At 61.7% G+C, this 55,571-nt stretch carries 54 protein-coding genes and 3 tRNA genes (2 of these 57 cut by a window edge); 17 read left to right on the top strand and 40 right to left on the bottom strand.

The annotated features are described in order from the left end of the window. Nucleotides 1-1,908, bottom strand: the 5' portion of a protein-coding gene (selB, locus tag JHD64_RS01675) for a selenocysteine-specific translation elongation factor (protein WP_199052052.1). It extends 18 nt beyond the left edge of the window; the window shows 1,908 of its 1,926 coding nt (coding positions 1-1,908); it begins with the start codon at nt 1,906-1,908; the stop codon falls past the left edge of the window. Next, complete coding sequence (locus JHD64_RS01670) at nt 1,905-2,843, bottom strand: cation diffusion facilitator family transporter (RefSeq protein ID WP_059287623.1); 939 nt, start codon at nt 2,841-2,843, stop codon at nt 1,905-1,907. The genes selB and JHD64_RS01670 overlap by 4 nt, the downstream gene beginning before the upstream one ends. A 179-nt stretch (nt 2,844-3,022) precedes the next feature. Here JHD64_RS01670 and JHD64_RS01665 point away from each other — a divergent pair, with 179 nt between their 5' ends. After that, entirely contained in the window at nt 3,023-3,361 is a 339-nt protein-coding gene (locus tag JHD64_RS01665; RefSeq protein ID WP_103526294.1) for a GlpM family protein, read from the top strand. Here JHD64_RS01665 and selA read toward each other — a convergent pair. Both selA and JHD64_RS01655 read right to left on the bottom strand, forming a co-directional pair. After that, entirely contained in the window at nt 3,358-4,767 is a 1,410-nt protein-coding gene (selA, locus tag JHD64_RS01660; protein ID WP_199052051.1) for an L-seryl-tRNA(Sec) selenium transferase, read from the bottom strand. The genes JHD64_RS01665 and selA overlap by 4 nt on opposite strands. Nucleotides 4,768-4,776: 9 nt before the next feature. Beyond that, nucleotides 4,777-5,004: a hypothetical protein gene (locus JHD64_RS01655; RefSeq protein ID WP_059286835.1), complete on the bottom strand. Its 228-nt coding sequence runs from the start codon at nt 5,002-5,004 to the stop codon at nt 4,777-4,779. A 100-nt stretch (nt 5,005-5,104) separates the two neighbouring features. Here JHD64_RS01655 and JHD64_RS01650 point away from each other — a divergent pair, with 100 nt between their 5' ends. Then, nucleotides 5,105-6,097, top strand: a complete 993-nt coding sequence (locus tag JHD64_RS01650; RefSeq protein ID WP_199052050.1) for a serine/threonine protein kinase — start codon at nt 5,105-5,107, stop codon at nt 6,095-6,097. 16 nt (nt 6,098-6,113) lie between these two features. On the opposite strand, the gene JHD64_RS01645 is transcribed toward JHD64_RS01650, so the two are convergent. From JHD64_RS01645 to fdnG, 13 genes are all read right to left on the bottom strand, one after another. Next, nucleotides 6,114-7,325 (bottom strand): EAL domain-containing protein, encoded by a 1,212-nt coding sequence (locus JHD64_RS01645; protein WP_233170284.1) that lies wholly within the window; start codon nt 7,323-7,325, stop codon nt 6,114-6,116. A 13-nt stretch (nt 7,326-7,338) separates the two neighbouring features. Further along, nucleotides 7,339-8,400, bottom strand: a complete 1,062-nt coding sequence (locus JHD64_RS01640) for a chemotaxis response regulator protein-glutamate methylesterase (RefSeq protein WP_199052049.1) — start codon at nt 8,398-8,400, stop codon at nt 7,339-7,341. Then, on the bottom strand, nt 8,397-8,924 hold the full coding sequence (locus JHD64_RS01635) for a chemotaxis protein CheD (RefSeq protein ID WP_199052048.1): 528 nt from the start codon (nt 8,922-8,924) through the stop codon (nt 8,397-8,399). Before JHD64_RS01635 ends, JHD64_RS01640 begins: the two co-directional genes overlap by 4 nt. 71 nt (nt 8,925-8,995) lie before the next feature. Next, the gene (locus JHD64_RS01630) at nt 8,996-9,511 is read right to left on the bottom strand and encodes a chemotaxis protein CheW (RefSeq protein ID WP_233170283.1); all 516 of its coding nucleotides are present in this window, start codon (nt 9,509-9,511) and stop codon (nt 8,996-8,998) included. Then, entirely contained in the window at nt 9,504-10,076 is a 573-nt protein-coding gene (locus JHD64_RS01625; RefSeq protein ID WP_199052046.1) for a chemotaxis protein CheW, read from the bottom strand. Before JHD64_RS01625 ends, JHD64_RS01630 begins: the two co-directional genes overlap by 8 nt. Before the next feature lie 10 nt (nt 10,077-10,086). Beyond that, nucleotides 10,087-11,730 (bottom strand): methyl-accepting chemotaxis protein, encoded by a 1,644-nt coding sequence (locus tag JHD64_RS01620; RefSeq protein ID WP_233170282.1) that lies wholly within the window; start codon nt 11,728-11,730, stop codon nt 10,087-10,089. After that, nucleotides 11,727-13,880, bottom strand: a complete 2,154-nt coding sequence (locus tag JHD64_RS01615) for a chemotaxis protein CheA (RefSeq protein ID WP_199052045.1) — start codon at nt 13,878-13,880, stop codon at nt 11,727-11,729. The genes JHD64_RS01620 and JHD64_RS01615 overlap by 4 nt, the downstream gene beginning before the upstream one ends. Next, a complete protein-coding gene (locus JHD64_RS01610) occupies nt 13,870-14,160 on the bottom strand; it encodes a lipid asymmetry maintenance protein MlaB (RefSeq protein ID WP_199052044.1) in 291 nt (96 codons plus the stop codon). The genes JHD64_RS01615 and JHD64_RS01610 overlap by 11 nt, the downstream gene beginning before the upstream one ends. 9 nt (nt 14,161-14,169) lie before the next feature. Further along, complete coding sequence (locus tag JHD64_RS01605) at nt 14,170-14,538, bottom strand: response regulator (RefSeq protein WP_059286843.1); 369 nt, start codon at nt 14,536-14,538, stop codon at nt 14,170-14,172. Nucleotides 14,539-14,800: 262 nt separating this feature from the next. Then, nucleotides 14,801-15,721, bottom strand: a complete 921-nt coding sequence (fdhE, locus tag JHD64_RS01600; RefSeq protein WP_199052043.1) for a formate dehydrogenase accessory protein FdhE — start codon at nt 15,719-15,721, stop codon at nt 14,801-14,803. Next, entirely contained in the window at nt 15,718-16,347 is a 630-nt protein-coding gene (locus JHD64_RS01595; protein WP_059286978.1) for a formate dehydrogenase subunit gamma, read from the bottom strand. The genes fdhE and JHD64_RS01595 overlap by 4 nt, the downstream gene beginning before the upstream one ends. Next, a complete protein-coding gene (fdxH, locus tag JHD64_RS01590; protein WP_059286977.1) occupies nt 16,344-17,219 on the bottom strand; it encodes a formate dehydrogenase subunit beta in 876 nt (291 codons plus the stop codon). Before fdxH ends, JHD64_RS01595 begins: the two co-directional genes overlap by 4 nt. Before the next feature lie 9 nt (nt 17,220-17,228). After that, entirely contained in the window at nt 17,229-20,285 is a 3,057-nt protein-coding gene (gene fdnG / locus JHD64_RS01585; protein ID WP_199052042.1) for a formate dehydrogenase-N subunit alpha, read from the bottom strand. Between the two features lie 197 nt (nt 20,286-20,482). Between fdnG and fdhD the strand changes: the two genes are divergently transcribed. From fdhD to JHD64_RS01560, 5 genes are all read left to right on the top strand, one after another. Beyond that, nucleotides 20,483-21,301: a formate dehydrogenase accessory sulfurtransferase FdhD gene (gene fdhD / locus JHD64_RS01580; protein ID WP_233170281.1), complete on the top strand. Its 819-nt coding sequence runs from the start codon at nt 20,483-20,485 to the stop codon at nt 21,299-21,301. 219 nt (nt 21,302-21,520) lie between these two features. Continuing rightward, entirely contained in the window at nt 21,521-22,747 is a 1,227-nt protein-coding gene (locus JHD64_RS01575) for an aspartate kinase (RefSeq protein ID WP_059286973.1), read from the top strand. 60 nt (nt 22,748-22,807) lie between these two features. Further along, nucleotides 22,808-22,901 (top strand) — tRNA-Ser (locus tag JHD64_RS01570). Nucleotides 22,902-22,907: 6 nt separating this feature from the next. Further along, a tRNA-Arg gene (locus JHD64_RS01565) sits at nt 22,908-22,984 on the top strand. A 2-nt stretch (nt 22,985-22,986) separates the two neighbouring features. Continuing rightward, nucleotides 22,987-23,061: transfer RNA gene (locus JHD64_RS01560), tRNA-Glu, on the top strand. Between the two features lie 149 nt (nt 23,062-23,210). Here JHD64_RS01560 and JHD64_RS01555 read toward each other — a convergent pair. Then, nucleotides 23,211-24,302: a DUF1615 domain-containing protein gene (locus JHD64_RS01555; protein ID WP_370540920.1), complete on the bottom strand. Its 1,092-nt coding sequence runs from the start codon at nt 24,300-24,302 to the stop codon at nt 23,211-23,213. 311 nt (nt 24,303-24,613) lie between these two features. On the opposite strand from JHD64_RS01555, the gene JHD64_RS01550 reads away from it, so the two are divergent. After that, on the top strand, nt 24,614-25,537 hold the full coding sequence (locus tag JHD64_RS01550; protein ID WP_199052040.1) for a glyoxylate/hydroxypyruvate reductase A: 924 nt from the start codon (nt 24,614-24,616) through the stop codon (nt 25,535-25,537). Here the strand turns inward: JHD64_RS01550 and JHD64_RS01545 are convergent. Beyond that, on the bottom strand, nt 25,531-26,217 hold the full coding sequence (locus JHD64_RS01545; RefSeq protein ID WP_199052039.1) for a M23 family metallopeptidase: 687 nt from the start codon (nt 26,215-26,217) through the stop codon (nt 25,531-25,533). The genes JHD64_RS01550 and JHD64_RS01545 overlap by 7 nt on opposite strands. Nucleotides 26,218-26,325: 108 nt before the next feature. Between JHD64_RS01545 and JHD64_RS01540 the strand changes: the two genes are divergently transcribed. Continuing rightward, the gene (locus tag JHD64_RS01540; RefSeq protein WP_059286555.1) at nt 26,326-26,571 is read left to right on the top strand and encodes a CDGSH iron-sulfur domain-containing protein; all 246 of its coding nucleotides are present in this window, start codon (nt 26,326-26,328) and stop codon (nt 26,569-26,571) included. Nucleotides 26,572-26,634: 63 nt separating this feature from the next. On the opposite strand, the gene ettA is transcribed toward JHD64_RS01540, so the two are convergent. The 8 genes from ettA to gpmI form a co-directional block, all read right to left on the bottom strand. Beyond that, a complete protein-coding gene (gene ettA, locus JHD64_RS01535; protein WP_059286554.1) occupies nt 26,635-28,302 on the bottom strand; it encodes an energy-dependent translational throttle protein EttA in 1,668 nt (555 codons plus the stop codon). 83 nt (nt 28,303-28,385) lie between these two features. Beyond that, complete coding sequence (locus JHD64_RS01530; protein ID WP_059286553.1) at nt 28,386-28,865, bottom strand: DUF456 domain-containing protein; 480 nt, start codon at nt 28,863-28,865, stop codon at nt 28,386-28,388. A 99-nt stretch (nt 28,866-28,964) separates the two neighbouring features. Next, nucleotides 28,965-31,022: a polyphosphate kinase 1 gene (gene ppk1 / locus JHD64_RS01525; protein WP_059286552.1), complete on the bottom strand. Its 2,058-nt coding sequence runs from the start codon at nt 31,020-31,022 to the stop codon at nt 28,965-28,967. Nucleotides 31,023-31,092: 70 nt separating this feature from the next. Then, nucleotides 31,093-31,365 carry an oxidative damage protection protein gene (locus JHD64_RS01520; RefSeq protein ID WP_059286551.1) on the bottom strand — a complete coding sequence of 91 codons (273 nt, stop codon included), beginning with the start codon at nt 31,363-31,365 and terminating at the stop codon, nt 31,093-31,095. A gap of 98 nt (nt 31,366-31,463) precedes the next feature. Then, entirely contained in the window at nt 31,464-32,771 is a 1,308-nt protein-coding gene (gene argA / locus JHD64_RS01515; RefSeq protein ID WP_059286550.1) for an amino-acid N-acetyltransferase, read from the bottom strand. 152 nt (nt 32,772-32,923) lie between these two features. Beyond that, entirely contained in the window at nt 32,924-34,342 is a 1,419-nt protein-coding gene (locus JHD64_RS01510; protein WP_199052055.1) for a S41 family peptidase, read from the bottom strand. A 47-nt stretch (nt 34,343-34,389) separates the two neighbouring features. Next, nucleotides 34,390-35,718 (bottom strand): murein hydrolase activator EnvC, encoded by a 1,329-nt coding sequence (locus JHD64_RS01505; RefSeq protein WP_059286548.1) that lies wholly within the window; start codon nt 35,716-35,718, stop codon nt 34,390-34,392. A gap of 106 nt (nt 35,719-35,824) precedes the next feature. Continuing rightward, nucleotides 35,825-37,345 (bottom strand): 2,3-bisphosphoglycerate-independent phosphoglycerate mutase, encoded by a 1,521-nt coding sequence (gene gpmI, locus JHD64_RS01500; protein ID WP_110313357.1) that lies wholly within the window; start codon nt 37,343-37,345, stop codon nt 35,825-35,827. 113 nt (nt 37,346-37,458) lie between these two features. Here gpmI and JHD64_RS01495 point away from each other — a divergent pair, with 113 nt between their 5' ends. Continuing rightward, nucleotides 37,459-37,755, top strand: a complete 297-nt coding sequence (locus JHD64_RS01495) for a helix-turn-helix transcriptional regulator (RefSeq protein WP_045845528.1) — start codon at nt 37,459-37,461, stop codon at nt 37,753-37,755. 36 nt (nt 37,756-37,791) lie between these two features. Here JHD64_RS01495 and JHD64_RS01490 read toward each other — a convergent pair whose 3' ends face one another. Together JHD64_RS01490 and xseA are read right to left on the bottom strand one after the other, a co-directional pair. Further along, on the bottom strand, nt 37,792-38,250 hold the full coding sequence (locus tag JHD64_RS01490; RefSeq protein WP_059286556.1) for a DUF4442 domain-containing protein: 459 nt from the start codon (nt 38,248-38,250) through the stop codon (nt 37,792-37,794). Between the two features lie 84 nt (nt 38,251-38,334). Next, nucleotides 38,335-39,690 carry an exodeoxyribonuclease VII large subunit gene (gene xseA / locus JHD64_RS01485; protein WP_199052038.1) on the bottom strand — a complete coding sequence of 452 codons (1,356 nt, stop codon included), beginning with the start codon at nt 39,688-39,690 and terminating at the stop codon, nt 38,335-38,337. 382 nt (nt 39,691-40,072) lie between these two features. Between xseA and JHD64_RS01480 the strand changes: the two genes are divergently transcribed. From JHD64_RS01480 to JHD64_RS01450, 7 genes are all read left to right on the top strand, one after another. Then, nucleotides 40,073-40,696 carry a MotA/TolQ/ExbB proton channel family protein gene (locus JHD64_RS01480; protein WP_059287618.1) on the top strand — a complete coding sequence of 208 codons (624 nt, stop codon included), beginning with the start codon at nt 40,073-40,075 and terminating at the stop codon, nt 40,694-40,696. Then, the gene (locus JHD64_RS01475; protein ID WP_059287619.1) at nt 40,693-41,112 is read left to right on the top strand and encodes a biopolymer transporter ExbD; all 420 of its coding nucleotides are present in this window, start codon (nt 40,693-40,695) and stop codon (nt 41,110-41,112) included. The genes JHD64_RS01480 and JHD64_RS01475 overlap by 4 nt, the downstream gene beginning before the upstream one ends. Beyond that, a complete protein-coding gene (lpxK, locus tag JHD64_RS01470; protein ID WP_199052037.1) occupies nt 41,109-42,140 on the top strand; it encodes a tetraacyldisaccharide 4'-kinase in 1,032 nt (343 codons plus the stop codon). The genes JHD64_RS01475 and lpxK overlap by 4 nt, the downstream gene beginning before the upstream one ends. Next, nucleotides 42,130-42,312 (top strand): Trm112 family protein, encoded by a 183-nt coding sequence (locus JHD64_RS01465; protein WP_059287169.1) that lies wholly within the window; start codon nt 42,130-42,132, stop codon nt 42,310-42,312. Before lpxK ends, JHD64_RS01465 begins: the two co-directional genes overlap by 11 nt. Next, complete coding sequence (kdsB, locus tag JHD64_RS01460) at nt 42,309-43,070, top strand: 3-deoxy-manno-octulosonate cytidylyltransferase (RefSeq protein ID WP_059287168.1); 762 nt, start codon at nt 42,309-42,311, stop codon at nt 43,068-43,070. Before JHD64_RS01465 ends, kdsB begins: the two co-directional genes overlap by 4 nt. A 79-nt stretch (nt 43,071-43,149) precedes the next feature. Further along, the gene (gene adk, locus JHD64_RS01455; protein ID WP_059287167.1) at nt 43,150-43,806 is read left to right on the top strand and encodes an adenylate kinase; all 657 of its coding nucleotides are present in this window, start codon (nt 43,150-43,152) and stop codon (nt 43,804-43,806) included. A gap of 215 nt (nt 43,807-44,021) precedes the next feature. Beyond that, nucleotides 44,022-44,639, top strand: coding sequence for a hemolysin III family protein (locus tag JHD64_RS01450; protein WP_059287166.1), 618 nt, complete (start codon nt 44,022-44,024; stop codon nt 44,637-44,639). Between the two features lie 70 nt (nt 44,640-44,709). Here the strand turns inward: JHD64_RS01450 and JHD64_RS01445 are convergent, their stop codons facing one another. The 11 genes from JHD64_RS01445 to lptB all read right to left on the bottom strand — a co-directional run. After that, a complete protein-coding gene (locus JHD64_RS01445) occupies nt 44,710-46,293 on the bottom strand; it encodes a DUF3369 domain-containing protein (RefSeq protein ID WP_059287165.1) in 1,584 nt (527 codons plus the stop codon). Then, a complete protein-coding gene (locus tag JHD64_RS01440; protein ID WP_199052036.1) occupies nt 46,290-47,798 on the bottom strand; it encodes a sensor histidine kinase in 1,509 nt (502 codons plus the stop codon). Before JHD64_RS01440 ends, JHD64_RS01445 begins: the two co-directional genes overlap by 4 nt. 293 nt (nt 47,799-48,091) lie before the next feature. Next, on the bottom strand, nt 48,092-48,973 hold the full coding sequence (locus JHD64_RS01435; protein WP_199052035.1) for a DMT family transporter: 882 nt from the start codon (nt 48,971-48,973) through the stop codon (nt 48,092-48,094). Nucleotides 48,974-49,071: 98 nt separating this feature from the next. Beyond that, nucleotides 49,072-50,529, bottom strand: coding sequence for an NAD(P)H-hydrate dehydratase (locus JHD64_RS01430; protein ID WP_199052034.1), 1,458 nt, complete (start codon nt 50,527-50,529; stop codon nt 49,072-49,074). 3 nt (nt 50,530-50,532) lie between these two features. Then, nucleotides 50,533-51,159, bottom strand: a complete 627-nt coding sequence (locus JHD64_RS01425) for a flavin prenyltransferase UbiX (RefSeq protein WP_304506277.1) — start codon at nt 51,157-51,159, stop codon at nt 50,533-50,535. A gap of 98 nt (nt 51,160-51,257) precedes the next feature. Further along, nucleotides 51,258-52,100, bottom strand: a complete 843-nt coding sequence (gene rapZ / locus JHD64_RS01420) for an RNase adapter RapZ (RefSeq protein WP_199052032.1) — start codon at nt 52,098-52,100, stop codon at nt 51,258-51,260. After that, the gene (gene hprK, locus JHD64_RS01415) at nt 52,081-53,037 is read right to left on the bottom strand and encodes an HPr(Ser) kinase/phosphatase (RefSeq protein ID WP_059287117.1); all 957 of its coding nucleotides are present in this window, start codon (nt 53,035-53,037) and stop codon (nt 52,081-52,083) included. The genes rapZ and hprK overlap by 20 nt, the downstream gene beginning before the upstream one ends. Beyond that, nucleotides 53,030-53,494, bottom strand: a complete 465-nt coding sequence (gene ptsN, locus JHD64_RS01410; RefSeq protein WP_059287116.1) for a PTS IIA-like nitrogen regulatory protein PtsN — start codon at nt 53,492-53,494, stop codon at nt 53,030-53,032. The genes hprK and ptsN overlap by 8 nt, the downstream gene beginning before the upstream one ends. 121 nt (nt 53,495-53,615) lie before the next feature. Further along, nucleotides 53,616-53,939, bottom strand: a complete 324-nt coding sequence (gene hpf, locus JHD64_RS01405; protein ID WP_199052031.1) for a ribosome hibernation-promoting factor, HPF/YfiA family — start codon at nt 53,937-53,939, stop codon at nt 53,616-53,618. Nucleotides 53,940-54,008: 69 nt separating this feature from the next. Then, nucleotides 54,009-55,433: an RNA polymerase factor sigma-54 gene (locus JHD64_RS01400; protein WP_059287114.1), complete on the bottom strand. Its 1,425-nt coding sequence runs from the start codon at nt 55,431-55,433 to the stop codon at nt 54,009-54,011. A gap of 3 nt (nt 55,434-55,436) precedes the next feature. Further along, a protein-coding gene (lptB, locus tag JHD64_RS01395) for an LPS export ABC transporter ATP-binding protein (RefSeq protein ID WP_059287113.1) crosses the window boundary here: on the bottom strand, nt 55,437-55,571 show its final stretch. It continues 597 nt past the right edge of the window; the window shows 135 of its 732 coding nt (coding positions 598-732); its start codon lies beyond the right edge, outside the window; its stop codon occupies nt 55,437-55,439.

Genomic DNA, 55,571 nt, shown 5'->3' with positions numbered 1-55,571 from the left:
TTCGTCCGTGCCCTGGCTGCTGCTGGTGCTGTGGCCGGCGAACAGCAGGTTTTCGCGCAGCAGGTGGCGGTCGCCGAGGCGGCGGGTGAAGCCGCTGCGATCAAAGAATTCCAGAATCTGTATCGCCAGTTTGCGGCCGCAGGCCAGCTGGTTGCGAAAGCTGGCGGCATCGGCATGGCCGTGTTGCTGACACAGCTGACGGACGATGTCGGCCATGCCTTGCACGGTTTCCGCTGCAAAGTAGCGGTCGGGCACCACGGCCAGCACATGGCCTAGCCGGGCAGCCTTGCGCAGCAGCTGCCGGAGTGTTTCTTCCTCCATTCCGCTGGCAGCCGCCAGATCGCGTACCCAATGCGGCTCGCTGCTGTTGGCAAAGTGCGGCGCCAGCTGCTGCCATTGCACTTCTTCCTGAGGGGTGAACGCGAGCACATGCTGTGGCAGGTGCAGCCAGCCGCGGGTCTGGCGCAGGCTGCCCTGTTGCAGCAACTGCTCCAGCAGCAGATTGACCGTGGCCTCCGGTTCGCCGGGCAGGGCCAGCCGGCGCAGGCGGCCACGGCTGGCACCGAGTTGGTCCGGGTGTTGCTGATGCAGTCTGGCCAGCCCATCCAGCAGTTTCTGCTGCAAGCCGGCCCAGCGCTCGACCGCGTAGAGGCGGTCTGCCACCTGCTGGCCGTCACTGTGTTGCAGCAGGGCCTGCATGCCGTGATCGGGCAGCTGGTTGGCCCAGGCGAAGTCGTCCAGCATCACCGCCTGCTGCCGGCCAAGCACAGCCAGCTTGGCCGGCAGGCTCAGCATGGACTCCTGCAGCTGCTGCAGATGCTCCAGCCGTTCCGGCAGGCGCTTGCCGCGCGTTGGCGGCTGCAGTTCCAGCACCTGCGCGCCGGCGATGGTGTCGCGGGCGCTGGCATCACGCAGGATGAGCCGGTCTCCATCGGCCAGCCACAGTGGCTGTTCCAGCGTCAGCTCGGCCAGGGTATGGGCGCCGGCCTCCAGCTGGCTGCGGCTGAGCAGTGCCAGGCGGCCGGTGGTGTGACGGGCCGCGTGGTGGATATGCACGGCCTGCCAGTGCTTGAGCGGGGCAATGGCCTGCAGGGCAATGGTGATGCGCTGGCTGGGTGGTGGCGGGGCGGTGGCCAGCAGCCAGTCACCGCGCTGGACCTGCTGCTTTTCCACATCGCCAACCAGGTTGAGCGCAATGCGCTGGCCGGCCTGGCCTTGGCTGGCACTGGCATTCTGCACATGCAGGCTGCGCACGCGCACCGGCACATTGCGGCCAGTCAGCCAGAGTTTGTCGCCGACTGCCACGCGCCCGCCCAGTGCGGTACCGGTCACCACCAGACCGGCTCCGCTGAGGGTGAAGGCGCGATCGATGGCCAGGCGGAAGCGCAAGCTGGCGGCGGCATCCGGCAGGCTGCTTTGCTGCAGCAGATGCTGGCGCAAGCCGGCGATGCCCTCGCCGCTGTGGCTGGAGACCACAAACAGCGGGGCCGCGGCCCAGCGGCTGGCTTGCAGCAGTTGCCGGATGTCGGCGGTGACTTGCTGCAGGCGAGCCTGGTCGACCAGATCGCATTTGCTGATGACCACGCTCAGCTGCGCGATGCCGCTGAGTTGCAGAATGGCCAGATGCTCGCGTGTCTGCGGCATGATGCCGTCGTCGGCCGCCACCACCAGCAGCGCATGCGGAATGCCGGACAGGCCGCACAGCATGTTGGCGAGAAATTTCTCGTGACCGGGTACGTCGACAAAGCCCAGCACCCGGCCATCCGCCAGCGGCAGATAGACATAGCCCAGGTCTATGGTCATGCCGCGCTTTTTCTCCTCTGGCAGGCGGTCGGCATTGTGGCCGGTCAGCGCCTGCAGCAGCGCGGTTTTGCCGTGGTCGATGTGGCCGGCGCTGGCGAAAATCATGCGATGGAACGGTCGGCCGGATGTTCCAGCCCCACCGGGTCGATATGGGTCATGACATTGAGCACCGGGTGTTGCTGCATCACCATGTCGCGGGCTCGCTCGGCGATGTCGTGGGCATCAAAGACATTCATGTGGCCATCCACTTCCAGGTGTACATCCACCACGATCAGGTCGCCCATTTTGCGGGTGCGCAAATCATGCAGTGCCAGCACGCCGGGTGTGACCAGCAGGGTCTGACGGATGGCTTCGGCTTCTTCGGCATCGGCGGCGCGGTCCATCAGGTCGTGCAGCGAGTTCCAGGCAAAGCTCCAGCCCATCTTGCCGACGATGAAGCCGACAATCAGCGCGGCGATGGGATCGAGAATGGGATAGCCCATCAGGTTGCCGACAATGCCGATGGCCACTACCAGTGACGAGGCGGCGTCGGAGCGCGCATGCCAGGCATTGGCCACCAGCATGCTGGAGCGCACGCGCTTGGCCACCGCCAGCATGAAGCGGAACAGCAATTCCTTGGCGACCAGCGCCACCAGTGCCACCCACAGCGCGATGCTGTGTACGGTGGGAATAGCTGACGGGTCGTGAAACTTCACCGCGGCCGACCACAGCATGCCGATGCCTACGGCCAGCAACAGCAGGCCCAGTATCAGCGAGGCGGCGTTTTCATAGCGCTGGTGACCGTACTGGTGGTCGGCATCCGGGGCCTTGCGGCTGTGATGGCCGGCCAACAGCACCACGAAGTCGGAGAGCAGGTCGGACAGCGAGTGGATGCCGTCGGCCACCAGCGCCTGGGATTTGGCGAATACGCCAATCAGTACCTGGGCGCTAGCCAGGACGATATTGACCCAGACGCTGACCATGGTGCTGCGGTGGGCAGCCCGGTCGCGTGCGGCCATGTCACCGGGTTCGTGTGGTGTGTGGCTGGTGTGAATGGTCATGACATTACAGTTCAAAGCGGGTGGGGAGTGCAGTATGCCATAGCTCGAATAAGTTTTTATTAATTGGTTTTTATTTTCCGGTAAATAAAAACAATAATAAGAATGATCTGCATTTCACCGGCGTTGGCGGCGGATCATGTCAGAATAGCCACTGTTTTCCATCCTGTTACGGAATGATCTTGGCTCTGTTGCTGAAGTCTCTGCTCGGTGCGCTGGCGGTGGTGCTGATCAGCCTGCTGTCGCGTTCGCGCAATTACTATATTGCCGGCCTGGTGCCGCTGTTTCCCACCTTCGCGCTGATTGCCCACTACATTGTCGGTAGCGAGCGCGGCGCGCTGGCGCTGAAAACCACCGTGCTGTTCGGCATGTGGTCCTTGCTGCCGTATTTTGTTTACCTGTTCAGCCTGTATTGCCTGGTCGACCGCCTGCGGCTGCCGTGGGCACTGGCTGCTGCCACGCTGAGCTGGGCGGTGGCAGCCTTTGTGCTGATCCAGGGCTGGAGCCGCTGGCACGGCTAGCCGGCTGAGTCCGGCGGCTGCAGGTTGGCGAGAAAGGCCGCTTCATCTTCCAGGCAGCGCAGGTCCAGCCACAGCTTGCCATCGTTGAGCCGGCCGATCACCGGGGTGGGCAGGCTGCGTAGTCGCTGGGCCAGTGCTTCCAGCGTGCTGCCGCGGCCATCGCATGCACTGAAGGTAATCGCCCAGCTGGGCAGGCGGTCGACCGGTAGCGAACCGCTGCCAATCTGCGACAGGCAGGCGGCTGTCGCGGTATCGAACTCAGCGCCGGCGAAGCTGCCCAGGCAGTCCAGCAGGCGCATGGCCTGTTCTTGCATTTCCGCTTGCGGGCGGGTCAGCCGGCGCAGGGTAGGCAGCTGTTGTGTCAGCTTGTCCGGTTGCAGATAAAGTCGCAGCGTGGCTTCCAGTGCGGCCAGTGTCATCTTGTCGCAGCGCAGGGCACGCTTGAGCGGATGTTGCTGGATTTTGTCTATCCAGCTTTTCTTGCCGATGATCAGTCCGGCTTGCGGGCCTCCCAGCAGTTTGTCACCGGAAAAGCTCACCAGATCCACGCCCTGGGCAATCATCTGTTGCGGCATGGGTTCGGCTGGCAGGCCATGGGCGGCCAGGTCGATCAGCGCGCCCGAGCCCAGGTCGGTGGCCGCCGGCAAGCCATGCTGGTGGGCCAGTTCGACCAGTTCGGCTTCGCTGACACTGTGGGTGAAGCCTTCGATATGGTAGTTGCTGGTGTGTACCTTCATCAGCAAGCCGGTGTCGGCATGGATGGCCTGTTGGTAATCGCGCAGATGGGTGCGGTTGGTGGCGCCCACTTCCACCAGCCGGCAGCCGGCCTGGCGCATCACATCCGGCATGCGGAAGGCGCCGCCGATTTCCACCAGCTCGCCACGCGATACCACTACTTCGCGTCCGGCCGCCACGGTGGAGAGCAGGATCAGCACGGCTGCGGCATTGTTGTTGACCACGCAGGCGGCTTCGGCGCCGGTCAGCTCCTGCAGTAATGCGCTGATGGCGTGGTCGCGATGACCACGGCCGGCACCGTCCAGATCATATTCCAGCGTCACCGACTCGCGCATGGCATGGCTGACGGCCTCCACGGCGGCCTCGGCCATCGGCGCGCGCCCCAGATTGGTATGCAGCACGGTGCCGCTGAGATTGAACACCGGCCGCATCTGCATCTGCTGGCGGCTGGCCACGCGCTGGCTGGCGGCCTGCGCCAGCTGCTGTTCGTCTGCGGCCCAGCCGGGCAGGCTGTTGGTGGCGCGGATGTGCTGGCGTGCCTCATCCAGGGTCTGGCGCACGGCCTCGGCCAGGGCGGCGCTGCCATGGCGGTCGACGACCTTTTCCAGCAGGCGGTGATTGAGCAGCCGGTCTACCGAGGGCAGGCGGGCGTACAGGTTTTTCAGCTCCATGGGGCCTTCTCAGAATCGGGAAAATCGGTATAGCAGATACAGCAGTGCCACCAGCAGCAGATTGCCGGCCAGCCAGCCCAGCATGTGGCGCCACCGGCTTTGCTGATCGGGGGCCGGCTCGCAACGCTGGCGGTGCAGGGTATGGGCGATGCATTGCCAGCCGCTCCAGGTGGCTTCGGCGATATCGGCGGGGAGCGATAGCAGTCTGTTGTCCTGCTGCGGATCACGGGTATGCATGGTGTGGCTCCTGCAAGTTCGGGAGGACTCCCTTCTTGCATACTAGCCGAGCCGACGCAGCAATGGGTAGCCCGTGTGGAACTGCACGTATAATGGCGCGATGACACATGATGCCACTCCCCCTTTTGCCGGCTTGACACCGGATGCGCTGCTGGATGCGGTGGAAAGCCTGGGCCTGCGGGCCTCCGGCAGCCTGCTGGCACTCAACAGCTATGAAAACCGCGTCTATCAGCTGGGCATGGAAGATGGTCCGCCGCTGGTGGCCAAGTTTTACCGCCCCGGGCGCTGGAGCGATGCCCAGATACTGGAGGAGCATGCTTTCAGCCTGCAGCTGGCCGAGCGCGAGATTCCGGTGGTGCCGCCGCTGCTGTTTGACGGGGCCAGCCTGCACCAGCATGGCGGTTTCCGTTTTGCCCTGTTCGCCCGGCGTGGCGGACGGGTGCCGGAGCTGGGGGATAGCCGCACGCTGGAGTGGATAGGCCGCTTCCTGGGGCGGATTCACGCACTGGGGCAGGTGGCGGATTATGCGCAGCGGCCGGCGCTGGATATCGACAGCTTTGGCGTGGAGCCGGTGCACTATCTGCTGGCCAACAATCTGTTGCCGCCTGATCTTTGCGAGGTGTATCGCGGTGTGGCCGCCCAGGCGCTGGATGGGGTGCGGCGCTGCTTCGACCGTGCCGGTACGGTGCGCCAGCTGCGCCTGCATGGCGATTGCCATAACGGCAACATGCTGTGGACCGACGATGGCCCGCATTTCGTCGACTTCGACGACAGCCGCATGGGGCCGGCCTTGCAGGACCTGTGGATGCTGCTGTCCGGCTCGCGCGAGGAGCAGTCTGCCCAGCTGGCGGATGTGCTGGCGGGTTACGAGGATTTCTGCGATTTCAATGTGCGTGAGCTGCACTTGCTGGAGGGCTTGCGCACCCTGCGCCTGCTGCATTATTCGGCCTGGCTGGCGCGGCGCTGGCATGATCCGGCCTTTCCGGCCGCCTTTCCCTGGTTTGCCCAGCCGCGCTTCTGGGAAGAGCAGATCCTGTCGCTGCGCGAGCAGATCGCCCTGATGGACGAGCCGCCTCTGTGGCGTCTGCCCTGAGCCGGCCTGCCACAGCCTAGCTGATGGCCGGTGGCATCGCGCCGGCCAACTGCTGGCGCTGCTTGGCCCAGGGTTGCAGCTGTGCAGCCTCCATGGGCCGGGCAATGAAATAACCCTGTCCCAGATTGCAGCCGCGCGTCTGCATCAGCTCCATGTCCTGCTGGGTTTCGATGCCCTCGGCCACCGTGGTCAGCTGCATGCGCTGGCCCAGTTCGATGATGCTGTTGGTGATGGCTTGCAGATGCGGCTTGTGGCCAATGGCGGTGACCAGCGACTGGTCGATTTTCAATTCGGTGAAGGGAAAGCGCGTGAGCTGCTGCAAGGTGGCAAAGCCGGTGCCGAAATCGTCGATGGACAGGCCAAAGCCGGCCAGACGCAAGCGCGCGGCCATGCCGATGGCCTCCGACAGATTGTCGGCAATGGCGGTTTCGGTGATTTCAAAAGTGATATAGCGCGCAGGCACCCTGCTGCGTTGCAGGCGGCTTTCCATTTCGCTGATCAGGGTGCTGCCCTGCAGCGAGCGGGCGGACAGATTGATGGACAAGGGCAGGCGCAGACCCTGGCGTGCCCACTCCTGCCATTGTTGCAGTCCCTGCTCCAGCATGGTGAGCGTCAGTTCGGTGGCCCAGCCATTTTGTTCGATGACCGGGATGAAGCTGCCCGGCATGATCAGTCCGCCGCCGGGGTGGCGCCAGCGTGCCAGCATTTCCACACCCTTGAGCTGACCGCTGCCCAGATCGACCTTGGGCTGGTAATGAGGAATGATCTGCTGCTGTTCCAGAGCCTGGCGGATGTCGGCCGCATCACATAGCGCATAGCTTTCCTTGCCATGGGCAGCCTGCGTACTCAGCCGTGCCAGCAGATCCTGCAGCTCTCCGGCTTGCAGCGGCTTTTTCAAGCCGCCCAGCACGGGCAGCCCCAGCCCGCTGCCCATCAGCTCCAGCGTGGAAATCAGGATGTAATCCTTGCCCGAAGTAAGAATGATGTAGGGCGCGAGTTTTTCCAGCGCCAGCTGTTGCATGACCTGCACCCCGTCCATGCGCGGCATTTCCAGGTCGAGCAGTATCAGATCGGGCAATTGCTGGCGCACCAGTGCCATGCCTTCCTCGCCATTGACCGCGTGGCGGATGTGGGTGAAACCCAGCTGGCTGCATAGTTCGCTGGCCAGTTGTCGGTGCAGGTGGCTGTCGTCGACGATCAGCACATCCTGCATGGTGGTCAACTGCATCAGTGCTTCTCCCTTAACGGCATATGGCCTTGGCCATGGCGTCCAGCGGGATGACCTCATCGGCGGCCCCCAGCTTGATCGCCTCCTTGGGCATGCCGAACACCACGCAGCTGTCTTCGTCCTGGGCGATGGTGCGGGCGCCGACATCATGCATTTCCTTCAGCCCCTTGGCCCCGTCGTCACCCATACCGGTCATGATGATGCCCAGTGCATTCTTGCCGGCGAATTTGGCCGCCGAGCGGAACAGCACATCGACCGAGGGTTTGTGGCGGCTGACCAGCGGGCCGTCCACCACTTCCACCTGATAGAAGGCGCCGCTGCGCTTGATCATCATGTGCTTGCCACCGGGGGCGATCAGCGCCCGCCCCGGCAGGATGCGGTCGCCGGTGGCCGCTTCCTTGACTTCGATTTCCGACAAGCGGTCCAGCCGTTCGGCAAAGGAGGCGGTGAATTTTTCCGGCATGTGCTGCACGATGGCCAGCCCCGGACAGGTGCGCGGCAGCTTGGTGAGAATGGCTTCCAGCGCCTGGGTGCCGCCGGTGGAGGTGCCGATGGCGACGATGCGCTCGGTGGTCTGGAACATCTGTTGCCCGGTGGGGGCGGCCAGGATGGCATCTGCCGACAGCTTGGGGCGGCTTTCCAGGGGGGTGGGCGGCAGGCTGCGCATGCGGCTCATGCGCGCGGCAGCGGCGCCCTTTACCGCCTGGATCAGCAGATTGTTGCTGTCTTGCAAAAACTGCTTTACCCCGGCATGCGGCTTGGCAATCACTTCCACCGCACCGGCGGCCATGGCCTGCATGCTGATGTCGGCCCCCTTCTGGGTGAGCGAGGAGCAAATCACCACCGGGGTGGGGCGGCTGGCCATGATCTGCTTGAGGAAGGTGATCCCGTCCATGCGCGGCATTTCCACATCCAGCACGATGACATCCGGCCAGTGCTGCTTCATTTTTTCCATGGCGACGATGGGGTCGGTGGCCACATCCATGACCTCGATGCCGCTGCTGGCATTAAAGACCTCGCTCAACACCTGCCGTACCACGGCCGAGTCGTCGACAATCATCACCTTGATGCTCATGTTTTTTTCCTTTTTTTGCCGGCCAGCGCGGCACCCGTCTCGTTATCCTGCGACAGGCGCACCCAGACATCGCCGGATTGCACATCAAACATCACCATTCTGGGACTCGCCCCGCCCAGATCCTCTGCCTGTACTGTCAGCCCCAGTTGCCGGGCCAGCAAGCGGGCCATGTCGGCATTGCGCGCGGCCACATCGTTGCTGCCGTGCTCCCCTTCCAGCGTGGCCAGGATGGCGGCCCCACCGATCAGCTTGACCCGGAATTCCTGCAATGGCCGCCCGGTGGCCAGCACTTCCCGCAGCAGCAGCAACATGGCCTCGTCGCCATAGCGGCCGGACAACTCGCCGCCGCAGCGCTCGCTGCGGCGCGCCAGCAGGTAGTGGCACATGCCCCCCACTTGCAACTGCGGATGCCACAGCACGATGGAAACACAGGAACCCAGCAGGGTGCTGATGACATGCTCCCTGCCGGCGAAAATCCATTCGCCGGGGTGCAGAAACACTTCCTTGCGCGGGCTGCTGGTCATGATGCTTTCACTTGCAGGCTGCAGCGCAGCGATTCCCTGTCACTGCCGGCATGAGCAGGTCCTCATCCAATCTAGTTCATCAGGCAGTGGCTTTCCGCCTTTATCTGCATGGCGGCTGGGGCGGACAGGCTGGCCATCTCCTCGACAGACAGTACCTTGTCCATTTGCAGCAGCAGGATGAAGCGTTGTTGCCAGTGGCTGACGCCGGCAATGAAGTCAGGCCGCAGGTGGTTGCCAAAAGCCGGGGCGGGCAGGATAGCGTCGGCCGTCAGGCTGATGACCTCATGGACGGCATCCACCAGCATGCCGATGTACTGGCGCTGTTCCGCCTGGCCGGCTTCCAGAATGACGATGCAGCTGCGGCGCAGGATGGTGCTGGCCGGGCGGCCGCAGCGCTGGGCAAGGTCGATGACCGGCACCACCGTGCCGCGCAGATTCATCACCCCGTGCACGAAGGCGGGCATTTGCGGCACGCTGGTCAGCCGGTGGTATTCCAGGATTTCCTTCACCTGCAGGATATTGCAGGCGAATATATCGGCACCCGACTGAAAACTGAGGTACTGCTCCGGTTCGTGCTGGCTAGTCATGGCCATCCTCCTGCAGCAGTAAATCGGCCTGCACCGGCGCTGCCAGCGGCAGTGCCAGCCGTGCCAGCTCGTCCGGCGACAGCAGGCGTCTGGCATCCAGCAGCACGGTAAAGCCCTGCGGTTCGCGCAGCAGGCCGGCGATGCAGTGTTCGGGCAGCAAGCCTCCCAGTTGTGGCGGGGCCTCGATCTCGCTGTGTGCCAGCTCGAGCACGGCATACACTTCGTCGACCAGGATGCCGATTTCAGGTGAGGGCAGGCAGTCGGCCAGGTGCAGGATGATGATGCAGCTGCGGCGTTGCGGCACGGCGGCAGGCAGGCCCAGGCATTGCGCCAGGTCGACAACCGGAACCGCACTGCCACGCAGGTTGAGCATGCCGCATAGTGGCGGCGGCATGTTGGGCAGCGTGGTCAGCGGCTGGTACTCCAGCAGTTCGCGTACGACTTCGATGGGAATGCCCAGCCGCTGTGGCCCGGCGCGCAGCCGCAGGTATTGCAATAGCGGTGGCAGCGGTGGCAAGGCGGCGGCCGCCTGTTTCACTTTGCGCCAGTGTTGTTGTGCGCCCATGGCTTGCGGCCTAGTAACGGATGTAGTCGGACTCGTCGGTCGCGCTGGGCGCGACCCGGCGCAACTGCTGCGGCATGCCATGCCTGCCGGCGCGGGCTCGGCCCGCCGCGGGCAGCGGGGCGGTGACCTCGTGCAGCTGGAAGAAGCTCATCAGTTCCAGCAGGTTTTCCGCCTGGCTGCTCATCTGTTCGGCAGTGGAGGCCAGCTCCTCGCTGGCCGAGGCGGTCTGCTGGGTGCTGGCATTCTGTTGCTGGACGGCGCTGCTGATCTGGTTGACCGCGCCGGCCTGTTCATTGGAGGCTGCGGCGATTTCCTGCACCAGATCAGCGGTCCGGCCACTGGAGCGCACCATTTCGCCCAGCAGCTTGCCGGCCTGTTCGGCTAGTCCTACGCTGCTGGCGGCCACCTGGCTGATTTCCTGGGCGGCGATCTGGCTGCGCTCGGCCAGTTTGCGCACTTCTGCCGCCACCACGGCAAAGCCCTTGCCGTGTTCGCCGGCACGCGCCGCTTCGATGGCGGCATTCAGCGCCAGCAGATTGGTCTGGTAGGCAATGTCGTCGATGATGCCGATCTTGTCGGCAATCTGGCGCATGGCCTGTGCTGTGTGGCGCACGGCCTCGCCGCCCTCGGCGGCCTCGCGGGCGGCCTGTTCGGCAATGCCTTCGGTGACGCGGGCATTGTCATTGGTCTGGTTGATGGCGGCGGACATTTCCTCGATGGCCGCAGTGGTTTCCTCGATGCCGGCTGCCGATTCGCTGGCTGATTGCGACAGTGACTGCGAGGTGGCGTTGAGCTGCTGGGCTGCCGAGGACAGGTTGTTCGCACCGCCTTGCACTTCGCTCATGATGTCGCGCAGCCTGCTTACCATGCGTGCAATGGAACTCATCATGCTATCGGTATCGCCAGCCCGCAGTTGCAGCTGCGTCATCAGGTTGCCAGAGGCGATTTCATGCATGACTTCGACCACGGCATGCGGCTCTCCGCCCAGGGTGCGTACCAGGCGGCGGGTAATCAGCGTGGCGAGCAGGATGCCCAGCAAGGTTGCGGCAATCGCCAGGGCAATCATGATGGTTCTGGCTTGCAAATAGGTTTTTTGCGCATCCTGACGCGCTTCCGCGTTTAATTTCAATTCAAAGTCATACAAGCTTTGCATGACGTCCACCAGCCGGCGCATGGCGGGGGAGGCCTCGTTCTTCATGACTGACGCGGCCTCATCATTGCGGTTCACCGCGCCCAGCTTTTCTGATTTGTCCATCAGGGCAAACGCAGCGGGGCGCAGGTTCTGGATCTGTGCCAGCAACTCTTTTTCCCGCGGCGTGGTGCCCGTTTCGCTCTGGAAGACCGTGGCCAGTTTCTTCTCGGTATCCAGATACTCCCGTCTGGCTTCGGTGTACTTGTCTTCGGCTGCCGCAATTTCTTTCAGATCGGTGAAGATGATGACATCGCGATAGGCGATGCGCAGGGTCTGGGTCTGACTCAGCAAGGCTGCTGCCAGATTGGCTTCCTGATCATTGATGTCCATCTCGCGCATGCCGTTATCGATCATGCCAAAGCCGCTCAGGGCGGTCAGCACACAGGCCAGCAGCAGCACGATCAGGCTGCCAAAGCCAAGGCCGAGGCGGGCTGCCGTGCTGATGGTTCTTTCCTTGCTCATGTTGTTTCCCCCGAATGGCTGTCATGGCTGGTATTGGGCGCGTCTGGCGGGGCGTGCGCTGCTGTGGCCAGAGTGCGGGTTTGCGTGTAATGCTCGTTTTCCAGCTGGGTGACGTGCTGTATCAGTGCCGCAATGTCCAGGATCAGCGCCACGCCCCCGCTGCCCAGAATGGTGGAGCCACTGATGGCTTTCAGATGGCGAAACAGGCTGCCCAGCGGTTTGATCACGGTCTGGAATTCGCCTTGCAGCGCATCCACCACCAGACCCACCCGCTGGCTACCGCTCTGTATCACCACCACGTTCTGCCGCCGTCCTGGCTCACCATCCAGTTCCAGGAACGGGCGCAGATACAGCAGCGGCAGCACTTCACCGCGCAGCTGCAGTCGCTCCGGCATGCCCGCGCCACCGGCTGTGGCAGGCAGCTCCATGCACTCGACCACGGTTTCCAGCGGAATGACAAAGGTGGAACTGCCCACCTCCACCAGAAAACCGTCGATGATGGCCAGGGTCAGCGGCAGACGCAGGCGGAAGGTGGTACCCAGCCCGCTCTCGCTGTCGATCTCCACCGTGCCGCGCAGCGCCTCGATATTCTTTTGCACCACATCCAGCCCCACGCCACGGCCCGACAGATTGCTGATGTGTTCGGCCGTGGAAAAGCCTGCGGCAAAGATCAGCCGGTAGATGTCCTGCTCGCTCAGCATGGCATCGCTGCTGATGATGCCGCGCTGCAAGGCCTTGGCCAGGATGCGCTGCTGGTCGAGCCCGCCGCCATCGTCGGCCACCTCGATCACCACGCTGCCGGATTCATGATAGGCATTCAGCCAGACATGGCCCTGATCCGGCTTGCCGGCGGCGCGGCGCTGCTGCACATCTTCGATGCCATGATCGATGGCATTGCGCACCAGGTGGGTGAGCGGGTCGGCCAGCTTGTCGACCATGGTTTTGTCCAGCTCGGTGTCGGCACCACTGATTTCCAGCTTGATGGATTTGCCCAGTTCGTGGCCGACATCACGCACCACGCGCGGAAAGCGGCTGAAGGTTTCACCGATGGGCACCATGCGCATCGACAGGGTATGCGAGCGGATCTGTTCGATCAGCCCGGCCATCACCACGGTGGACTCCAGCAAGGGACTGCTGCCATGGCTGCGCGCCAGCAGATTGGCTGCGGCACCGGCAATCACCAGCTCGCCCACCAGATTGATCAGCCGGTCCAGCTTGCCGGCTTCCACCTTGATGAATCTGCTTTCGCTGCTGCGCCCGGCCTTGCTGTCTGCTGCCGGGGCGGCGGGTTTGTGATCGGAGGGCGCAACGGCGGCGCCCAGGGCCGTGCTGTCCGCCGCCGGCTGCCACAGGCCCCATTGCTGCCAGATGTCGCGGCAGCTTTGCTGCTCGGCGTCATCGCCGGCCTGCAGGGCTTGCTGCAGATGGCTGGACAGCTGGGCGCGCGGGCTGATGATGAACTGGCTGCCCTCGCTGGCAAAGGCGAATACGCCAGCCAGCTGGTCTGCATCCACCGCACCGCGGAACTGCATTTCCAGCCGCAGGTAGTTGCACTCCGGGTCGAAGCTGTCGTCGGCGGGCAGGGCACTGCAACAGCTGGCAATCGCCTGTATCTGCCCCAGCGTGGCCAGGTAGCGCACAAAGGAGGCCGGGTCCATGCCATTGCGCAACACCTCGCGGCCAAAGCGCAACGACAGCAGCCAGTCGCTGTCGCCCGGCGGCTCGGCACTGCTGGTGCTGGCTGTGACAGCAGAGGGGGACCCTGCCGGCTGCTGCAGCAGGGCGGCGATGTCCGCCAGGATGCTGTCCTGCTCACCGGCCGGAATGGCCTGCCCGGCTGCCACTGCCGCCAGCTGGGCCTTGACGTGATCGTGGCTGCGCAGCAACACGCCGCTCAGCCCGGCATCCAGCTGCAAGTGGCCATCGCGCAGCTGGTCCAGCAGGTTTTCCGCCTGGTGGGTGAAGCGGACAATCTCGTCCAGCCCGAACAATCCGGCCGAACCCTTGATGGTATGCATGCTGCGGAACAGCGCGCCCAGCTGTTCGGCGGTAATGCTGTCGGCCTCGGCATCCAGCAGGATGCTTTCCATCTCATCCAGCAGTTCTGCAGATTCTTGCAGGAAGGACTGCATGGCCAGTTCAAGATCCATCTGCGGCCTCCAGTGCACTGTGCAACTGCTGCAGCCCCAGCAGCCGGATGAAGTCCCGCACCGCCGGGCTGGGATGGCTCAGCGTCAGCTGGCATGACTGCTGCTGCGCTGCACGGTGCAGCCACAGCAGTACCTGGGCGCCGGCGCTATCGATTTCCTCGACTTGCGACAGGTCGATCTCCAGCTGGGCATGCTCGCGCAAGGCGGCGGCCAGTTGCTGGTGCACGGCCTGAGCCTGATAGATGGTCTGCTCGGCAGCCAGGGTGATGAGATGGGACATGGTGCTGGCTCAGGGCAGGATGAGCCGGGCGATGGCGTCCAGCAGTTGCGGGGGCTCGAATGGCTTGACCACCCAGGCGCAGGAGCCGCATTCCCGGCCTTGCTGTCGCAGATGTTCGGCGGTTTCGGTGGTCAGCATGATGACCGGGGTAAAGCGATAGTCGGGATGCTGCTTGATCTTTGCCAGCAAGCTAAGGCCATTCATCACCGGCATGTTGAGGTCGGACAGCACCAGATGGATCTTGCGTCCGTCCAGCAAGGCCAGCGCCTGCTGGCCATCGGCGGCTTCGATGACATCGTAGCCAGCCCCTTCCAGCGTCATCTTTACCACCAGCCGCAGGCTGGTGGAGTCGTCCACGACGAGTATGGTCTTGGCCATCTTTTCCCCTGGTATGTCGCTGACATGGCTGGCCGCTGTAGCAACAGCCCATCAGCTGGACTGCTGCTGCCCCTCGGGCTGCTTGCGGCGCTGGTATTGCTTGGTCTTTCTAGTTTTGTAGTTGCTGCCTTTGTCGAATGCAAAGGGGAATGGCCGGGCGATGTATTTTATTTATCATGATTTGTCATGACTTTTTAAACATTTGTTTTATTGCCCATAAAAAACCGGCCACGAGGGCCGGTTGTGCGCTGACAGGCGGGGTTCAGCCGGGAAACAGCAGCGGGTTAAGGCCGCTGCGGGCAAAGCCCTGTTCCTCCAGCGCGGCATCCAGCGCCAGGCTGGCCAGGTCGTCGGCCACCGCTTCGGCCTGCTGGTCCTTGTCCAGCGACAGGATTTTCAGATAGCTGCCGCAGTCGCCACAGGATTCCCCGCGCACCGCCGCGTGCTGGTCTTGCAGCGACCAGTAGCCGATGTCGCGGGTGGCCTCGCAGTTGCTGCACTTCGACCGCACCAGATGCCACTCACTTTCGCACAGGCTGCAGTGCAGATAGCGCAGGCCAGCTTCGTTACCCTGACGGACGATGCTGGCCACCGGCGCACTGGCGCATACCGGGCACAGATGGCGGGCGTCGCCAGGTTCGGCAACCCCCGCCATGTTCAGCTGGCTGGCCAGCTGGCTGAAGTACACCGACAGCGCCGCCCAGATAAACGGTGCCTGGGCACTGTCCACCACCGCCAGATCACCGGACAGCAGTGACTGCGCCGCCCGTTCCTGCTGCTCGGCCGGTGCGGACATCAACTGTGCCAGCACCTGTTGCACGGCCGGGCTGGCATTGTCCGACAGCTGTTGGCACAGGGCGTGCAGCAGCTGCTGCCACTGCCCGTCGCGTTGCCAGGCCAGCGCACCCAGGGGGGGCAGGCCATGCTCGGCACACTGGCGGAAGTAGTCCGCCCGCGCAGGCAGCCGCACCGGCTGGCTGTGTACCAGCTGGTGTTGCGCCTGGGCAATGCGGCTGGCCAGTTGCAGGTAATCGGCCATCACATGACCGGCGGCCAGCTGTTGCAGCCGCGCCGCACGCTGTTGATACAGCGAGGCGGGCTGCGGCAGCAGCAGCGGGGTGATGTCCAGGCTGGCGGCTTGCCGCTCCGCCAGCTGTTCTACCGGAACAATGCGAATGCTCATGGCTTGTGCTTGTCTCCTGTCACTTCACGATACCAGCGTGGATGGTGCTTCTTGGCCCAGGCGTGCGTCACCACGCCTTCCACCATGGCGCGGATGGTGCCGCGCACCCAGATGGCGGCATACACATGCACCACGATGCCGGCAATCAGCATCAGGGCGCTCCAGGCATGCAGCAGCAGGGCCACGCGGATCAGCTCGATGGGGAAGTAATAGGCAAAGTAAGGCCGCCAGATGATTACCCCGGTACAGATCAGCACCAGCAGGCAGCCGGTCATCAGCCAGAACATGCCTTTCTGGCCGCCGTTGTATTTGCCGGTGTCACCCACCTCGTGGCCGGACAATACCTGTTTTACCGACAGCATCCACTTGATGTCCTCCTTGTTGAACAGATTGTGGTGCCAGTAACGGAAAAACTGCCGGAAGAAGCCAAGGAACATCAGCACCCCGACAAAGGGGTGGATGATGCGCGCCAGCTGTGGCGTACCAAACACGCCGGTGAGCCAGAAGAAGGCCGGGTAGAAAAAGGCCAGGCCGGAGATGGCCAGCAGCACGAAGCACACCGCCACGATCCAGTGGTTGATGCGTTCGGCCGCGTTGTAGCGGCTGATCAGCTTTTCCTTGCTCATACCTTGTCCTCCTCGTCGTCATCCTCGGCCTTGTTGGGGCCGACGCCGATGTAGTGGAAGAAGCCGAACAACAGCGAGGCGGCCAGGCCGATGGTGGACAGCGGCTTGAGTATGCCCTTCCACAGGCTGACCACCGGGCTGATCTGCGGATCCTTCTTCAGCCCGTGGTACAGCTCGGGCTGGTCGGCATGGTGCAGCACATACATCACATGGGTGCCGCCCACGCCTTGCGGATCGTACAGACCGGCATTGGCATAGCCACGCGTTTTCAGCTCGTCCACCCGTTCCTGTGCGTATTCCTTCATGTCCTCCTTGCTGCCAAAGCGGATGGCGCCGGTAGGACAGGTTTTCACACAGGCCGGCTCCTGTCCCACGCTCACCCGGTCGGAACACAAGGTGCATTTGTAGGCCTTGTTATCCTTCTGGTTGATGCGCGGCACATTGAAGGGACAGCCGGAAATGCAGTAGCCGCAGCCGATGCAGTGCTCGGACTGGAAGTCCACGATGCCGTTGGCGTACTGGATGATGGCGCCGGGCGAGGGGCAGGCTTTCAGGCAGCCGGGGTCGGCGCAGTGCATGCAGCCGTCCTTGCGGATCAGCCATTCCAGCTTGCCGTTCTGCTCGACTTCGCTGTAACGCATCACCGTCCAGCTTTCAGCGGTCAGGTCGGCCGGGTTGTCGTACACCCCGACATTGCTGCCGATTTCATCGCGCAGGTCATTCCACTCCGAACAGGCCACCTGACAGGCCTTGCAGCCTATGCAGGTGGTGACGTCGATCAGCTTGGCCACCTCCGCCTTGTGCTCGCGCGCAATCGGCGGCTGGGTGGGGCTGGCGGAGCGGCGCAGGATATCTTGCGATTGCAGTGACATGGTCGCTCCTTAGGCTTTCTCAATATTGACGAGGAAGGACTTGAACTCCGGCGTCTGGGTATTGGCATCCCCGACAAACGGCGTCAGCGTGTTGGCAATAAAGCCCTTCTTGGTCAGCCCCTCAAAGCCCCAGTGAATCGGCACCCCGATATGGTGTACCGACTGGCCGTTCACCTGCAGTGCCTTGATACGCTTGGTCACCACTGCCTTGGCCTTGATATAGCCGCGCTTGGACGACACTTTCACCATGTCGCCATGGGCAATGTCTTTTTCCCTGGCCAGTTCCTCGCCGATTTCCACAAACTGTTCCGGCTGGATGATGGCATTCAGCCGTGCATGCTTGGTCCAGTAGTGGAAATGCTCGGTCAGGCGGTAGGTGGTGGCGGCATAGGGGAACTGCTGGTGCTGGCCCAGCTGTGCCTTGTCGTCCTTGAACAGCCGCGCGGCCGGGTTGGAGATAACCTTGGGATGCAGCGGGTTGGTGCCCAGCGGCGTCTCGAACGGCTCGTAGTGCTCCGGGAACGGCCCTTCGGCCATCTTGTCCAGCGCAAACAGGCGTCCCAGCCCTTCGGCCTGCATGATGAAGGGACCCATGGTGCTGCCTGGCGCTTCGTCGGCCTTGAAGTCCGGCACGTCCACACCCACCCACTTCTCGCCGTTCCACTTGATCAGCGTGCGTTTCTTGTCCCATGGCGTGCCATCGGGTTTGCAGGAGGCGCGGTTATACAGGATGCGGCGGTTGGCCGGCCACGCCCAGGCCCAGCCCAGGGTATTGCCAAGGCCGGACGGGTCGCTATTGTCGCGCCGTGCCATCTGGTTGCCCGCCTGGGTCCAGCTGCCGGCAAAAATCCAGCAACCGGAGGCGGTACTGCCATCGGCCTGCAACAGGGCAAAACCGGGCAAGAGCTCACCCTTCTTGGCCAGGAACTGGCCGGGGTTTTTCGGGTCGGGCAGGTCAGCCAGCGCCTTGCCGTTCAGCTCCTTGGCCAGCTCTTCCGGCTTGGGCTCGTGCGGGTCGCCATAAGCCCAGGACAGGCTGTTGATGGCATCCGGGAAGGCTCCGCCCTCCTTGGCATACATGGCCTTGAGCTTGAGGAAGATGCCGGCCAGGATTTGCGGATCGGTCAGTGCCTGGCCCGGTCCTTCCGCACCCTTCCAGTGCCATTGCAGCCAGCGGCCGGAGTTGACGATGGAGCCGTCTTCCTCGGCAAAGCAGGTGGTGGGCAGGCGGAATACTTCGGTGTGGATCTTGGCCGGATCGACATCGTTCTGCTCGCCGTGGTTCTGCCAGAAGGTGGAGGTTTCCGTCACCAGCGGGTCCATGATCACCAGGAACTTCAAGCGTGAAAGGGATTCCACGATCTTGTTCTTGTTGGGGAAGGACGCCGCCGGGTTGAAGCCCTGACAGAAGTAACCGTTCACCTTGCCCTGGTGCATCAGCTCGAAGTACTGCAGCACGTCGTAGCCCTTGTCCCACTTGGGCAGCCAGTCATAACCCCAGCCATTGTCCGCTGTGGCCTTGTCCCCCCACATCGCCTTCATGAAGGAAACAAAGAACTTGGGATAGTTCTGCCAGTAGTTCATCTGGCCGTCGGCCAGCGGCTTGCTGGTGTACTTGTCCAGATAGGCTTGCAGGCTTGGCTCTTTTTCCGACGGCATGGTCATGTAGCCGGGCAGGCTGGTGGACAGCAGGCCCAGGTCGGTCAGACCCTGGATATTGGAGTGACCACGCAGCGCATTGATGCCGCCACCGGCCATACCCATATTGCCCAGCAACAGCTGGATCATCGCCATGGTGCGGATGTTTTGCGCGCCAATGGAATGCTGGGTCCAGCCCAGGGCATACAGGAAGGAGGTGGTCTTGTCCGGTGCGCTGGTTTCTGCCAGATGCTCGCAAATGGCCTGGAAGGCTTCCTTGGGCGTGCCGCAGATATTGGCCACCACGTCGGCGGTATAGCGCGACACATGCTGTTTGAGCAGGTTGATCACGCAGCGCGGGTCGTTCAGCGTGTCGTCGCGCTTGGCCATGCCTTTCTCATCCAGCTGGTAGGCCCAGGTGGATTTGTCGTACTTGCGTTTTTCCGCGTCATAGCCGCTGAACAGGCCGTCTTCAAACTTGAAGTCCGGGTGTACCAGCAATGCCGCATTGGTATAGGCGAGCGTGTATTCCTTGTTGTACTTGCCGGTTTCCAGCAAATAGCGGATCACGCCGGACAACAGGGTAATGTCCGTGCCGGTGCGGATGGGCGCGTAGAAGTCTGCCACCGAGGCAGTACGGGTAAAGCGCGGGTCGATGACCAGCAGCTTGGCCTTGTTGCGGGTCTTGGCCTCAATGGCCCAGCGGAAGCCAACCGGGTGTGCTTCGGCGGCATTGCCACCCATCACCACGATCAGATTGGCGTTCTTGATGTCGACCCAATGGTTTGTCATGGCACCGCGACCAAATGTTGGGGCAAGACTTGCCACCGTTGGTCCGTGTCATACACGCGCCTGATTGTCGACAGCCAGCATGCCCAGGCTGCGGGTGAATTTGTGGGTCAGCCAGCCAGCCTCGTTGCTGGAGGCGGAGGCCGCCAGGAAACCGGTGGACAGCCAGCGGTTTACCGTGACGCCATCGGCGTTCTTTTCGGTGAAATTGGCATCGCGGTCCTGCTTGATATGCTTGGCGATGCGCGAGAATGCCTCATCCCAGCTGATGCGCTTCCATTCATTGCTGCCCGCTTCGCGCACTTCCGGGTATTTCAGGCGATCAGGGCTGTGGATGAAATCCACCAGACCAGCCCCCTTGGGACACAATGCCCCACGATTCACCGGATGGTCCGGATCGCCCTCGATATGGAAGATTTCGGACTTGGCGTTTTTGGCGCCATCGCCCAGGCTGTACATGAGAATGCCACAGCCTACCGAGCAGTACGGACAGGTGTTGCGGGTTTCACTGGCGCGCAGTAGCTTGTAGCTGCGCACATCAGCCATTGCCTTTTCCGGCAATAAACCCAGCGTTGCAATCGTGGAACCTGCCATACCCCCGGCGCACAGCTTGAAGAACTGCCGCCGATTGACCTGCATGGGGTCTCCTTCATGGGAATGTTGACTGACTTTCCGCTCTGGCCGTCAAATGCAGCATCATGGCTGCCGGGCGCTGGTGCAGGGCGGAAGGACGGGTCTGGCCAACTTGGAGAGTTGAAGCCTGACTGCATTATCGTCAGCAATTTCTGTAAGCTCAAATAGCGAGTGACAATGAAACCCTTAAAAAATCTTAATTCATGACCGATTCCGCTTTCGAAGGCTTCGATATCGCCTGCCATATAGAGCGAATCCAGTGGCAGGAGGCTCAGCCCATGTTGCCACAGGCCGATGTTCTGGCCTGGGAAGTACCGGTGGCGCTGGTTTACAACGGCCTGGCCCATGTGGTGATGATGGCCAGCCCGCAGCAACTGGAAGACTTTGCCCGCGGCTTTTCCCTGGCCGAGGGCATTGCCCGGCAGCCGGCGGACATCTACGACATCGAAGTGCGCACTGCCGCCAGCGGTATCGAGGTGCATGTGGAACTCGCCTCCGCCTGTTTCAGCGCCTTGAAGGAGCGCCGCCGCCAACTGGCTGGCCGCACCGGCTGCGGCCTGTGCGGCGTGGAGCAACTGGCAGAAATCTTCCGCCCCCTGCCGGCCTTGCCGGATACGGTAAGGCTGGGCTGGCCCGCGCTGAAACAGGCATTGCAGGCGCTGCCCGCACGGCAGACCCTGTCGCAGCAGACCGGCTGTGCCCACGCCGCCGCCTGGCTGGATTTGCAAGGCAAGCTGCTGCAAGTGTGCGAGGACGTGGGCCGGCATGTGGCACTGGACAAGCTGATCGGGCGGCGTGCCATCAGCGACTGGGGCGCCGGAGTGGCACTGGTGACCAGCCGTGCCAGCTATGAAATGGTGCAAAAGGCTGCCGCCGCCGGCATTGAAATCCTGGTGGCGGTGGCCGCACCCACCGCGCTGGCCGTGCAAATGGCCGAAGAATATGGTCTCACCCTGCTGGGGTTTGCCCGGCCGGGCCGGGTGAATGTCTACGCTCATCCACAGCGGCTGCTGGCCGGCTGAGCATGGCGCGGCAATGGCAGGCCAGCCCGTGGCCGGGGAAAGTGCTTGAGTCAGGCAGATTCCAGCACAGCTTCAGCCGCAGCTGATGGCCGTGCCCACGCGATTTGTTGCATTGCGCAAAGAGGAATGGGCATTGTCGAACAATGGCCTTGCTTTTATGGCGAAGATCGGGCCAGAATCGAAGTCCGACATATCAACCTTTCTATATAAGAAGCAAGCATGGCACTCATCGTACAAAAGTACGGCGGTACCTCGATGGGCTCTGCGGAGCGCATCAAGAACGTGGCCCGCCGTGTCGCCAAATGGAAAGCGCAGGGACATGATGTCGTAGTAGTGGTATCTGCCATGAGTGGCGAAACCAACCGACTGATTGCCCTTGCCAAAGAGATCCAGGCCTATCCGGACCCGCGCGAGCTGGACGTGATCATTTCCACCGGCGAACAAGTCACCATCGGCCTGTTGGCCATGGCACTCAAGGAAATCGGTGTCGACGCCAAGAGCTACTGTGGCTGGCAAGTGCGCGTGACCACCGACGACTCGCACAACAAGGCACGTATTCAATCCATCGACGAAGCCGCCATGCGGACAGACCTCGCGGCCGGTTCGGTCGTGGTGGTGGCCGGCTTCCAGGGCATTGATGAAAACGGCAACATCACCACGCTGGGTCGTGGTGGTTCCGACACTTCCGCCGTGGCGCTGGCCGCCGCGCTGAAGGCCGACGAATGCCAGATCTACACCGATGTCGACGGTGTCTACACCACCGATCCGCGCGTCGTGCCGGATGCCCGTCGTCTCAAGACCATTACCTTCGAGGAAATGATCGAGATGGCCTCGCTGGGCTCCAAGGTATTGCAGATCCGTTCGGTGGAATTCGCCGGGAAATACAAGGTACGTCTGCGTGTACTGTCCAGCTTCGAAGAGGAAGGGGAAGGCACGCTGATTACGTTCGAGGAAGATGAAAACATGGAAAAGGCCGTAGTTGCAGGCATCGCATTTGACCGTAACGAAGCACGCATCAATGTGAAGGGCGTACCGGACAAGCCGGGTATCGCTTACCAGATTCTGGGCCCGATTGCCGATGCCAACATCGAAGTCGACATGATCATCCAGAACGTGGGCGAAAACGGCACCACCGATTTCTCCTTCACCGTACCGCGCGGCGAATTCCCGCGCACCATGGACATCCTGCGTGAAGTGCAAACCCATATCGGCGCCGCCAAGATCGATGCCGACGACAAGGTCGCCAAGATCTCCATCGTCGGCGTGGGCATGCGCTCGCACTGTGGCGTGGCTTCCACCATGTTCCGCACCCTGGCGGAAGAGGGCATCAACATCCAGATGATTTCCACTTCGGAAATCAAGGTATCGGTGCTGGTGGACGAGAAATACCTGGAGCTGGGCGTGCGCGTGCTGCACAAGGTATTCGGTCTGGATCAGCCGGCATAATTTTTTAGTTTGGATGCTTGACAGGGGGCGCCAGCTTGCTTAATATGGCGCTCTCTGAACGGAGAAATGGCCGAGTGGTCGAAGGCACTTCCCTGCTAAGGAAGCATACGGGCTTAAACCTGTATCGAGGGTTCGAATCCCTCTTTCTCCGCCAGAATCTGCACCCGTAGCTCAGTTGGATAGAGTATTTGGCTACGAACCAAAGGGTCGGGCGTTCGAATCGCTCCGGGTGCACCAAAGTCCCTATAGTTTAGCGGTTAGAACACCGCCCTTTCACGGCGGTAGCCGGGGTTCGATTCCCCGTGGGGACGCCAGGATTCAAGATCAAGCCCAGTCGCCAGACTGGGCTTTTTCGTTTTTGCCATTCCCGGCCATTCCCGGCCATTCCCGGCCATTCCCGCCGATGACAAGCCAGGCCAGCCATGGCTTGTGCCACAGCCAGCCTTGTTGCTTTCCCTGTTGCTTATTGCCTTGCCATGCAGGCTTGATAGCGCGCATTCACCTTGTCGGCAAACCACTGCGTGGTCAGCTTGCGGCTGATTTTCGGGCTGTGCAGGTCGATCTGCGGCATGCGTTCGCGTGCCAGCGGTTTTCCCGCCTTGCTGTCTACCAGCGCAAAGACCTTGCGATACAGCTCGCTTTGCGCCAGGGCGCTGTTTTTTTCCTGCTGCAAATCTCTTTCAATGGCGCTCTGGCTCATGTCCAGCCGGCTGCGCAAGCTGAGCAGGGCCTGGTATGTGCTGCCGCTGGCCTGCTTGCCGGTATAGCTGAGCAAGTCACCATCCAGCGCCAGCTTGCGGCCGGTCAATTGGCTGACTGCGGCTTGCAGGGCGGCATTGCGGCTGCTGTAGCGGCCGGCATTGAAGTCGGCAAAGCGGTAGCGCATGTCCTGATACGGGGCCGGATATTGCAGCAGGATGGCGCTGCCGAAATACACGCCGCCGCGGCGGGTGAATACCTCGTTGCGGATGCTGTTGCCGGTCTGGTAAGGATAGGGCCAGATCCTGACGTGGGCTTCGGCGAATTCCACGCTCACCTGCATCGGCCCGCCGGTACGAATGGGATTTTTCATATTCAGCGGCAGCCCCAGTTTGCCTGCTTCGGCCGCCATGTCCTCGAACAGCAGATTCATTTCGCGCTCGGTGCGCAGGCTGTCGATACGCGCCTTGTAGCTTTTGCCATTGGGCGAGGTTTTCAGCAGGGCGGTTTTGACCACCGGCAGCGGAACCAGATACTTGTTGGCCCTCTCGCCAATCTTGCCCCAGACGATGGCCGGCAGATTGGGCACGGTCGGGTCGCCCTGCCAGCTGGATTCCTGCTCGATCACCGCGGCTACCGCACAGAAGTTGTCTGCCCGGTAAGGAAGCCTGAGGGCGGCAAAGGCACTGAGGATGTCATTATTCCAACCCTGACGATCACTGATGCCTGCCGGTAGCAGCCGGTTCAGCAAGGCGCGTGCCTGGCTGTCGGTCAGCGTTGGCTTGTCGCCGGGTGTGCTGATGGTCGCCGCCGCGGCCGGGCGGGCGGGGACAGCAACAGGCGGAGGCGTGGTCACGGGCGTGGCGACGGCTGGACTGCCGGGCGGGGGGCTGACCGCTGCCGGTGCCGGAGGCTGGTTTCGCGACGTGCTGCTGCACGCGCATAGCCCGGCCAGTAGCGCCAGGCTGAAAAGATGACGGGTCATACGGGTAAAGTCCACAAGGCCAAGCCGAGACCTTAGGCTATCTGCGCCAGCGCGGCAATGGCTGCGCAGCCTGTGCTGTCCCGCCAGGAAAATGCTGTTACTGCCCCTGCCGTTATTTACAATGCATGACCGGGCCGGCACAAGCACCGTGTCCCGCCCGCGGCCATATCAGGGAGAGAGCGATGATTTATCTATATAGCGCGCAGGACGGCGAGCACTATCGGCAGCTGCTGCAGCAGGCGCTGCCACAGCAGCCCGTCTGCTGCTGGCCGCAGCCGGTGGAGGCCGCGCAGGTGCAATATGCCGTGGTGTGGAATCCGCCAGCCGGTTTTTTTGCCGGCATGACGCAATTGCAGGCGGTATTTGTGCTGGGGGCTGGCGTGGACCGCATTCTGCGGCGGGATGATCTGGATCCGGCGCTGCCGGTGATCCGGCTGACGGATGCCGGCATGGCGCAGCAGATGCTGGAATACGTGCTGTACGGTGTGCTGCATGTGCAGCGCCGCATGGACCAGTACCAGCGCCAGCAGCAGCACCGCCAGTGGCAGCCAGTGGCTGCCACCACCGCTGGCCAGACGCGGATTGGCGTGCTGGGTTTGGGCGAGATCGGCGGCAAGGTGGCGCAAGCGTTGGCGGCGATGGGGTATGCCGTGGCCGGCTGGAGCCGGCAGGGGCGGCAGCTGCCGGGTGTGGCTGATTATATTGGTGAGCAGGGCTTGTCAGCCTTGCTGGCGCGCAGTGACATCCTGGTCAATCTGCTGCCGGCCACGGCGCAAACCCGTGGCTTGCTGGATGGCCAGCGCTTGCGGCAACTGCCGCGGGGGGCGGCGCTGATCAATGCCGGGCGTGGCGAGCAGGTGGATGAGGCCGCCTTGCTGGGCATGCTGGATAGCGGCCATCTGCGCTTTGCCATGCTGGATGTCTTTGCCGTGGAGCCGCTGGAAAGTGTGCATCCCTTGTGGCGCCATCCCGCCGTGCTGCTGACGCCGCATATTGCGGCCATGACGCTGGCCGAGCCGGCGGTGGCGCAGATCGTGGCCAATCTGCAGGCGCTGCAGCAGGGTGAGCCGCCACAGGGCCTGGTGCTGCGGCAGCGTGGTTACTGAGCCGGCAATGCTGACAGCGGATCGATGGCCTTGCCCTGGCGGCGCAGCTCGAAATGCAGCATGTCACGTGTGCTGCCGGAGCGGCCCAGCGTGGCAATCTGCTGTCCGGCTTTGACTGTCTGGCCTTCCTTGACCAGCAGGGTCTGGTTGTGGGCATAGGCGGTGAGGTAGTCGTTGCCATGCTTGATGATGAGCAGGTTGCCATAGGCCCGTATGCCCTTGCCGGCATAGGCCACGGTGCCGCTGGCGGCGGCGCGTACCGGATCGCCCGCCGTGCCGGCGATGTCGATGCCCTTGTTGCTGCTGCCATTGAACTTGCCTATCAGGCGGCCGGTGGCCGGCCATTGCAGGGTGATGGCAGAGGCAGCCGGGCGGGGCGGGGTGTTGGGAGCCGGTTTGACGGGTGGGCTGGCTGCTGCTTTGGGCTGGGCCGGGCTGCTGCTGGCCTGCGGGCTGATGCGCAGCAGCTGGCCGGCATTGATGCTGGCCGGGTCTTGCAGCTGATTCCAGCTCACCAGATTGCTGATGCTCTGGCGGTGCCTGAGGGCAATGCGGTAAAGCGTGTCACCGGGCTGGACGCGGTAATAGCCTGCCGGTGCGGGGGGATCGTCCGGCAGCGTGCTGCAGGCGCTCAGTGCCAGTAGCAGCAAAAGGGAACAGCGGCGGAAAAAGGATGGCATGACGGGCATTTTAGCATTGCCCTGCACTGCGGGCGGAGCAGGCTGGCTTTCGTTCAGTTCGCCCACTAAGCTGAAAGCCCGGTATGCAATTTTGCAAAGGAGTGCGTGATGGCAGATGAACCATTTTCGCCCCAGAGCTTCCCCTATGCGGTGGAAGTGAAGGCGGGCCAGCGTTACTGGTGGTGTGCCTGTGGCCAGAGTAGCAAACAGCCCTTTTGCGATGGCTCGCATGCCGGTTCCAGCTTCAGTCCGGTGGAGTATGTGGCGACTGAAAGCGCGCTGGTGTATTTCTGTGGCTGCAAGCTGAGCGAGGGCAAGCCCTTGTGCGATGGTTCGCACAGCCAGCTTTCCTGAGTACTTGCTGTCCTTGAATGACAAAACCCCCGCAAGCGGGGGTTTTGTTTTGCCGCAGGCGGATCAGCGCGTGATCGGCTTGTAGCGGATACGCTTGGGCTTGGCGCCTTCTTCGCCCAGACGTTTTTTCTTGTCGGCTTCGTATTCCTGATAGTTGCCGTCAAAGAAGGTCCACTGCGATTCGCCTTCCGCCGCCAGGATGTGGGTGGCGATACGGTCGAGGAACCAGCGGTCGTGGGAGATCACGAACACGGTGCCGGCGAATTCCAGCAGCGCGTCTTCCAGCGCACGCAGGGTTTCCACGTCCAGGTCATTGGACGGTTCGTCCAGCAGCAACACATTGCCGCCCTTGAGCAGGGTCTTGGCCAGATGCAGACGGCCACGCTCACCACCGGACAGCATGCCTACCTTCTTCTGCTGGTCGGCACCCTTGAAGTTGAAGCGGCCCAGATAAGCACGGCTGGACATTTCAAAGCGGCCCACGGTCAAGAGGTCGGCACCGCCGGAGACGTCGTCGAATACGGTCTTGTCGTCTTCCAGCCCTTCACGGCTCTGTTCGACAAAAGCCATCTGCACGGTCTGGCCGATCTTTACCGTGCCGGAATCCGGCTGTTCCTTGCCGGCAATCATCTTGAACAGCGTGGATTTACCGGCGCCGTTGGGGCCGATGATGCCGACAATGGCACCGGCCGGTGCCTTGAACGACAGGTTGTCGATCAGCAGGCGGTCGCCAAAGCCCTTGGACACACCGTCGAATTCGATCACTTCATTCCCCAGGCGCTCGGCCACCGGGATGAAGATTTCCTGGGTTTCGTTACGCTTCTGGGTTTCGTAGCTGGACAGTTCTTCGAAGCGGGCGATACGCGCCTTGGACTTGGCCTGACGGCCCTTGGGGTTCTGGCGTACCCATTCCAGTTCCTGCTTCATCGCCTTCATGCGCGCGCCTTCGCTCTTGGCTTCCTTCTCCAGGCGCTCTTCCTTCTGCTCCAGCCAGCTGGAGTAGTTGCCCTTCCACGGAATACCTTCGCCGCGGTCCAGTTCCAGAATCCATTCGGCAGCATTGTCGAGGAAGTAGCGGTCGTGGGTGACGGCCACCACGGTGCCGGGGAAGCGCACCAGGAATTGTTCCAGCCATTCCACCGATTCGGCGTCCAGGTGGTTGGTGGGTTCGTCCAGCAGCAGCATGTCGGGCTTGGACAGCAGTAGCTTGCACAGGGCTACGCGGCGCTTTTCACCGCCCGACAGCGGGCCGATCTTGGCGTCCCACGGCGGCAGGCGCAGCGCGTCGGCGGCCAGCTCCAGTTGCAGCTGGACATTGTCACCGGCACCGGCGGAGATGATGGCTTCCAGCTTGGCCTGTTCTTCGGCCAGAGCGTCGAAGTCGGCATCTTCTTCGGCGTAGGCGGCATACACTTCTTCCAGGCGTTTTTGCGCGCCCATCACGTCGCCCATGCCGCTTTCCACTTCCTCGCGCACGGTTTTTTCCGGGTCAAGCTGCGGTTCCTGCGGCAGGTAGCCGATTTTCACGCCCGGCAGATGCTGGACTTCGCCGTCGTATTCCTTGTCCACATTGGCCATGATGCGCAGCACGGTGGATTTGCCCGAGCCGTTCAGGCCCAGCAGGCCGATCTTGGCGCCGGGGAAGAAGGACAGCGAGATGTCCTTGATGATCTGGCGCTTGGGCGGCACCACTTTGCTCACGCGGAGCATAGACATTACATATTGAGCCATGAGGGACCACGCAGAAGGTAATCGTTAACGGGGGGATTCTACCAAAAGCTGGCGGTGCTGGCCTTGCCTGCTTGCGCACTGCCTTACCAGAACCAGGCGAGGATGGCGGTGGTGAGCATGGCGAAGGCGCAGCCGATCTTGGCGGCGGTGCCGACCAGAAAGCCGGCCAGCGTGCCCAGGCCAACCCGCCCGGCCTGCCAGGCGTCGCGCCGGGCAATGAATTCGCCAACCATGGCACCGGCCAGCGGCCCGAGAATGACGCCGGCCAGACCCATGGGCAGTCCGGCAATGCTGCCGATAAAGGCGCCCCACAAGGCCTGTTTGCTGGCTCCGGTCATTTTGGCACCCAGCAGCCCGGCGAGAAAATCCACGGCAAGGCCGCACAGGGTGATCAAGGTGAGGATGGTGAGCGACAGGCTGCCCAGGTGCTGGAAGTCATCGACCCAGCCGATGAGCAGCAAGCCACCCAGTATCAGCGGCAGACCGGGCAGGGCGGGAAACAGGATGCCCGCCAGGCCGATGAGGATCAGCAGGCTGGCCAGCAGGATGAGCAGGATGGTCACGAGGCTTCCTTGTCGTAGCGGCAACACCATGAGAAAGCGGCCGGGCGACGGAAGTTCCGCCAGCCGGCCGCTGTGTCATCCAGACGCCAGGTTCAGCGACTAGCGGGCGTATTCCTCCAGCAGCACGTTCTGCGCGCAGCGCTCCTTGCCACGGCTGGGGCGACGCTTGTAGCTGCCATCCGGCTGCATGTCCCAGGCGTTGACATTGTCTTCCAGATACAGGCGCAGCGCTTCCTTGATGATGCGGCGCTTGACCTTGGGGTCGAGGATGGGCGAGCAGGTTTCAATGCGGCGGAACAGGTTGCGGCCCATCCAGTCGGCACTGGCGATGTACAGGTTTTCCTGCTTGTCGTTGTAGAAGTAATAGACGCGCGGGTGCTCGAGGAAGCGGCCCACCACCGAACGCACGGTGATGTTTTCCGACAGGCCGGGCACGCCGGGGCGCAGCGCGCAGACCCCACGCACGATCAGCTGGATCTTCACCCCGGCCTGGCTGGCGCGGTACAGGGCATGAATCACCTGTGGCTCCAGCAGGGCGTTCATCTTGGCGATGATCTGCGCCGGACGGCCTTGCTGGGCGTGTTCGATTTCGCGTTCGATGGAGTCGAGCAGCAGGCTGTGCAGGGTAAACGGGCTCTGGTACAGCTGCTTGAGCTGGCTGGCACGACCCAGGCCGGTCAGTTGCACGAAGATGTCGTTGACATCGCTGGCGATATCTTCGTTGCAGGTGAGCAGGCCCAGATCGGTATAGAAGCGGGCGGTGCGCGGATGGTAGTTGCCGGTGCCCAGATGCACATAGCGGCGCAGGCGTTTGTCTTCGCGGCGGATCACCATCAGCATCTTGGCATGGACCTTGTAGCCGAACACGCCATACACCACGTGTGCGCCGGCATCTTCCAGGTGGCTGGCCCAGCTGATGTTGGCTTCTTCGTCGAAGCGCGCCATCAGTTCCAGTACCACGGTGACCTGTTTGCCGGCGCGGGCGGCGGCAATCAGCGATTCCATCAGCACCGAGTCGGTGCCGGTACGGTATACCGTCATCTTGATGGCCACCACTTGCGGATCGGTGGCTGCCAGATTCAGCATGTCGATGACCGGCTGGAAGCTCTGGAAGGGGTGGTGCAGCAGGATGTCGCCCTTGCGGATGGCCTCGAACAGCGGCACTTTCTTGTCCAGCTGGTCGGGCAATGAGGGTACGAAGGGCGGGAATTTCAGGTCCGGACGGTCGACCAGGTCCGGCACCTGCATCAGGCGTACCAGGTTGACCGGGCCGTTGACGCGGTAGACATCCGGCTTTTTCAGGTTGAACTGGGTGAGCAGGAATTCTTCCATGTGCGGCGGGCAGGTATCGGCAATTTCCAGCCGTACCGCATCGCCAAACTGGCGCTGACGCAATTCGCCCTGCAAGGCGGTGCGCAGGTTTTTCAGGTCTTCGTCTTCCACCGTCAGTTCGCTGTCGCGGGTGACGCGGAACTGGTAGCAGCCCTTCACCGTCATGCCGAGGAACAGCTCATGCACATGGGAGTGCAGGATGGAGGACAGGAAGACAAAGGTGTGCGGGTGGCCGTTGCACACTTCGGGCGGCACCTTGATCACGCGCGGCAGAATGCGCGGCGCCTGCACGATGGCAATGTCGGACTGGCGGCCAAAGGCATCGCGTCCTTCCAGTTCCACCGCGAAGTTGAGCGATTTGTTCAGCACCTTGGGGAAGGGGTGGGACGGGTCCAGTCCGATGGGGGTGAGGATGGGCAGCAGCTCGTTGCTGAAGAAATCATGCACCCATTGCTGTTGCTGCTCGGTCCATTCGGTACGGCGCAGGAAGATGATGTCTTCCTGGCGCAGCGCCGGGAACAGTACGTCACTCATCACGGCGTATTGCTGGCGCACCAGTTCGTGCGAGGCGGCAGACACCTTGGCCATGATCTGTGCCGGTGTCGAGCCGTCGGCCAGGATACGGTTGGGGGTGAGCTGGGCAGTATCTTTCAGCCAGGCCATGCGCACTTCGAAAAACTCGTCCAGATTGGAGGAGACGATGCACAGGTATTTCAGGCGCTCCAGCAGCGGCAGGCTTGGATCTTCGGCCTGAGCCAGTACTCTGCGGTTGAATTCGATCAGGCCCAGTTCACGGTTGAGCAGCAACTCGTGGGTTTGTGACATACGGTTTCGCGCCAATGATGAGAGAGGTTGAGACAAAAAAGCCCTCGGTCAGGAGGGCTCGGCGTAATGATTACTGCTGCGGCGGCGTGTAGCCGGCCGGTGCATCGGCACCGGCGCCAAAGAAATAGGCTTCCAGTTGCGCTGCCAGATACTGGCGGGCACGGGCGTCGGCCAGGCTCAGACGGTTTTCATTGATCAGCATGGTCTGATAACGCAACCAGCCTTGCCAGGCTTCCTTGGAAACACTTTCATACACACGCTTGCCCAGCTCGCCCGGCAACGGGGGGAAGTCGAGACCTTCCGCCTCGCGACCCAGCTTGATGCAATTGACGTTTCTTGCCATTGCGAATCCTTGCAAAAGTTAAACCGAATATACTGCAGTATTGTGTCACAGACATGAAACCCTTCCAACCATGCCGGGGCTGTGGCTGAAGCCGGGTTTTACAGCTGTTTGACGAATATTTTCGAACGGCGCTGATTGTTGTAGAAGGCCTGGCGCGCCAGTGGCAACTGGCCACGGCCGGCTTCGGCGAAGCCGCGTTCGACAAACCAGTGTGCGGTCTGGGTAGTCAGCACGAACAGGGCTTTCAAACCCTGGGTACGCGCCTGGTATTCCACATGCTTGAGCAAGGTTTCGCCAAAGCGGCCTTCGCGCCGCTCCGGTGCGACCGCCAGGCAGGCCAGCTCGGCCATGCCGGCTTCGGGGAAGGCGTGCATGGCCACGCAGCCATAAATCTTGCCGTCGTGCTCCAGCACCGAATACTGGGAGATTTCCATTTCCAGGTGTTCACGGCTGCGCTTGACCAGAATGCCTTGTTCTTCCAGCGGGCGAATCAGGTTGAGTATCGGGCCGACGTCGTCAATGACGGCGCTGCGGACCTTGACCAGCGAATCGCGCGCAATCATGGTGCCGGTGCCGCCATTGGTAAACAGCTCGGCCAGCAGCGAGCCATCCTCGTGATGGCTGACCAGGTGGGCGCGCGGGATGCCGTCGCGGGTGGCTTTCACTGCATAGGGCAGATAGGCGGTGACATCGCGCTGCAAGTGCCCGGCCTGCAGCAGGTCTTCTGCCTGCTGGGCGGTGAGCGAGCTGACGAACTGCCCCAGCTCATTGGTGACGCCACGGCCTTCGATCACGAAAATCAGTTTTTCCGCTTTCAGCGCTGAGGCCAGCTGGGCTGCCATTTCTTCCATGGTGAGGTTGAAGGCTTCGCCGGTGACCGAATAGCCGACCGGCGACAGCAAGACCAGCTCGCCAGCGCTCAGCCGGGTGTTGATGCCGTCGACATCGATGCGCCGTACTTGTCCGGTGTATTGCATGTCCACGCCATCCAGCACGCCTAGCGGCTGGGCGGTGATGAAATTGCCGCCAGCCACGCGCAGGTGGGCGCCAAACATGGGGGAGTTGGGCATGCCCATCGACAATTGCGCCTCGATGCCGTGCCGGGTAATGCCACAGGCTTGCTTGACGATTTCCATGGTGCTGGCATCGGTCACTCGTCGGTCGCGGTGGAACAGCCGGTTCAGGCCAAAGCGCTTGAGCAAGGCTTCGATCTGGGGACGGATGCCATGCACCAGCACCACGCGCACCCCCAGGCTGACCAGCAGGTTGATATCCTGCGACAGATTGTAAAAACCGCCTTCCATCACGGCTTCGCCGCTGATGGCGAGCACGAAGGTTTTACCGCGAAAGGTATTGATGTAAGGGGCGGCTTCACGGAATGAGAGGACAAATTCCCGATTCAGCATTGTTGGATTGGCTCCCGCCAGGTAAGGACTTCAGAAGTGACAAGCCTAGCAGGAATAGGACGGCATGGGCAGGGCTTTTGCCACCTGTCATCTGCTGGGCGGAAACGAAAACAGCCACCCTGCACATGGCGGGGTGGCTGTCTGAAGCAGTATCAATTGCCTTGCTTGATCAGGATCTGCTGCACCTTGAGGATGTTCAGGCCCTGTGACAGCTGGTAATCCTGCTTCGGATTGGGTTCGCGCGGATTATCCGGGCTGGCGTCCTTGTCATCCTGCGGCTTGGGCGCGTCCTGCTTGAGCGGCGTTGCCACCGGCGGTTTCGCCGGCTTGGCGGCCTTGGCCGGGGCTTCGTCGCCATTCGGATTGGCCAGGTGGTTTTCCAGATCCACCTCGCGCACGCGCAGGGCCTGGTCGGCCGCTGTCACGGTAGCGTCTTCCACCACCACATCCGGCACAATGCCCTTGGCCTGGATGGAGCGGCCGCTCGGGGTGAAGTAGCGGGCGGTGGTCAGCTTGATGCCACCGGCACTGCCCAGCGGCAGGATGGACTGTACCGAGCCCTTGCCGAAGGTCTGGGTCCCCACCAGTACGGCGCGCTTGTGGTCCTGCAGCGCGCCGGCCACGATTTCCGAGGCCGAGGCCGAGCCGCCGTTGACCAGCACCACCAACGGTACCTTGTGCGTTTCCTGCGGCAGTACCGACAGCGGATCGGGCATGCCCGGGCGGCCGTAGTTCTGCGGCGAGGCGGTCAGCTTCATCTTGGCATCGGCGGTGCGGCCTTCGGTGTACACCACCAGCGCATCCTTGGGCAGGAAGGCGGCCGAGACTCCGACGGCGCTGGTCAGCAGGCCACCGGGGTCATCACGCAGGTCCAGCACCAGGCCCTTGAGCGGCTGCTTGTTCTGCTTGGTCATGCTGGCCACGGCTTCGGCCAGGTTTTCCGTGGTGTGTTCCTGGAACTGGGTGATGCGGACATAGCCGTAGCCCGGTTCCAGCAGCTTGAACTTGACGCTCTTGGTCTTGATGATGGCGCGGTTGAGGGTGAAGACCAGCGGTTTGGTTTCACTCTTGCGGGCAATGGTCAGCGTGACCTTGGTGCCGGGCTTGCCACGCATGCGCTTGACCGCATCGTTCAGCGACAGGCCGCGTACCGGGGTGTCGTCGATCTTGATGATGAGGTCGCCACTCTTGATGCCAGCCTTTTGCGCCGGGGTGTCTTCAATCGGCGAAACGACTTTCACCAGGCCGTCTTCGGCACCGATTTCAATGCCCAGACCACCGAATTCGCCCTGGGTGCCTTCACGCAATTCCTTGAAGGCATCGGCATCCATGTAGTCGGAATGCGGGTCCAGCCCGCTGAGCATGCCCTTGATGGCCTCGGTGATCAGCTTTTTGTCATCGACCGGATCAACATAATCCTGCTTGATGCGGCCGAATACTTCGGCAAAGGTACGCAATTCGTTCAGCGGCAGCGCCGTGGGCGTGGGGTCCTTGCCGGCGAAAGCCTGCACACTGAGGGTAAGGGCGCCGCCGGCCAGAGCGCCGGCGGCGAGCCAGGCAATTTTTTTCATGCGATGACTAGTCATGTTGTGTGTTGGTCTCCGATACCGCGGGTGGCTTAGCGTACCCAGGTTTGCGGGTTGAGAGGTCGTCCCATATGCCGGATTTCAAAGTACAGGCCGGATTCGCCGCTGTCCAGTGCGCCTGTGTTGCCGAGTGTTTCACCGGCTTTGACCGAACTGCCCACGCTCTTGCCGATGGAGGACAGGCCGGTATACACCGTGAGGTAATTGCCGCCGTGGTCAATGATCACGGCGTTGCCGAATCCGCGCAGCGCATCAGCATACACTACGTTGCCATCGGCGACCGCATGCACGGCCTGGCCGGGTGCCGTTTTGATGAACAGCCCCTTCCAGGAGGTGCCTTCGCTGCGGGCGCTGCCAAAGCGGCCGGCCAGCACACCGGACACCGGCATTTTCATGCGTCCCTGCAGGCTGGTGAAGGCCTTGCCGGCGGCGCTGTTGTCTGCCACCTCGTCCACGGGTTTTTCCTGTGGAACCGGCACGGACTTCTTGGCCACTTCCGGCACCGGCTTGCCTTGCTTGCGGGCGCTTTCGGCCAGTTTGCGGCGGCGTTCGTTTTCCTTCTTGGCCGCAATGGCGGCAGCCTGACGGGCCTTGCGCTCTTCGGCCGCCTTGCGGGCGGCTTCCTTGCGGCGGCGTTCGATCTCCTGATTGATCTGGGCAATCAGGTTGGTCAGCCGCTTTTCATCCTCTTGCAGCTTGCCCAGGCGACTTTGCCCGGCCTGTATTTCACCGGACAGCTTGTTCAACTGGGCCAGCTTGTTGGTCTTGCTGTTGAGCAGGGCGTTTTTTTCCCGGCTCTTGTGGGTCGACAGCGCGTCCAGGCGGGCCAGCTCCTGTTCCAGCTGGTAGGTGAGTGCTTCCAGTTCGTGCTGGTGGGTAATCAGCTGCGCCACCATCTGCTGCTGGGCTTTGGCAATGTGCTGGTAATACACCATGTCGCGCGAGGTCTGGTTGGGATCGTCGGCATTGAGCATCAGCTTCATGGCGTCGTGATCGCCATTTTTGTACTGCCTGGCCAGCATCTGTGCGACATGCTGGCGGGTGGTGGCCAGCTTGTTTGCCGTGTCTTGTACCTGTTTGCGCAGTTCGGCCAGCTGTTGTGCCGAATTGCTTTGCTTGTTTTCCAGCGTGGCAATCACCTGGCTGGTCTTGGCAATGGCCTGTTCCGACTCCTGGATGGCCGATTTGGCTTCCTGCTGCACCACCTGCTTCTGGGCAAGGTCCTTTTTCAGGCTGTCGATTTCCTTGCGCACCGATTGCAGGTTCTGCTGCTGCGGAGCGGTAGACAGGGGGGGAGAGGCAGTCGGTGTCGCGGCCTGGGCCGCGCCGGCCAGCAGGGCGAACAGCAGTATCGGTTTCATTCCATTATCGCTTCGGATTAAGCCTGTGGCCTGCATGATAACAGGCGGATGCGGAGGGATGGTGCCGGAGAGACCGCCGGTCTGCATGGCAGACCGGCGCAGCGACTTACTGGAAGTCGATCAGCGAACGGCCGGTCATTTCAGCCGGCTGGGGCAGGCCCATCATGGCCAGCAGCGACGGCGAGATGTCCCGCAGTGCGCCACCTTCCTTGATGCGGGCCTTGCGGCCGATGTAGAGGAAGGGCACCTTGTCCAGCGTGTGCTGGGTGTGCGGCTGGTGATGCACAGAGTCGAACATCTGCTCGCAGTTCCCGTGATCGGCGGTGATCAGCACTTCGCCACCGGCGGCGCGCATGGCATCGACGCAGCGCTTGATGCAGGCATCCAGCGTTTCCACTGCCTTGACCGCGGCATCGAACTTGCCGGTATGGCCTACCATGTCGCCATTGGCGTAATTGCAGATGATGGCCTGGTATTTGCCCGAGGCAATGGCCTCGACGATGTGGTCGGTCACCTGGGCTGCGTTCATTTCCGGCTGCAGGTCGTAAGTGGCCACCTTGGGCGAGGGGACCAGGATGCGGTCTTCACCCGGATACACCTGCTCTTCGCCACCATTGAAGAAGTAGGTGACGTGCGGATATTTTTCGGTTTCGGCAATGCGCAGCTGCTTGAGGCCCAGGCTGGCCAGGTATTCGCCAAAGCCATTGCTGATCTTTTGCGGCCCATAGGCCACGGGATTGCTGTAAGCGTCGCCATACGAGGTGAGGGTGACAAACTGTGCCAGCTTGGGTTGGCGCGCAGTAAAACCGCTGAAAGACGGGTCGGTCAGCGCGGTGGTGAGCTGGCGTGCGCGGTCGGCACGGAAGTTCATGAATACCGCGACATCGCCATCCTGCATTTTTACCGGCTCGCCGATGCTGGTGGCGGCCACGAACTCATCGTTTTCATCGCGGGCGTAGGCGGCTTGCAGCGCTTGCAGGCCGTTATCGGCGTGGTACAGGCCTTCGCCTTCCACCAGCAGGCGATAGGCAGGCTCCACCCGCTCCCAGCGTTTGTCGCGATCCATGGCCCAGTAGCGGCCAACGAGCGATACCAGACGTGCCGCCGGGCAGTCGGCCAGCACTTCATCCAGACGCTTGAGGTAGGTTTCCGCGCTACGCGGCGGGGTGTCGCGACCATCCAGGAAGGCATGCACATAAATCTTGCTGACGCCAGCGGCCTGGGCGGCGCGGATCAGGGCAAAAATGTGATTTTCGTGGCTGTGCACGCCGCCGTCGGACAGCAGGCCCATCACGTGCAGGGCTGAGGTTTTGGCTTGCTGGATGGCTTGTTGCAGGACGGGGTTCTGGTCGAAGCGGTTTTCTTCGATATCGCAGTCGATGCGGCTGATGTCCTGTTGGACAATCCGACCGGCGCCGATATTGAGATGGCCGACTTCCGAGTTGCCGAACTGCCCTTTGGGTAGGCCGACAAAGCCTTCGGAGGCGTCAATCACGCCATAGGGAAAAGCCTGTTTCAGTGCGTTCCAGGTGGGGGTGTTGGCATGCAGGATGGCGTTGTCGTCGCCTTCCAGTCGGTGTCCGAAGCCGTCGAGGATGAGGAGTAATACCGGTGTGATAGCTGTCATGATGTCCACAATCAGAATATTAGAAATTCTTGATGGTATTGGTTTTTTTAGATAGTATTGTACCGTAGTCAAACCAATATAAATACGCATTGCAATCTACTTAGGAGCAGAGCTTGCTGTTCAACGATGACCAGATCGAACAGTCCTCGAGGGCGATGAAGGCCATGTCGCATCCCTTGCGGCTGAAGATCATTTCGGTACTGGGCGACCAGGAAGTCAGTGTGCAGGATATTGTGGAGCAGGTAGGAACCTCGCAGAGCAACATTTCCCAGCATCTGGCCATCATGCGTGACAAAGGTGTGCTGCGCACGCGCAAGGATGCCAACCGGGTGTATTACCGTGTTGGCGACATCCGCACACTGGAAGTACTGAAGATGATGCGAGAAGTATTCTGCGGTTTTGTCGACTGAACTTTAGGTCGGGCAACGCCAAGCAAAAAAGGCCGCTTAGCGGCCTTTTTTACGTCTGACATACAGGGTTTTGTGGACGGTGGCGACGAGATCGCCAGCCTGGTCATGGATATCGACCTGCAATTGCGGCAGATATTTCTCGCCGGCGGCGGTGCGCTGGCGGATGTCCTGCAATTGCGTCTCGTCCAGCCGGAAGCTGGCGCTGACCACCCCGGTTCCCGGCTTGTGGTATTCGATGGCGCCGGCCTTGTCCCACACCACATAGTCGCGCCCCAGGGACTGCATCAGCATCAGCATGAAAAACGGATCGGTCATCGAATACAGGCTGCCGCCGAAATGCACGCCGACATAATTGCGGTTGGTCAGGCCCAGCCGCAAGCGCACATCCACTTGTTTCCAGTCGGCGGCGATGTGACATACCTTGATGCCGGCTCCCAGAAAGGGCGGCCACAGATTGATGATGGTCTTGAGCAGGCGCGGCGAAGGCTTGAGCATGATTGCATTCAAACGGTTGTTTGATTCGCATGCTCGGCAAAAAGCAGGGCCCTGTCAAGCCATCCTTCCTTCGCCTGCCGGTTTTCAGAATGGCAATTCCGGTTGCGCGCCTTGCGGGTGATCGATGATGGCCTCGGTGATGCCTTCGGCCAGGCGGAGCAGCACCCGCTCCTGATTCAGCAGCTCCTGCGGTGATTTGACAGCCTGCCCATCACGCTTCTGCACAATGGCATAGCCACGGCTGAGTACGGCCTCCGGGTTCATGGCCTCCAGTGTGGCGTGATGCCGCTGCAGCAATTGCTGCTGCCGGTGCAGTGTCTGGCTGATGCCACGCTGCATGCGCTCGGCCAGCCGGACAAGCTGTTGCTGCTGCTGGGCGAGCTGGGGCTGGTGGCGCTGCATGCGGCTGCTGGCCAGTTGCAGTGCCCAGCGTCGGCGTGAAAACAGGGTGTCCAGCCCGCGCTGCAGGCGGTCGCCGGCCTGGCTGAGGGCCTGGGCCTGACGGCGCAGCTTGTCACCGGGATGGGCCAGGCGACGGGCCAGGTAGTCCAGTCGCTGCGACTTGTCGGTGAGCAGCCGGGACAGGGCACGCTCCAGGCCGCGCTTGCCCTGTTCCAGTTGCAGGCGCAGCTGCTCCTGGCTGGGCGAGACCAGCTCGGCTGCCGCAGTGGGGGTAGGGGCGCGGCGGTCGGCGACAAAGTCACAGATGGTGAAATCGGTTTCGTGGCCGACACCGCTGACGGTGGGAATGGTGCAGGCGGCCAGGGCGCGGGCAACGATCTCTTCGTTGAATGACCACAAGTCTTCGATGCTGCCACCACCACGGCACACAATCAGCACGTCCACTTCCTGTCGGGCCGAAGCTTGCTGGATGGCCGCGGCAATTTGCCGGGCAGCGCTTTCCCCCTGTACCTGTGCCGGGTAGAGGATGACCGGGATGCTTGGCATGCGCCGCGCCAGAGTAGTGACGACATCGCGCAGTGCCGCGGCGGCCGGCGAGGTCACAATGCCGATGGCGCGCGGGTGCGCTGGCAAGGCGCGCTTGCGCGCATGCTCGAACAGGCCCTCGGCATTCAGCTTGGCCTTGAGTTTTTCAAAGGCTTCATACAGCCGGCCCAATCCGGCCGAGCGCATGGTGTCGACATTGATCTGGAAGTCGCCACGGGCTTCGTACAGGGTGACCAGGCCCTTGAGCTCCACCTGCATGCCTTCGGCCAGGCGGAAGGGAAGCAGGCTCAGCTTGTGGCGGAACATGACGCAGCGGATCTGCGCGCCACCATCCTTGAGCGAGAAATAGGCGTGACCGGAAGCGGCCAGCGTCAGATTGGATATTTCACCGCCTATCCACATGGGGGGCAGGCCCGATTCGAGCAGGTCGCGTGCCATGCGGTTCAGCGAGGAGACGCTGATCACATCATTGGCCGAGGTATTGAAATTCATGGTTGTCAAGTCATCCACAGCAAGAATACCGTTTTTTGTCGTCTGTAAATTGTCGGACAATGCTTTTGGCTGGGGGTATCTTGCTTTGATTAAATTCTTTTAAAAACAATTACTTGTGCATTTTGTTCAAATTGCGTGCAGCCGGATGAAAGCGCCGTGCCAGCAGGATATGCGCAGTCTGTTCACAAGCTTATCAACAAAGTTATCCACAGCATCTGTGGATGCTGGCAAATTTCCCTTAGAAAATCGAACCTTAGCGAATTTACTTACATTGCTTTGGGAAATGTCTTTTTTTATTGGCGGCAACGCGCGGTCTACGGTTGCCGAGAACCCCGGCAACCGCTAAAGTTTAGCGTTTAGCTAAAGCTTTGGAGAGTGTTTCGTGTGGTCAATCATTGAAGCGGCCGGCTGGCCGATCTGGACCATCATTCTGGCCTCGGTCATTTCGCTGGCCATCATCTTCGAGCGGCTGTTCAGTTTGCGCGCGTCGCTGATCGTGCCGGATGGCCTGCTGGCGCAGACTGTAACCGAATATCGCCGGGTTGGCGCCTCTGCCGACCTGCTGCAATTACTCAACAACCATTCCCCGCTGGGCAAGCTGTTTGCCGCCGGTCTGCGTAATGTCAGCGTCAGCCGCGAGGTGATGAAAGACGCCATCGAAGACGAAGGCCGCGTGGTGGCACATCAACTGGAACGCTTTCTGAATACGCTGGGCACCATCGCGGCCATGGCCCCCTTGCTGGGCCTGCTGGGTACGGTGATCGGCATGATCGAGATTTTCGGTTCGCAGGCACCGGGCGGTTCCACCAATCCGCAGCAGCTGGCACATGGCATTTCCATTGCACTGTACAACACGGCCTTCGGTTTGATCGTGGCCATTCCCAGCATGATGTTCTATCGCCATTTCCGCGCCCGTGTGGATGGCCTGCTGGTGGAGATGGAAGCGCAGGCGGTGAAGCTGGTGGAAGTGCTGCACGGCGAACGCCAGAACGGTAGCAAGCCATGAATTTTCGTCGCGGACGGCACCGCGAGGAGCCGGAAATCAATTTCATCCCGATGATTGATTTGCTGCTGGTGATCCTGATTTTCCTGATGGTCACCACCACCTATTCCAAGTTCGCCGAGCTGAAGATCAATCTGCCCAGTGCCCAGGCCGAAACCAGCCAGCCTGCGGCTGCCGAAATTACCGTCGCCGTGGCCGCATCCGGTGAAATGGAGGTGGCCGGACACAAGCTGGCCGCCGCGGACAAGTCTGCCTTGCAGGCGCAGTTGCGTGATGCGGCTGCCGGCAAGAAAGACCCGGTGGTCATCATCAACGCCGATGCCAAGGCGACCCATCAGTCGGTGGTGAGCGTGATGGAGGCTGCGCGGGCCGTGGGCCTGACCCAGCTGACTTTCGCCACGCAGAATACTGCGCCGTGAGTCGTCTCAGCCAACGCATCGAACGCCACTGGTATCAACCAGCATGGTGGCTGACAGCCCTTCTGGCTCCGCTGGAAGGGCTGTTTGCACTGGTCTCGGCGCTGCGGCGCACCGGCTATCGCCTGCGGCTGCTGCGCAGCCACCAGCTGGCGGTGCCGGTGGTGGTGATCGGCAACATCAATGTGGGCGGTGTTGGCAAAACACCGCTGACGCTGAGCCTGCTGGCGGCGCTGCAAGCCCGTGGCGTGCGGGTGGGGGTGATCAGTCGCGGTTATGGCGGGCAGCACCGGCAGCCCACGCTGCTCACTGCGGATAGCCGCCCGGAGCTGGTGGGGGACGAGCCCCTGCTGCTGGCGGCCAGTGGTGCACCGGTTGCGGTGGGGCGCGACCGGGTGGCCGCCGGCCAGTTGCTGCTGCGTGCTCATCCCGATTTGCAGCTGATCCTGACCGATGATGGCCTGCAGCATTACCGGCTGGCTCGCACGCTGGAAGTGGTGGTGCTGGATGGCGGGCGTGGTCTGGGCAATGGCCATTTGCTGCCGGCCGGCCCGCTGCGCGAACCGGCCTCGCGTCTTGCCAGCGTGGATGCCGTGGTGGTGAACGGGGCCGCGTCTTCCTTGCCGCTGCCGGCCACGCTGCCCTGCTTCCAGATGCAGCTGCGTGCCGAGCGCCTTGTGGCGCTGGCGGATCCGGCCTGCAGTCGCAGTGTGGCGGATTTCGCTGCCGAGCCGGTGCTGGCACTGGCTGGCATCGGTCATCCGGAACGTTTTTTCAATACCTTGCGCGGCCTGGGATTTTCCCTGCAGCACTGTCTGAGCTTTCCCGATCATTACGCTTTCAGCCCGGCGGATTTGCCGGCGGGCGACCAGCCCATCATCGTCACCAGCAAAGATGCGGTGAAATTGCGGCGGGTGATTCATGATGCGGCGCAGCGTGCTAGACTATGGGTCTTGCCGGTTACGGCACAGCTGACGCCGGATCTGGCAGGCTGGCTACTTTCCCGATTGAAGATAAGACATGGACGCTAAATTTCTGGACATCCTGGTGTGCCCGCTGTGCAAGGGCCCGCTGGTATTCGACAAGGCCCGGCAGGAACTGATCTGCAAGGGTGATCGTCTGGCTTTCCCGGTGCGGGACGGTATCCCGATGATGCTGGAAACCGAAGCGCGCGAACTGGCGCCGGAAGAAGAAGTGAAATGAGCGGTTTTGCCGTCGTCATTCCCGCGCGCATGGCCTCCAGCCGGCTGCCGGGCAAGCCGCTGGCTGATCTGGCCGGCAAGCCCATGGTGGTGCGGGTGGCCGAGCAGGCGGCAAAAAGTGCGGCCAGCCAGGTGGTGGTGGCCACCGATCATGCCGATATCGTGCAGGCCTGCGCCGCACATGGCATTGCCGCGGTAATGACGCGTGCTGATCACGCCAGCGGTACCGACCGTCTGGCGGAAGTCGCCCAGCAGATGCAGTGGGATGCCGCGCAGATCGTGGTGAATGTGCAGGGCGACGAGCCCTTGATCGATCCGGCGCTGATCGACCAGCTGGCCGCGCTGATGGCCAGCACACAAGTGCCGATGGCCACGGTGGCCCATCCGTTTCATGCTGCCGCCGACATGTTCAATCCCAATGTGGTCAAGGTGGTGCTGGACCATGCTGGGCGGGCCCTGTATTTCAGCCGGGCCCCGATACCCTATGCCCGTGACGCGTTTGCACACGATACAAGCGTCTTGCCGGCAGACCTACCGGTCTTGCGGCACATCGGCATGTATGCCTATCAGGCAGGCTTTTTGCAGACCTACAGCTCATTGAGCCCGGCACCGCTGGAACAGTTCGAAGCACTGGAACAGCTGCGTGTGTTGTGGCATGGCTACCCCATCATGGTGGCCACGGTGAGCGAAGCACCCGCAGCCGGCGTGGATACGCCGGAAGACCTGGAACGGGTGCGTGCCGTACTGGCCGGGCGCTGAGCGTCCGGCAAGGCCGCAGCAGAAGACGGCCGATGAACACCAAACACAATAAACGACATACAAACTGACGGGAGTAATTATGCGATTGATTCTGTTGGGCGCTCCGGGCGCTGGCAAGGGTACTCAGGCCAACTATATTCGTGAACAGTTCGGCATTCCGCAGATTTCCACTGGCGACATGCTGCGCGCTGCCGTCAAGGCCGGCACGCCGCTGGGCCTGGAAGCCAAGGCCATCATGGATGCCGGCGGCCTGGTGCGTGACGACATCATCATTGGCCTGGTGAAAGAGCGTATTGCGCAGGACGACTGTGCCAACGGTTTTCTGTTCGACGGTTTCCCGCGTACCATTCCGCAAGCCGAAGCCATGATTGCTGCCGGTGTGGATATCGACTACGTGGTGGAGATCGATGTGCCGGATGCCGCCATTGTCGAGCGCATGGCTGGCCGTCGTGTACACGTGGCTTCCGGTCGTACCTACCACATCACCTTCAACCCGCCGAAAGTGGCCGGCAAGGATGACGAGACCGGTGAGGACCTGATCCAGCGTGATGACGACCACGAAGAAACCGTGAAAAAGCGCCTGGCGGTTTATCACGAGCAAACCGAAGTGCTGGTGGGCTTTTATGGTCAGCGCGCGGCCAGTGGCGATGCCAAGGCTCCCAAGTACGTCAAGATCGATGGCACCCAGCCGGTCGAAGTCGTGCGTGGCAATGTATTGAAGGCGCTGGGCGCCTGAGCTGCAGATTGAGCTGTTGCTGTTACCAAGCGGGCTACGGCCCGCTTTGTTGTTGCTGTGGCTGTGTTTTTGCCCTGGCCGTGCTTGTATTGCGATGAATTGACGCTATCTTGCTTGGTATACGCTGGAACTGTGGCATTGTTTTGCTTGCCCAAGCCTGTCGCAACGGCAGCTTCGGTCATGCCTCGCCTGGCCGGGCAGGAGAAAGAAGGGTTATGTACTACGGAGAGCGCTTCAACGGGATTTCCCACCTGGTGGGAACCGTGCTGGCCATTACCGGGCTGATCAGCCTGGTGTACGTGGCCGCCGAGCAGGGTGATCCCTGGAAAATTGTCAGCTTCAGCCTGTACGGTTCCACCCTGGTACTGCTTTACCTGATTTCCACGCTGTATCACAGCGCCAGGGGGCGGGCCAAGGCGATTTTGCAGAAGTGCGACCATTCGGCCATTTATTTGCTGATTGCCGGCAGTTACACCCCATATTGCCTGGTTACCTTGCGCGGGGCCTGGGGCTGGACGCTGTTCGGCCTGAGCTGGGGCCTGGCCATTTTCGGCATTATCCAGGAGTTGACGCTGGGGCGGCGCACCCGGCTGCTGTCGATGATCTTGTATGTGGTGATGGGCTGGCTGGTGGTGATTGCCATGCAGCCGCTGCTTGCCGCCATGTCCTGGGGCGGGCTGTTCTGGCTGGCCTTGGGCGGGCTGATTTACAGCGTGGGTATTTACTGGTTTATCAATGACGAGAAAATCCGCCATGGCCACGGTATCTGGCACTTGTTCGTGCTGGGTGGCAGCATCTGCCAGTTTGTCAGCGTGATGTTCTACGTGGCCTGATCACTGCTTTCAGACCATGACAAAGCCGCCACAGCGCAAGCTGCTGGCGGCTTTGTTGTTGCTGCGGAGCTTACAGCTCGAAGGGCAGCCGCCCTTGCTCCACCATATCGCACAGTGCACTGACCACGACCGGATCAAACTGGCTGCCAGCGCGGCTGCGGATGTAGTCCAGGGTTTCGGACAACGCCCAGGGCTCTTTGTAAGGACGCTTGTTGAGCAGGGCATCAAACACATCCACCACGGCCACGATGCGGGCGGAAAGCGGAATTTGCTGCTCTTTCAGTTTGTTGGGGTAGCCATTGCCATCGAAGTGCTCGTGGTGGCCGCCGGCAATTTCAGAACCCAGTGACAGATAGCTTTGCCCCTCGACCATCTGCGCCGACTTGGCGAGGATGCTGGCGCCAATACCGGCATGCTGCTCCATGATGCGCCTCTCCTCGGGGTCCAGTTTGCCGGGCTTGAACAGGATGTGATCCGGTGTGCCGACCTTGCCGACATCGTGCAGGATGCTGGCCATGCCCACCATGTCCATGAATTCCGCCGTCAGCAGGTCCAGATACTGGCCGCGCTGGCGGATTTCGCCGGCAATGGCATCGGTCAGTTTCTGCACCCGCAGCACATGGGCGCCGGTATCGGTATCACGGTACTCGGCCAGGGCTGCCAGTGCCACCACGGTGGCTTCCTGCGAATGGCGCAGCTGGTTGTAGAGATAGAGGTTGTCGTAGGCCGAGGAAATGCGCTGGCAGAACACTTCCAGCAGATTGCGTTCGACATCGTCCAGCGGCCAGGGCGGGGTGAAGTGCACGGCGAATTCGCGCCCGTTCTGCGCGGTTATGCACAACACATCGTAGGGATGCTGGTAGATATTGCGTTTTTCCTGCAAGGCGCGCCGGATGGCGCTGGCCAGGTCCGGGTAGTCGTCCAGGCTGCCGCTTTCCAGCAGGCTTTCATAGGCGCCGGCAGCGGCCAGGATTTCCAGCTGCGGCCGGCCGGTCATGTCCGGTGTGCTTTCCACGCACAGGATGCCGTCGGTGCCGACATCGAGAATGGCGCTGATCTGCTTGAGCACGCCAGAGGCAAACTCCTTGAGCGAGAACATCTGGTACAGATCGGCGGCCCCTTCCAGAATCTTGGCCAGGCCCTGGCGGTTCTTCTCGATGGTGATCAGGTTTTCGTAGGCGCGCAAGGAGGCGATCACCGTGGTGAACAATTTCTGGACCGTCAGCTCGGTCTTGGTCTTGTAGTCGTTGATATCGTAATTGAGGATGACTTCCTGCTCCGGAGCCTGACCTGGCTGGCCGGTGCGCAGCACGATGCGGGTGGTGCTGATCTGCAGCTCCTCGCGGATGCGGCGGACCAGTCGCAGGCCGGCGTCGTCGGTTTCCATCACCACATCCAGCAGGATCAGCGCCACATCGCCATGCTGCTGCAGCATGTGCAGGGCTTCCGCCGCCGAGTAGGCGCTCAGCAGCTCGAGTGCGCGATCCTTGTAGCGGATATTGCGGATGGCCAGTGCGGTGGCGCTGTGTACATCCGGCTCATCATCCACGATCAGGATTTTCCAGGGATGCTTGTACTGGGGCAAAGGCTTGCTGTGGTCTGGCGGGTCGTCATCCAGCAGCCAGTCGTCGTCATTTGCTTGCTGCGGGCTCATTGCTTGAACTCCTTGTGCGGGATCTCAGGGGCGATGCAGGGCATGGTGATGGTGAAGGTACTACCCTTGCCAGGCTGGCTTTCTACTTCGATGGTGCCACCCAAACGTTGCCGGATGATGTTATAGACGATATGCAGGCCCAGTCCGCTGCCGCCACTGCCGCGGCGGGTGGTGAAGAAGGGGTCGAAGATGCGGTTGAGGTTTTCGGCAGGGATGCCCTTGCCGTTATCGCGGATGCTCAGTTTGACATTGTTGTTGCTGCTGCGCTCGGCATGAATGCTGATGGTGCCGCCTGGTTTTTCATCAAAACCATGTACCAGGGCATTGACCAGCAGGTTGGTGATGACTTGCGATACCGCGCCCGGATAGCTGTCCAGCAGCAGGTCGTCTTCGCAGGAAATATCTATGCTGGTCTGCGAGCGCTTGAAACGCGGCTTGAGGCTGGTGACGATTTCACTCAGGTAGTCATTGAGCTGGAAGTCGCGGCGCTGTTCGCTGGTTTGATCCACCGCCACCTGCTTGAAGCTGTGGATCAGGTTGGCCGCGCGTTCGGCATTGGACAAGATCAGCTCGCAGCACTCTTTGGCCGTATCCAGATAGGCCTGGAAATCACTCTTCTTGATCCCGCCGTTATCCAGTTTTTCCGTGATGTGCAGGGTGGTGGTGGCCAGGTGCGAGGCCGTGGTCAGGGTGATACCCACCGGGGTGTTGATTTCGTGAGCCACGCCCGCCACCAGGCTGCCCAGCGAGGCGAGTTTTTCCGCCTCGACCAGGGTTTGCTGGGTCTGCACCAGCTGGCGCAAGGCCAGTTCGGCATTGTCCTTTTCCTGGCGCGCCTGGGCCTCGGCCGCCGTACGCATGGCAAGGTCGGCGGAAATGCGGTCGACAATGCGGTTGAAGCTGCGGGTGACTGCGCCGAACTCATCCTGGGTTTGTTGCGAGATGCGCGAGGATTTGGCGTCATCACTGCTGGCGGCACGATTCAGTGCGTCCTGCAGGCGCTTCAGCGGATCGAACACGAAGCGGTTCAGGTTGTAGGTCATCACGAAGAAGATCAGTACATCCAGCACCACGATTTCCAGCAGGATTTCCAGCAGGTGCACCAGTTGGCGGTGTTCCAGCTGGCTGCGGGACAGGTAGACGGTGGCCGTGCCAAGCTTTTCACGATTCTGGTAGATGATGGGCAGGGTCAGCACGTCATCACTGCTGGGCTTTTCGGAGGGGGCCATGTCGCGCAGGGTATTGTTGTCGCTGCGGATGCGGCCGATGTTCAGCCCGGCATCACCGGTGATGCGGATGGCTACCACGGAGTTCCAGCCCAGTTCGGCATCCAGTGTCAGGCGGGTATAGGAGTCGTCCATCTGCCAGACCCCATGTGGCAGGGACAAGGATAGCCGCGCTTGCAGCGAGGCACGCTGTGCCTGGTAATCTGCTTCATCCTGGCTGCGGTTCTGGTTGTATGACAACAAACCGGTGATCGCCACGATCACGGTCACCCCCATCATCAGCCAAAGCCTGAGCTTCGATTTGATACTGTTCATTGATTTTATTATCCCTCTTACCCTGTTTGAATCCTAGAAACTCAACCCGGGAATTGCCACATCTGATTGCTAAGCATGTTGGCATCGCAGTATGAAGCTGTCACGGCTGCCGCCGGTGATCGGGATAATTTAAAGGTTTATGCTTGCAAATGGCAGTACAACAAGCACGTGCACGTTGAGGAATGCGGTTTTTTTGCACTCTTGCGCTGGTGGAATCAGTTCCGGCAAAAGTATTCGAACTGAACTAAAGGGTAGTTCTAGTGGGTTTTTCCCAGTTTCTGCAGCAGCAGCCCGCCCAGAATCAAGCCCAGTCCGATCATGGTGGAGGGCAGGATGGGTTCACCAACAATGAAGTGGATCAAGCCCAGCGATAACAGGGGCGACAGGAAAATCAGGTTGGCGATGCGTGCGGTACTGCTGGTGAGCTTCATTGCGCTCAGCCACAGTACGAAGGTGAAGCCCATTTCCAGGCTGCCGACATAGGCGGCGCCAGCCAGGCCCTGCCAAGCCACGGGCTTGAGTTCGCCGCTGAACGCGCAAAAGGCCAGTGTCAGCGGCAAGGACAGCAAGAAGTTGAGCGTCAGTCCGATTACCGGTTCGCGCTGGTCGCGGGCATTGAAAATCCAGTAGCCGGCCCAGAGCAGGGTGGATGCCAGGGCGTAGCCGACGCCGGCGAGGCTGGAAAAATGCAGTTGCAGCAGCTGGCCGTGGGTGCCGATGACCAGCACGCCCAGATAGCAAATCACCGCGGCCAGCACGTCATGCCGGCTCAGCTGGTGTTTGAGCAGGGGCACCGACAGCAAGGTCATGGTCAGTGCCCAGGTGTAGTTGATGGCCTGGGCCTCCTGGGCCGGCAGCAGGGCGTAAGCCTGGAACAGGATCAGGTAGTAGGCGAGCGGATTGACTGCGCCCAGCAGCAGCGAGCCGCGCCAGTGCTGACGCAGGGCCGGCAGCAGGCTGGCAAGACGGCCTTGCCACAGCAGGATGGAAAGCAGGCTGAGGGTGGAGGCAATGCTTGCATACAAAACAAGCTGGGCAGGTGACAGATGCTGCAAGCTGATCTTGAAGGCTGTGGCCACGGTAGACCAGGCAAGAACGGCAGAAAGCCCGAGCAGGTAAGCTTTTTTTTGTTGAGGCAAGACAATTCTCCACCATATTGGTGGCTTATTTTACACAGGGCCAGCATGCTGTGCGAAGCAGAATTGTATACAAAAACAGGTGTTGGACGGGCGGCAGACTAGAGCAGGCGGTTCAGCCAGGCACTGCAGCGCTGGCTGGTGGCAGATGCGCTCAGGCCGATGGGGCCACCGGCCTGTTGCTGGTATTCATCACCGGCCAGTCCGTGTACCCGCGCTGCCAGACTGCTGGCGGCGTGCGCCTCCATGCCCTGGGCCAGCAGGGCGGCGATCAGCCCGGTCAGCACATCGCCCTGACCGGCCGCCGCCAGCGCCGGACCGCCACTGGTATTGAGCAGATAGGGTTGTCCGACGGTCACGATCAGGCTGCCGGCACCCTTGAGCAGCACGGTGCACTGGAAACGCTCGGCCAGCTGGCGTGCGGCGCTCAGGCGGTCGCCTTGTACATCGGCACTGCTGCAAGCCAGCAGGCGGGCTGCTTCTGCCGGGTGCGGTGTCAGTATGGTGCTGGCAGGGCGCCGGGCCAGTGTGTGCTGCAGGTCGGCATTGCTGGCCAGCAGGTTCAGGGCATCGGCATCCAGCACCAGGGGCAAGGTGCTGGCCAGGACCCGTTTGAGCCATTGCCGGGCCGGTTTGTCCTGACCCAGGCCGGGACCGAGCGCCAGGACGTCGGCGGCAGGCAGCGGCATGGCCGGGTCGGCATATTGCAGCATCAGTTCCGGACAGAGCGGATCGACGGTCAGGCTGCCATCCAGTGTCAGTACATGGACTTTGCCGGCTCCGGCCGCCAGTGCTGCGCGGCCGGCCAGCAGGGCGGCACCCAGCATGCCGCGATTGCCGCCAATGAGGCATAGCGTGCCATTGCTGCCTTTGTGGCTGTCGCGGCGGCGTTGCAGTGGGCTGGCATCCTGCCGGTTCAGATAGCCCTCGGCAGGCGGAAGCAGTGCTTGCGGGCAATCGAGCCCGGCCAGTTCGATTTGACCGGCATGATCGGCACCGGCGGCATAGTACAGCCCCGGTTTGTGACAGAGAAAGGTCAGGGTATGGCTGGCGCGGATGCAGGCCTGTTGCGCCTGGCCGGTGTAAGGGTCCAGCCCGCTGGGGCAGTCCAGCGCCAGCTTCAGGCAGTCCAGTGCGTTCAGCTGCGTCATGACGGCTGCCCAGTCAGGCGACAGCGGGCGGCTGAGGCCGATGCCGAACAGGCCGTCGATCAGCAGCTCGGGCGTTGGATAGTCGCTTGCCAGCTGTTGCAGCGGAATCCCGCCGGCCTGACGGATGGCTTGCAGTGCAGCCTGGCTTTGCCGGCTAGTGGCGGCTTGCGGCAGCAGGATGTCTACGCTGTAGCCAGCCTGCATCAGCAGCAGTGCCGCGTAGAGGGCATCGCCGCCATTATTGCCGGGGCCGGCTGCCACCAGAATGCGCGCATCACTGTGCAGGCGCTGTCTCACCCAGTCGGCCGTGGCGCGGGCGGCGCGTTGCATCAGATCGAGCCCTTGCAGCTCGGCTTCGGTTTCGAGCCGGCGCAAGGCCGGCAGGCTCCACAACGCGTTTTCCCGCATGGTTTACTCCTTGTGTGCTTCACCCCAGCGCGGCATCAGGCTATGGGGGATGCGCAACTGATCCAGAATGCGTGCCACGATAAAATCCACCATGTCATCGACGCTGGCCGGATGGGTATAGAAGCCAGGCGCAGGAGGCAGGATGACCACCCCCAGCCGTGCCAGCTGCAGCATGTTTTCCAGGTGGATGACCGACAGTGGGGTTTCGCGTGGCACCAGGATCAGCTTGCGGCCTTCCTTGATGCTGACATCGGCGGCACGCTCGATCAGATTGTCGCTCATGCCATGGGCAATGGCCGCCAGGGTGCCCATCGAGCAGGGGCAGACCACCATGGCATCGGCCGGGTTGGAGCCGGAGGCCACCGGGGCAAACCATTCTTCACGGCCAAACACCGCCAGTTGTTCTGCTTGTGCGCAGGTGCGCTGGTATAGCCATTGCTGTACTTCGGCAGGGCGTGAGGGCAGTTGCAGATCCATTTCCTGCTTGGCCACCACCTGGGCTGCCTGTGAGTATAGAACCCACACGCGGGTGCCAGCGGCGATCAGCGCATCGATCAGGCGCAGTCCATAAGGCAGGCCGGAGGCTCCGGTCAGGGCGACGGTAACGGTTTGGGGTATGGGCATCAGCATCTTCCAATGGGCAGGGATCTTGCCGATGCTGTGGGCAGGATCCATCAGGGCCGGGAGGTGTGGGGTGGCACTGTCCGCCGTTAGCGGCCAGTGCCGGTTCAGGCTTCGCGGAACAGCTGGCGGTGGCGCAGCAGCACCTGTTCGATGGGAAAGGCCCGTGCCAGTTGTTCGGCAATATAGACCGAGCGGTGCTGGCCGCCAGTACAACCAATGGCGACAGTCAGATAGCTGCGGTTTTCACGGCTGAATTCCGGCAGCCATTTGGCCACCAGATGACGGATGTCTTCGGTCATTTCGGCCACCAGCGGCTGCTGCAGGAAAAAATCGACAATCGCCTGATCGCGCCCGGTCAGTGGACGCAGGACCGGATCGTAATAGGGATTGGGCAGGCAGCGCACATCGAAGACATAGTCGGCATCCAGTGGGACGCCATGCTTGAAGCCGAAGGACTCGAAGATGATGGTCAGCCGGCTGCTGTCGGCTTCCACCAGTTCCTTGATCCAGCTTTTCAGGGCATTGGCCGACAGCTCGCTGGTGTCGATGCGAATGCCCATTTCCTGGATGCTGGCCAGCAATTCCTGCTCCAGCCGTATGCATTCTTCCACCGTGGAGCCGCTGCCGGACAAGGGGTGGCGACGGCGGGTTTCGGAAAAGCGCTTGACCAGGGTTTCCGTCTTGGCTTCCAGAAACAGCAGCCGTACGTCCACGCCTTGCTGGCGCAGTTTGTCCACTTCTTGTGGCAGTGCGCCCAGCGAAGGGCTGGAGCGGGTATCCACGCTGATGGCGATCTGTTCGTAGCCGTAGTCGGCATACAGCGACATGGCTTCGTGCAGCATGGTGGCTGGCAGATTGTCCACGCAGTAATAGCCGGAATCCTCCAGTGCCCGCAGGGCAATGGACTTGCCGGAGCCGGACAGGCCGCTAATCAATATCAGGCGCATTTTCCTGATCTCTGAGGAAGTTGGTATGGCGTTCGATGAATTCGCGGGTGCTGTCGATGCCGCGCAGTTGCAGGATGTAATTGCGCACGGCCGCTTCCACCAGTACCGCCAGGTTGCGGCCTGCCGCCACCGGCAGCACCACCTTGCGCACGGTCACCCCCAGGATGTCCTGGGTTTCGGACTGGATGTTCAGCCGGTCCAGTGCCTGCATGGCCTGGTCGTTGGCTTTCACCAGGTGGATGATCAGTTTGAGCACCTTTTTCGGCCGGACGGCGGTTTCACCGAAAATGGTGCGGATATTCAGAATGCCCAGGCCACGCACTTCCAGAAAGTCGCGCAGCAGCGGCGGGCAACGGCCTTCCAGCGTTTCCGGGCCGATGCGGTAGAGCTCGACCGCATCATCGGCCACCATGCCATGGCCGCGTGAAATCAGTTCCAGTGCCAGTTCGCTCTTGCCCATGGCCGAGTCGCCCATGATCAGCACGCCGATTTCCAGCACATCCAGGAAAACGCCGTGCAGCACCGTCGACACTGCCAGCGCGCGTGCCAGATAGATGCGCAGCACATCCATCAGGTAGGGGCTTTCCAGCGGCGTGCTCATCAGTGGCACGTTATGGGTGTGGCAGTAGTCGCGCAGCAGTTTGGGCACCTGCTGGCCATTGGCCACCATCACCACCGACATGGTCTTGTGGAATAGCTGGTCCAGCGCGGTCTTGGCGGCGGATTGTTCCAGCCGGTTCAGGTAGTCGACTTCGGCCAGACCCAGCACCTGCACACGGTTGGGGTGGATGAAGTTGAGGTGACCGACCAGTGCCAGCGTGGGGCGTTGCTCGTCATTGCCGATTGGGCTGTCGGCACCGCCGGTGCCAGCCACCCAGGTCAGGTTGAGCTTTTGCTGATTGTCCTGATACAGCCGGCGCACGGTGATGCTAGGCATTATTGGTATTCCATGCAGTGAGCAACTGGTAAAGCTCGGCGCGGTGGGGGGCAGTCAGCAATTGTTCTCGCAGCTGTTTGCTGGAGAAAAGCTGGGCCAGTTCCGACAGCACCTGCAGGTGCAGATCGGTTGCCTGTTCGGGTACCAGCAGTACAAACAGGCTTTGCACCGGCTTGCCATCCGGTGCATCGAAGGGGATGGGGGCCTTCAGCCGGATGAAGACGCCGACCGCTTCCTTCAGGCCACGGGCACGGCCATGCGGAATGGCGACTCCCTGGCCCAGTCCGGTGGAGCCAAGCTTTTCCCGGGCAAACAGGCAGTCGAAAATTTCACTGCGCGCAATGCCGTGGGTGTTTTCGATAAGGAGGCCCACCTGCTCGAAGACGCGCTTCTTGCTGGCGACATCCAGGTCCGGGAGGATGTGATCCTGTGTCAGGATTTTGCCGATCAGGCTCATAGGAGTGTGTGCACGCGGCTACAAAAACTGGCCAATTCTACGTTGCCTTCATCAAAATGAAAAAGGCTCGCTGCAAATAAAAACGGGAACCCGCTGGGTTCCCGCATCGTCGGTCAGGTGATTACAGGGTGGCTTCCGGCTGAACCTGCGGAGTCACGCGGTGTTCGCTCTGCTTTTCCTTGTGCTTGAGTACCTGTCGATCCAGCTTGTCCATCAGCAAGTCGATGGCAGCGTACATGTCGGAGTCGGTGGCTTCCACGTGGATGTCCTTGCCGGAGAGGTGAACGTTGACTTCCGCCTTCTGCACCAGCTTGTCCACCGACAGGGTGACGGTAACGTCGATGACATGATCGACATGGCGGGTGACACGTTCCAGCTTGCTTTCCAGGAATTCACGGAGGGCCGGGGTTACTTCGAGGTGGAGACCGGTTACTTTGAGGTTCATACCCTAACTCCTTCTTGTGTTGACTGCCCGGTCGGGTCGGCCGGGCGAGCGGATATTCTTCAAGGCGCCCTACAGTGCCTTGCGCAGGTTGACCGGTGGAATCTGCATAGCTTCACGATACTTCGCAACGGTACGTCTTGCAACCTGCATGCCCTGTTTACCCAGTTCGTCGGCGATGGCGCTGTCGGAAAGTGGCTTGGCCGGGTTTTCGCCGTCTATCATGCGGCGGATATGGGCCTTGATGGCAGTGGCCGAGCATTCGCCGCCACTATCGGTTTCCAGGGAACTGCCGAAGAAATATTTCAGCTCGAACAAGCCGCGCGGGCAGAGCAGGTATTTCTGGGTGGTCACCCGGGAAACGGTTGATTCATGCAGCCCCAGCTCGTCTGCGATATCGCGCAGGATGAGCGGACGCATGGCCACTTCTCCGTGTTCAAAGAACGCTTGCTGCCTTTCGACTATAGCTTCCGACACTTTCAGGATAGTGTCAAATCGTTGCTGGATGTTCTTTACCAGCCATTTTGCTTCTTGCAGGCGGCCGGAAAGCTCGCCTGCGCCGGCGCGGTTTTCCGACAGCATCTGGGCATACAGCTGGTTGACCCGCAGCCGTGGCACGGCCCCGTTATTGAGTTCGGCCACCCAGCGGCCGCGGCGCTTGCGCACGGTGACATCGGGGATGACATAGTGCACGTCTTCGCCACCGAAACCGGCGGCCGGATGGGGGGTCAGCCTTGCGATCAGTTGCTGGGCCTGGCGGATGGCGTCGTCGTCGACGCCGAGTATGCGCTTGAGCCGGGTATAGTCGCGATTGCCCAGCAAGTTCAGGTGTTCTGCCACGATCTTGCGGGCGAGAGCATGGCCGTTTTCCTGCTGTGGCAAACGGTCCAGTTGCAGGCAGAGTGATTCGGCCAGTGAACGGGCGGCGATGCCGGCAGGGTCGAATTGCTGCAACAGGCGCAGGCCGACCATCAGTTCGTCGGCTTCCAGCTCCAGCTCCAGCGGCAGATGGCTGGCCAGCTCTTCCAGGTCGACACTGAGAAAACCATTGTCGTCCAGTTCTTCGATCAGCAATTGCACGATGGCCTGATCGCGGGTGGGCAGGGTCAGCTCGCCCAGCTGGGCCAGCAGGTGCTCGCGCAGGCTGACCGGGCAGGGGACGTTGAGCATGGGGTCGAACTCGTCGTCGCCGTCGTTGCGGCGGCTGCCGCTGCCCCAGTCGGTGAGTTCCCCGCTGCTGTCATCCCGCGGGCTGCTGTCGCTGTCCGTGCTGTCGGAGGTGGGGGTGCTGTCTTCTGCGGCCGCTGGCGTGTCGCTGCTGCTGCCTTCTTGCGTTGGCGTGTCATCGCCACGCTCCAGCATGGGGTTGTCCAGCAGGAAGCGCTCGACTTCGGTTTGCAGGTCGAGGGTGGACAGCTGCAGCAGTTTGATCGACTGTTGCAGTTGCGGGGTGAGCGTGAGTTGTTGCGAGACCCTGAGCTGTAGTGACTGTTTCATGGCTTACAGGTGGAAGTGCTCGCCCAGGTAGACCTGGCGCACTTTCTCGTTGTTGACCAGTTCTTCCGGCTCGCCGGAGGCCAGTACCGAGCCGTCGCTGATGATGTAGGCGCGGTCACAGATGCGCAGGGTTTCGCG

Origin of the sequence: Aquitalea sp. ASV15, from assembly GCF_016429115.1 — a bacterium.
GTDB lineage: Bacteria > Pseudomonadota > Gammaproteobacteria > Burkholderiales > Chromobacteriaceae > Aquitalea > Aquitalea magnusonii.
Note: the sequence above shows the minus strand (reverse complement) of the source record. Positions and strands in the feature narration are given on the sequence as shown.

What these genes read in the sequence shown, in the direction of transcription:
- JHD64_RS01670 (WP_059287623.1), bottom strand. Translation starts at nt 2,843, where the DNA reads ATGACCATTCACACCAGCCACACACCACACGAACCCGGTGACATGGCC.
- selA (WP_199052051.1), bottom strand. Translation starts at nt 4,767, where the DNA reads ATGGAGCTGAAAAACCTGTACGCCCGCCTGCCCTCGGTAGACCGGCTG.
- JHD64_RS01655 (WP_059286835.1), bottom strand. Translation starts at nt 5,004, where the DNA reads ATGCATACCCGTGATCCGCAGCAGGACAACAGACTGCTATCGCTCCCC.
- JHD64_RS01650 (WP_199052050.1), top strand. Translation starts at nt 5,105, where the DNA reads ATGACACATGATGCCACTCCCCCTTTTGCCGGCTTGACACCGGATGCG.
- JHD64_RS01645 (WP_233170284.1), bottom strand. Translation starts at nt 7,325, where the DNA reads ATGCAGTTGACCACCATGCAGGATGTGCTGATCGTCGACGACAGCCAC.
- JHD64_RS01640 (WP_199052049.1), bottom strand. Translation starts at nt 8,400, where the DNA reads ATGAGCATCAAGGTGATGATTGTCGACGACTCGGCCGTGGTACGGCAG.
- JHD64_RS01635 (WP_199052048.1), bottom strand. Translation starts at nt 8,924, where the DNA reads ATGACCAGCAGCCCGCGCAAGGAAGTGTTTCTGCACCCCGGCGAATGG.
- JHD64_RS01630 (WP_233170283.1), bottom strand. Translation starts at nt 9,511, where the DNA reads ATGACTAGCCAGCACGAACCGGAGCAGTACCTCAGTTTTCAGTCGGGT.
- JHD64_RS01625 (WP_199052046.1), bottom strand. Translation starts at nt 10,076, where the DNA reads ATGGGCGCACAACAACACTGGCGCAAAGTGAAACAGGCGGCCGCCGCC.
- JHD64_RS01620 (WP_233170282.1), bottom strand. Translation starts at nt 11,730, where the DNA reads ATGAGCAAGGAAAGAACCATCAGCACGGCAGCCCGCCTCGGCCTTGGC.
- JHD64_RS01615 (WP_199052045.1), bottom strand. Translation starts at nt 13,880, where the DNA reads ATGGATCTTGAACTGGCCATGCAGTCCTTCCTGCAAGAATCTGCAGAA.
- JHD64_RS01610 (WP_199052044.1), bottom strand. Translation starts at nt 14,160, where the DNA reads ATGTCCCATCTCATCACCCTGGCTGCCGAGCAGACCATCTATCAGGCT.
- JHD64_RS01605 (WP_059286843.1), bottom strand. Translation starts at nt 14,538, where the DNA reads ATGGCCAAGACCATACTCGTCGTGGACGACTCCACCAGCCTGCGGCTG.
- fdhE (WP_199052043.1), bottom strand. Translation starts at nt 15,721, where the DNA reads ATGAGCATTCGCATTGTTCCGGTAGAACAGCTGGCGGAGCGGCAAGCC.
- JHD64_RS01595 (WP_059286978.1), bottom strand. Translation starts at nt 16,347, where the DNA reads ATGAGCAAGGAAAAGCTGATCAGCCGCTACAACGCGGCCGAACGCATC.
- fdxH (WP_059286977.1), bottom strand. Translation starts at nt 17,219, where the DNA reads ATGTCACTGCAATCGCAAGATATCCTGCGCCGCTCCGCCAGCCCCACC.
- fdhD (WP_233170281.1), top strand. Translation starts at nt 20,483, where the DNA reads ATGACCGATTCCGCTTTCGAAGGCTTCGATATCGCCTGCCATATAGAG.
- JHD64_RS01575 (WP_059286973.1), top strand. Translation starts at nt 21,521, where the DNA reads ATGGCACTCATCGTACAAAAGTACGGCGGTACCTCGATGGGCTCTGCG.
- JHD64_RS01550 (WP_199052040.1), top strand. Translation starts at nt 24,614, where the DNA reads ATGATTTATCTATATAGCGCGCAGGACGGCGAGCACTATCGGCAGCTG.
- JHD64_RS01545 (WP_199052039.1), bottom strand. Translation starts at nt 26,217, where the DNA reads ATGCCATCCTTTTTCCGCCGCTGTTCCCTTTTGCTGCTACTGGCACTG.
- JHD64_RS01540 (WP_059286555.1), top strand. Translation starts at nt 26,326, where the DNA reads ATGGCAGATGAACCATTTTCGCCCCAGAGCTTCCCCTATGCGGTGGAA.
- ettA (WP_059286554.1), bottom strand. Translation starts at nt 28,302, where the DNA reads ATGGCTCAATATGTAATGTCTATGCTCCGCGTGAGCAAAGTGGTGCCG.
- ppk1 (WP_059286552.1), bottom strand. Translation starts at nt 31,022, where the DNA reads ATGTCACAAACCCACGAGTTGCTGCTCAACCGTGAACTGGGCCTGATC.
- JHD64_RS01520 (WP_059286551.1), bottom strand. Translation starts at nt 31,365, where the DNA reads ATGGCAAGAAACGTCAATTGCATCAAGCTGGGTCGCGAGGCGGAAGGT.
- argA (WP_059286550.1), bottom strand. Translation starts at nt 32,771, where the DNA reads ATGCTGAATCGGGAATTTGTCCTCTCATTCCGTGAAGCCGCCCCTTAC.
- JHD64_RS01510 (WP_199052055.1), bottom strand. Translation starts at nt 34,342, where the DNA reads ATGAAAAAAATTGCCTGGCTCGCCGCCGGCGCTCTGGCCGGCGGCGCC.
- JHD64_RS01505 (WP_059286548.1), bottom strand. Translation starts at nt 35,718, where the DNA reads ATGAAACCGATACTGCTGTTCGCCCTGCTGGCCGGCGCGGCCCAGGCC.
- gpmI (WP_110313357.1), bottom strand. Translation starts at nt 37,345, where the DNA reads ATGACAGCTATCACACCGGTATTACTCCTCATCCTCGACGGCTTCGGA.
- JHD64_RS01490 (WP_059286556.1), bottom strand. Translation starts at nt 38,250, where the DNA reads ATGCTCAAGCCTTCGCCGCGCCTGCTCAAGACCATCATCAATCTGTGG.
- xseA (WP_199052038.1), bottom strand. Translation starts at nt 39,690, where the DNA reads ATGAATTTCAATACCTCGGCCAATGATGTGATCAGCGTCTCCTCGCTG.
- JHD64_RS01475 (WP_059287619.1), top strand. Translation starts at nt 40,693, where the DNA reads ATGAATTTTCGTCGCGGACGGCACCGCGAGGAGCCGGAAATCAATTTC.
- JHD64_RS01465 (WP_059287169.1), top strand. Translation starts at nt 42,130, where the DNA reads ATGGACGCTAAATTTCTGGACATCCTGGTGTGCCCGCTGTGCAAGGGC.
- kdsB (WP_059287168.1), top strand. Translation starts at nt 42,309, where the DNA reads ATGAGCGGTTTTGCCGTCGTCATTCCCGCGCGCATGGCCTCCAGCCGG.
- adk (WP_059287167.1), top strand. Translation starts at nt 43,150, where the DNA reads ATGCGATTGATTCTGTTGGGCGCTCCGGGCGCTGGCAAGGGTACTCAG.
- JHD64_RS01450 (WP_059287166.1), top strand. Translation starts at nt 44,022, where the DNA reads ATGTACTACGGAGAGCGCTTCAACGGGATTTCCCACCTGGTGGGAACC.
- JHD64_RS01445 (WP_059287165.1), bottom strand. Translation starts at nt 46,293, where the DNA reads ATGAGCCCGCAGCAAGCAAATGACGACGACTGGCTGCTGGATGACGAC.
- JHD64_RS01440 (WP_199052036.1), bottom strand. Translation starts at nt 47,798, where the DNA reads ATGATGGGGGTGACCGTGATCGTGGCGATCACCGGTTTGTTGTCATAC.
- JHD64_RS01430 (WP_199052034.1), bottom strand. Translation starts at nt 50,529, where the DNA reads ATGCGGGAAAACGCGTTGTGGAGCCTGCCGGCCTTGCGCCGGCTCGAA.
- JHD64_RS01425 (WP_304506277.1), bottom strand. Translation starts at nt 51,159, where the DNA reads ATGCTGATGCCCATACCCCAAACCGTTACCGTCGCCCTGACCGGAGCC.
- rapZ (WP_199052032.1), bottom strand. Translation starts at nt 52,100, where the DNA reads ATGCGCCTGATATTGATTAGCGGCCTGTCCGGCTCCGGCAAGTCCATT.
- hprK (WP_059287117.1), bottom strand. Translation starts at nt 53,037, where the DNA reads ATGCCTAGCATCACCGTGCGCCGGCTGTATCAGGACAATCAGCAAAAG.
- ptsN (WP_059287116.1), bottom strand. Translation starts at nt 53,494, where the DNA reads ATGAGCCTGATCGGCAAAATCCTGACACAGGATCACATCCTCCCGGAC.
- hpf (WP_199052031.1), bottom strand. Translation starts at nt 53,939, where the DNA reads ATGAACCTCAAAGTAACCGGTCTCCACCTCGAAGTAACCCCGGCCCTC.
- JHD64_RS01400 (WP_059287114.1), bottom strand. Translation starts at nt 55,433, where the DNA reads ATGAAACAGTCACTACAGCTCAGGGTCTCGCAACAACTCACGCTCACC.